The organism is Arenibacter sp. 6A1 (assembly GCF_012272855.1).
Lineage (GTDB): Bacteria > Bacteroidota > Bacteroidia > Flavobacteriales > Flavobacteriaceae > Arenibacter.
Genome location: NZ_JAAXCQ010000005.1, coordinates 230,687 through 278,989, shown reverse-complemented (window position 1 = coordinate 278,989; position 48,303 = coordinate 230,687). Strand labels below are relative to the sequence as shown.

The window sequence follows — 48,303 nt, the reverse complement described above, 5'->3', positions numbered from 1 at the left end:
CCGCCGCCTTTTTTTAAGAGTCCCTTCATGAAAATGAAGGGACTTTTTTTTTGCCCTTCCGCAAAGTAGTTCCGCAAAGTAGATCCGCAAAGTCTCCCGACTTTGAGCGCCATCAAACCTCAATGTTTCAATAGTAATAAAACCACCATACCGCCAAATCCTGCTTCTAGGACATTTCTTTTTATGTTCCTATAACATACTTTAGGCCAGTTCCCTTTTATCAAATACAGCTTCTTATGCTACTCGGTACAAGCGTGACACTCGCACTAACGGTCAATTTCTTTGTAATTCAACAAATTGTTACACTATTACATTACGCAGCAATTAAATCAACTCATTTTTAAATTCCCGAATTCCAGAATTATTTCATTTTACCTTGTTACATTAATTAATTGGTACATTTTTTACCTTGTTTACTGATAATTGGTTATTGTTAATTGTTTCCTGTGTTAGGGATCGCAGCGGCATCCCCGCAGCAGGGCAAGGGATACAGCGAAGAGCCCGCCCGACGCAGGAGGGAACACCCAAATTAGAATAGGCAACCACAACCCACAAAAAAAAGTGCTCCATAAAATCCTAGGACCTTATGGAGCACTTTTTAAATATATGTAGTTGTGACTATTCTACCTTCAACCAGGCTTTTCTAGCTTTTAATGCTTTTCTAGAGGGTTTGTTGCCCTCTTTTTCCATCAGATGGATGCTGTAGGCAGGGTTGGCTCCTAAAACAACTTTGGTGGTCTTACGGACGCCATAGCGGGTGTAGGCAACAGTAAGGGTATCACCTACTTTATACTGATCGATGAGCTCATTAAAACTTTGGCCTTGGGTCAATGGCATATTATTAATGCTGGTAATGACATCGCCGCTAGACAAGGCTGCAGCATAGGCAGGACCGCCAATACTGGGGTTGCGCTGAATGATACCGCTTCCAAATTGGTTGACGGATACACTGGCTCCAAAATAAGGCTTGTCCAAGTGCTGTTTTAATACCACGCCTACCGAGGCAAATAAGTTTTCATAATCGGGCATACCGCTTTGGTAGATATAATTATTAAAAAATTGGTCGCTAAAATCCTTCCCGGCATATTGTGTTAGGGTTTTATGCAGGTCGGTTACGGTATAGGGAATTTCATCTTTGCCATAGTTTTGCCACACCAATTTCATATAGTCGTCTAAATTTAATTTCTCCTGTCTTAGGGATAGGTCCAAGGCAAGTCCCAATACGCTTCCGTAAGAGTAGTAAGAGATAAAGGTATTTTCCCTGTTTACAGGATCTACTGAGGTTGCGGCATCTACAAAAGGAGCCTGATAGCTCATTTCAATAGGATTAAAGAACTGTCTGGCGGGAGAAGTCCATACGTAATTAAAAGTACCCGTAATACCTTCTACATATTGCGCTGGGGTAATGATACCTGCTCGGCAGAGAATAAAATTAGTGTAGTAGCTGGTAAAGCCTTCGGCAAACCACAGTTCCCCGCTCATATTGGCTCCGGCATAATCAAAGGGCTCCAAAGATTGTGGTCGTATACGCTCTACGTTCCAGCCGTGGAAAAATTCATGGGAAACGGTACCGATGTTATTTTTCATACCCCCTTCTTCCAATCCTTCGGTATCGGTAAGAATGGTAGAATTCCTATGTTCCATTCCGTCTCCGGAGGCATTTGGAATATAACATGCCAAAAAGGTATACTTGTTAAAATCGTATTGTGGCAATTCTCCGAAAACGTCTCGCTGTGCAAGGACTATCTTTTTTACTTGTTCAAAATAGGTGTCTAAGGCGGCTTCGGTGCCGTTGTGGTGAAGGACAAATTCTATGGTTTGGGTGGTACCATTGTCTTCTACTTCAAATTGGCGGATGGCATGGTTGCTAATTTCGACCGGACTATCCATAAAGTACTGAAAGTTGGGTGCGGCAAAGCTTGTTGCTGACAACTGCTGCATTTGTGTAGCCACTTTCCAGTTCAGGTCTTCTCGTACCTTAAAATCTACTTTTATATCGCGTTCTGTTAGTTCAGGGGCATACATAAAGGTGGCCGGAATATTTAAATGGGCATGGGTTTCATCGATCTGGGCATAGGTACCATCGCCGCGATTGGCAAAAAGGGTGTAGCTAATGGTTACTTCCCCGTTATGTTCCAGAATATCCCATTGGTAGGGATTGGGGCGTTGTATTTTTAAAAGCTTCCCGTTACTATCGGTAGCCTTAAAATTGTAAACGTTTTTTGCAAATTCGTGTATGGCATAGCGCCCTGGGGAAGAACGTCCCATACGTACCGACAAAGTACCGGGAGCCAAATCCGGGAAAGTAGCCTTTATTTCGGCCTCATGGTGAACCGCATTTTCAAAAGAGATGCTATATTGGTTGGTTTGTGCCTTTACATTTGCGGTAAGGACAAGGAATAAAATACTTAAAAAAATATTTTTCATAAGAGAAATACGTTGTTATAGATTTTTTTTAGCTAGACGTTATTTTTAATAACAGTGCGAGGCGAATATACTATTTAAAAAGAGGAAATGCTACATTTGTACTATGGTGGAACTTCCAAAACGGTTACAGATAAAATTATCGGAAAGGGCGACTAACAATGCGTTGCGCCAACTTCCTATCGGGAATCATTTAATAGATTTCTCGTCCAATGATTATTTAGGTTTTGCCAGGGACGAGGCCGTTTTTAAGAAGGCTTCCGAAATACTGCGAAACGAAGGTATCTGTGCCAACGGAGCCACAGGCTCTAGACTTTTAACAGGAAACTCCGAGCTCTATGGGCAGCTAGAAACCCAATTGGCCAAATTTTACGATACCGAGGCTGCTTTGGTCTTTAATTCGGGTTACGATGCCAATATCGGATTTTTTTCTTCAGTGCCCCAAAGGGGCGATGTGGTTTTGTACGATGAGTTATGCCATGCGAGTATCCGCGATGGGATAGGGATGAGCCATGCGCAACATTATAAATTTAAGCATAACGATGTTGAGGACCTGTACCGGAGTATAGAACGGGTTAAAAGCAAGAATACTGACAGCACCATATATGTTGTCACCGAATCGGTATTTTCCATGGATGGTGATGCCCCGGATTTAGAAGCTTTAGCGGTTTTATGTAAGGCTAATGGCTGTTATTTGGTGGTTGATGAAGCCCATGCCGTTGGGGTATATGGTGAAAAGGGCGAAGGATTGTTGCATCAGTTGGTGCAACAAGATAAGGTATTTGCCAGAATTATAACTTTTGGAAAGGCTATGGGCTGCCATGGCGCCGCCATCTTGGGCAGTGAGGCTTTAAAAAGTTATTTGGTGAATTTTGCCCGAAGTTTTATCTATACTACTGGTTTGCCACCACATTCCTTGGCTACTATCTTAGCAGTTCATCAATGCTTGGAGAACAACGAACAAGAGGGACAACCTTTTGCAGGGATACAAGCCCTTAAAAATAATATTCAATTTTTTAACGCTCGGCTTACTGCCTTGGGCTTGGAGCAACATTTTATACCTAGTAATTCGGCTATCCACTGCTGTTTGGTGCCCGGAAACGAGCAGGTGAAGTATTGGTCGGGTCAATTACGAGAGAAAGGCTTTGATGTGAAACCTATTATGTCTCCTACCGTACCCAAGGGGCAGGAACGATTGCGGTTTTGTATTCATAGTTATAATTCCGAAAATCAAATTAATAGCCTGTTGTTACATTTAGAGATGTTGGTTCACTTGTCTGAAAAATAGGTCAAAAGTCAAGTTTTATATGCAAATTGACATATTTATTAATATCTTAAGCTTGTAAAAGAATTTAGGCAATACATCAAATGGAATATCAATTTTTTACCCTTGCTGCCTTTGAATATTTTGCCGATGTGCAAGTAGTGAAAGGACGATTAGAATCTGAAGGAATTCCTGTTTTCCTAAGGGACGGGAACATCCTAAATTCAGATCCTATGATCAGCCATGCCATTGGTGGCGTAAAATTACAAGTGTATTCTAGCGATCGTGAGAGAGCCCAGGAAATTTATAATGAAATAAGGGCTTATGCCATGGATGATGATGGTAATTTACGAACATGCCCCAATTGCAAAGCTCAAAAAATGGAAATCTATTACCGAAGGAGCAATGTATTCTACAAACTGTTTCCCTTTTTTGAAAAGAAAAAGTACAAATGTCTTAAGTGCGAATTTATAACTAAACCCCAGTAATATGAAGCAGTTTTTTGTAACCGGAATATCGACCGATGTAGGGAAGACCCTAGTAGCAGCCATATTGACGGAAGCCTTGGAAGCAGATTATTGGAAGCCCGTACAGACTGGAGCCTTGGAGGATTCCGACAGTGCAACGATAACCCGCCTAATTTCGAACGATAAAACGGTTATACATCCCAATAGCTACTCCTTTAAAGCTCCTGTAAGTCCGCACGAGGCAGCAGCCTTGGAAGGGGGGTATATAGACCCGAATAACATACATGAGCCCGAGACCGATAACGATTTGGTGATCGAAGGTGCCGGTGGATTGTTAGTGCCATTGAACGATTGCGATACCATCTTAGACCTTATCATGCCGGCTTATAAAGTCGTCGTGGTTTGTAACCATTATTTAGGAAGTATTAATCACTCGCTATTGACCATTAATTGGTTGTTGGGTAAAGGGTATGATGTTTCCATAGTGTTTAATGGAGAACCTAATAAGGCTTCAGAAGATATTATCCTTAAAAAAACCGGAGTGTCGGTATTGGGAAGGATAAAAAGAGAGCCTATTATAAATAAGGACATTGTTAAAGCTTACGCCAAAGAATTTAGAAAGGCCTTGGTAGTGGCATAAATATCTGCCACACTTGAAAACCATCATAAACATCCACCTTTTTTTATAAAAAAAGGGTGGATGTTTTGGTATTGGCAGTTTTATCGAGGATCCCGGTATTGGGTATTTTTTAAAAACGGGCTATTTAAATTGAGGAGTGTAGGTATTGAGGGGCCACTTATTAGGATAAGGCAGCTATAGGCATCAAAAATTTTCGTTCCCTATAAAAAGTCAAAAGGGTGGTTTTGTTTTTATCATTATTCCCCATCTTTGTAGGGATATTTTAAAACTGTACACCAATTGAAAAGTCTTTCAGAAAGAGATCAGAAGCATCTTTGGCACCCCTTGACCCAACATAAGCTACATTCTAAAATGCTTGGGATTGTCAAGGCAAAGGGAGCGGTATTATTCGATGAGGCCGGAAAAGAATATATCGATGGAATTTCATCGTGGTATACCTGTATGTATGGTCATTGCAACGATTTTATCATTGAAAGGGTATATGCCCAAATGCAAAAACTAGATCAGGTGGTCTTCAGTGGTTTTACCCATGAACCGGCGGTAGCCCTTTCGGAGGCCTTGATACAAATACTACCTGGCAATCAGGAGAAACTATTTTTTTCAGACAATGGTTCCACGGCTACCGAGATCGGTATAAAAATGGCCTTACAGTACCATCATAACCGTGGAAAAAAGCGCTCTGTGTTATTGGCTTTCGAGGACGGTTTCCACGGAGATACTTTTGGGGCTATGTCGGTTTCTGGATTATCGGTCTATAATGGCCCTTTTGAAGACTATTTTATAGATGTAAAACGCATCCCGGTACCCACCAAAGAGAATATCGATAGTATAATCGATCAGTTAATTAACGACATCGATCTGGATACTATCGCCGGATTTATCTACGAACCCTTGATACAGGGGGCAGCTGCCATGAAGATGCACGATGCGGTCGGGTTGGAAAAAATATTGGCATTGGTGAAATCTAAAGGGGTATTGGCCATTGCCGATGAAGTAATGACTGGCTTTGGAAAAACCGGAAAGCATTTTGCCTCTGATTATTTAGAAGTAAAACCAGATATTATCTGTATGTCCAAGGCACTAACGGCCGGCTTGGTCCCAATGGCTATTACCAGTTGTACCCAGGAAGTATACGACGCCTTTTATAGCGACGATATTGCCAAAGGGCTTTTTCACGGGCATACCTATACGGCAAACCCATTGGCCTGTACTGCGGCTTTGGCCGGATTAGAATTGCTGGTCTCAGATGAAATTCAAGAAAATATAGCCCGCATTATGGAATGGCACCAAGACTTTGATGCCGAAATAAAAAACCATCCAAAAGTGTCGGCTACTAGGCAAACAGGTATTATTTATGCCTTGGATCTAGATGTACAAATGGAGCGATACGGTAATTTAAGGGACCGCTTGTTTCAACATTTTATGGATAGCGGGGTGTTCTTGCGCCCATTGGGGAATACCGTTTATATATCGGCACCTTATGTGACCACAAAGGCACAGATGGATAAAATTTATACGAGTATTAAAGCTGCATTAGAATTTTTGTAATATGACGAACGAACCTATTTCCATTACCGCCATTGCCTCTGTATCGGCCTTGGGACTATCGTTACAAGAGGCTTGGGATAATTACAAATTGCAGCAGCATTTTTTACAGGAAAAACAAATAGGGGATACCCTTGCTTGGGTGGCCGGTTTGCCCGAACATGCAAAAGCAGCCATTGAGAAATTGGAAGCCTCCGATTCTAAATACAGTAATCTGGACGATACCGTGTTATTTGCGCTCCTGGTTTCGCGCATGGCTATGGACCAAGCGGGCTGGACAGGGCAAGATAATTTTGGGATCAATATAGGATCGTCTCGTGGTGCCACGGCCTTGTTTGAAAAATACCACCGCGAGTTTTTAGAAGAAAACCAATCTTCTACCTATGCGTCACCAACGACTACCTTAGGGAATATCTCTTCTTGGGTGGCCCACGACCTACAAACCCAGGGTCCGGAAATTTCTCATTCCATCACCTGTTCTACTGGGCTGCATTCGGTTTTGAACGGTATTGCTTGGATTAGGGGCGGAATGGCCAATAAGTTTTTGGTAGGTGGGAGCGAGGCGCCATTGACTCCGTTTACCATTGCCCAAATGAGGGCCTTAAAGATATATTCCAAGATGGACCCCACGGAGTCCCAAGGATTTCCTTGTAGGGCCTTGGACCCGCACAAAAAACAAAATACCATGGTATTGGGCGAAGGAGCATCGGTAGCCTGTTTGGAAAAGGGAATAACGGACAATGCTTTGGCTATAATAACGGGCATTGGCTATGCCACCGAACCTTTAGAACACAATATATCGATCTCCACGGATGCCATTTGTTTTCAACGCTCCATGAAAATGGCCTTGGGAGATTTGGCTGCAGAAGAGGTAGATGTGGTGGTTATGCATGCCCCAGGTACTATTAAAGGAGATAGGGCCGAAGTGCTTGCTATCGAGAAAATATTCGGAGAACGCCTTCCGGCACTGACCACCAATAAATGGAAACTGGGACACACCTTTGGTACTTCTGGTATGCTCAGTGTAGAGTTGGCCGTATTAATGCTACAATATCAAGAATTTATAGGAGTCCCTTTTGTCTCTCATGAGACGCTACCAAAAAAGATCCGCAAAGTAATGGTGAATGCCGTAGGTTTTGGCGGTAATGCCGTGAGCATTCTTCTTAGCAGGGAATAAGGCCACAATTTCTGTCAAAGGTTAGGAGAGTGCCCAGCTTTAATTTGGGCACTCAATAAAGCATAGCTTATTTTACTTACAAAATAAGCTCGACTTTCTGTATGAAATACTGTTTTTTGTTTATCTTACCTACACCTAACCAACATACTACAGAATTATGGCACAATGGTTCGAGGCCTTTACGCTATTCGAAAAAATTTATTGGGCAATCGCCGGAATCTCATCGGTTATATTGTTCATTCTGCTTATCCTTACCTTAATTGGCGGTGAAACCGACGGTTTAGATGGCGATGTAGATGTAGAAATTGAAGCAGATACCGGAATTGAATTCCAATTTTTATCCCTAAAAAACTTAATGGGTTTTTTTACCATTTTTGGTTGGAGCGGCATTGCGTGTTTAGAAGGTGGACTCTCCATGGGGCTCACGCTGCTAATATCACTCCTCTGCGGTTTGCTGATGATGTTCGCTATGGCTTCGCTATTCTATTATTTAGGAAAATTACAAAGTAGCGGTACCTTAAAAATAAAGAATGCGCTAAACCAAACCGGGGAAGTGTATATCACCATTGGTGCCAACCGCTCACAAATAGGGAAAGTCAGTATCAAAGTACAAGGCACCCTTCGCGAAATGGAAGCCTTGACCGATGAAGAAAAGGATCTGGTCATGGGCAATGTGATACGGGTAAAGGACATTACCGATAACGGACTACTAATTGTTGAATTACTAAATAAATAACCCTATGCTTTTATTTCCCTTGCAGTTGGGCGGTTCTGCCGCTTTACTAGGTATTGGCCTTGCCATTCTATTCTTTTTTATTATTGTAATTTCCTTTATCAGGCGCTATAAACGATGTCCTTCGGACCGCATTTTGGTGGTCTACGGAAAGGTGGGTACCGGCAATTCTGCTCGCTGTATTCATGGAGGGGCTGCTTTTATCTGGCCGGTTATTCAGGACTACGAGTTTTTAGATCTTACCCCCATTTCCATAGAGGTAAATTTGGTCAATGCTTTGAGCAAGCAAAATATTAGGGTAAATGTGCCTTCTAGATTTACCATTGGGATATCTACCGAGCCGGGGATTATGCAGAATGCCGCCGAGCGTCTTTTAGGACAGGGCATGCAACAGGTTCAAGATTTGGCCAAGGAAATTATTTTCGGTCAATTGCGTTTGGTAGTGGCATCTATGGATATAGAGGAGATAAACTCGGATCGGGACAAGTTTCTGACCAATATTTCCAAGAGTGTAGAGTCGGAACTGAAGAAGGTAGGTCTAAAACTTATCAACGTTAATATTACCGATATCGTAGATGAGTCGGGTTATATAGAGGCCTTGGGGAAAGAAGCGGCGGCCCATGCCATTAATGCTGCCCGTAAATCGGTAGCCGAAAAGAACCGAGACGGATCTATTGGGGAGGCCAATGCGTTACAGGATGAACGTACGCAAGTAGCGGCGGCCAATGCCCAGGCCGTAGAGGGCGAGAATACGGCAAAAATTGCAGTCGCTAATTCCGATTCTTTACGCCGCCAAAGGGAAGCAGAGGCCGAGCGAACGGCGATTGCGGCCGAAAAGGTGCAGACCGCCAAGGCCTTGGAAGAATCCTATGCCGCAGAGAAAGATGCCGAATTGGCCAGGGCCGATAGGGAGCGCAGTTCACAGATGGCCGATATTATAGTACCGGCAGAAATAGACAAGAAAAAAGTAGAAATCGATGCCGAAGCCGAGGCAGAAAGAATCCGTAGACGTGCCAAAGGAGAGGCCGATGCTATCCTTTTTAAGGCACAAGCAGAAGCCCAAGGATTGTTTGAGGTATTGACAAAACAAGCCCAAGGGTTGGACGAGATTGTAAAGGCCGCAGGCAATAACCCCAAGGACGCCGTACTATTACTGATCGCCGATAAATTGCCGGAACTGGTGAAAACCCAGGCCGAAGCTATTAAAAATATTAAGATAGATAAGGTTACGGTGTGGGATTCTGGCGCCAATGGTGCCGATGGCAAGAATTCTACCGCCAATTTTATATCGGGCATGTACAAATCGGTGCCGCCATTGCAGGAAATGTTCAATATGGCGGGCATGCAATTGCCAGAGTACCTTAAGGGCAAGGGCATTGACGAAGCGGCAGATTCACAAACTCCAACAACGACCGATATCAAGGAATAGTAGTATAGCCCTGTAGGGATTGATAATTTTTTAGAAGATAGGTTTTGGGCGTTTCCCTAACGGGCCGCGCCCTTGGCTATATCCCTTGCGCTGCTGCGGGGATGCCGCCTCGGTCCCTAACGCAGCATTCCATTAACAATTTTCAATTAGCATTAATCAATTTGGGAAATGAAATGAGCATGACCGAAAACTGGCCGCAAGGACGAATGACGATATGCGAATTACATATGATCGCTAAAAAACAATAGCTATGTACATATGAAAATGAAGCAATTGGGGAAGAAGCCAAATAGGCTGGTACTGGTCTAAATTTTCTGTTATTCCCGATTGTTCATGGGAAAGTAGGCCCTAGAATATCGAAATAGAATATCGATTTTTATTATATCTGCAGATTATAGGTTATTTTTGACCCTTAAAACCAAGACGGCTTAGGGATTGCAGCGGCATCCTTTTCTTTTTTTTCTTTGGTGCCTAGTACTGAAATTGGAGAGAAAAAGAAAAGATATAGCGCAAAGCCCGACCGCGTTTTTTATTAATTGGATTGGGAAAAACAGGCCTTTTTAGGATTGTTTTTCTGCTATAAATAAGGATTAAAAAACGAGGGAAGCCCCAAGAACTAACTATTTATGAGCAAAGTAAGACATAACTGGACGAAACAGGAAATCTTAGATATTTATAATAAACCGTTTATGGAGCTGCTGTACGAGGCGGCGACCGTGCACAGGGAAAATCACGACCCCAATACAGTACAGGTATCTACTTTATTATCCATAAAAACGGGCGGTTGTCCGGAAGATTGTGGCTATTGTCCGCAAGCGGCACGGTACCATACCGATGTGGAAGGCAATGATCTAATGTCTGTTTCGCAGGTGAAAGCACAGGCTTTACGAGCAAAATCTACTGGTAGCTCTAGAGTATGTATGGGGGCAGCATGGAGAAACGTTAAGGACGGTCCTGAGTTTGAAGAGGTGTTGGAAATGGTACGTACCATTAACAAACTAGACATGGAAGTGTGCTGTACCTTGGGGATGTTGACCGAAAACCAGGCCCACCGTTTGGCCGAAGCTGGTTTATATGCCTATAACCACAACCTGGATACTTCCGAGGACTACTATAAGGATGTAATATCTACCCGTGCTTTTAAAGACCGTTTAGATACCATTGACAACGTTCGTAAGAGTAATGTGACCGTTTGTAGCGGTGGTATTATTGGAATGGGCGAGGCTTTGGAAGACCGTGCGGGAATGTTGGTAGCCTTGTCTACTTTAGATCCTCAGCCAGAATCTGTGCCTATTAACGCTTTGGTAGCGGTAGAAGGAACGCCAATGGCCGATTTGCCTCCGATCTCTATTTGGGATATGGTACGAATGGTCGCTACGACCCGTATTATTATGCCAGAGACCCAGGTGCGTTTATCTGCCGGACGTACGCAAATGAGCAGGGAAGGACAGGCAATGTGTTTCTTTGCAGGTGCCAACTCTATCTTTGCCGGTGATAAATTGCTGACCACTCCAAATCCGGATGTCAACGAGGATATGGAGATGTTTAAATTATTAGGATTAAATCCGCAAAAACCGTTTACCAAGGTATCGCAACCTAAAACGGTAGAAGCTGCGGATTCTGAATATGCTCCTATGGGCGAAAAACCAAAATGGACCCGACCAGGGCATACCATAGACCGTAACGAGGCTGCCAAACAAAAGGCTAAATCAGCGGAATAATATAAGGGCCTGTAAGGAAGTTTAAAAATTTCCCTACAGGCTTTACTTTTCTATAGCGTTAAAGCTGCTTTTAACTTTTGGTTTTTTTACTTTAGGGAAAAATTAACCACATTACTTTGAATTTAGAGGATATTCCAAGAGTAGCAACCATTACTAAGGACGATTTTCTCAATAACTATTTTAAGCCGCAGAAACCTGTGGTCATTGAAAAGTGTATTGAGGATTGGCCTGCTTATTCCAAATGGAACTTTGAGTATATTCGTCAGATAGCCGGTGATAAAATGGTGCCGCTGTATGACGATAGGCCTGTACATCATAAAGACGGGTTTAATGAGCCCCATGCTCGGATGAAAATGTCCGATTACTTGGATCTGTTACAGCGCGAACCTACAAAATACCGTATTTTTCTTTGGAACATTCTGAAAGAGGTGCCAGAGCTCCAGCAAGATTACCGCTACCCAGATTTTGGGTTGCGGCTTATGAAAACCTTGCCCATGCTGTTTTTTGGGGGTGCCAATTCGCATACCTTTATGCATTACGATATTGATTTGGCCAATATTTTTCATTTTCATTTTGAAGGAAAAAAGGAGGTAATACTGTTTTCACAATCCGAAAATAAGTACCTGTATAAGGTTCCCCATTCTTTAATAACCCACGAAAGCATTGATTTCTCAAATCCCGATTACGAGCAATGGCCGGCCTTACAAAAGGCCTCTGGCTATAAAACGCAATTGTCGCATGGAGAGCTGCTGTACATGCCAGAAGGGTATTGGCATTATATGAAATATATAACCCCTGGTTTTTCTATGAGTTTACGGGCCATTGCGCGAAACCCTGAAAATTTAGGTCAGGCATTTTACAATGTGCTTGTAATGCGGTATTACGACAATATGATGCGAAAATTTAAAGGACAGCAGTGGATAGATTGGAAAAACGAACAGGCCATAGAAAGAACGAATAAGCAGGTATCCGAATTGTAATTTGTAGCATTATAGATACATTTGTCAATTCAAATACCAGCTAATTCGCTAGGAGGTTTAGTACTAAAAGGATTATTAATAAAAAAACGACAACAAATGAAAAAACGATTATTATTTGCAGTATTACTTTTAAGTGTAGGGTTTGTTAGTGCACAGGCATACGAGGGAAAGGGAGATAGCAAGTTTCAGATAGGAGCGAACTTTCAGACCAACGGAACCGGGATAGTGACTACCTACGATTTTGGAATGGGCCAAAATTTTTCTATGGGTCTACAGGGGTCTTATATCTTGGGAGTCGAAAAAGCTATTGGTGCCGATTTTGGGGACCGTATGGATCTGAAGGCACGTTTTAATGCCAATTTAGGAAGTGTTATGAATTTAGGGGAAATGGTAGACGTGTATCCAGGATTGGACCTAGGGCTGAGGAATTTCGGAGGCCATGTAGGTATGCGTTACTTTTTTAGCGATGGCTTTGGGATTTATAGTGAATTAGGCTTTCCCTTGGCAAAATATAAAACGGAAAACTTAACGCCAGCCGAGGAGCTTAACAACCAAGTAGTATTTAGTATCGGAGCTTCTTTTAATCTAGATTAAGGAGGTATAATAAGGTAGGTAGTCCTGGGTTACAGCCTAGACTGGCCTAGGATAAAAAAGCATTGTTTAAAACTCCCTATATTATCGGTTCATGGGTTTTAGGCAATGCTTTTTTTATAGGTGATTTTGTGGTGTATCGGGGTGGTGACACTGGGTGCTTATAGATGACTTTTGCAAGCATAGCGCGTTACTAGGAGTAGCAATATTTTGGTAGGACAGACTTTATATAATGTCTTTATAAGGTGCTATTTTATTTATTCGGGACTAATTCAAATATCTTTTCATAGACCAAACTGCTTTCCCAGCCACGATACAGTAGGTAATCGGCCAGTTTTTTTCGGCATTTTTGTATGTCCTTTTCCCTTATTTCGGCCAATCGTTTTTTCGCAAGAGTATCTAAGGTAGTATAATAGGCTTCGGGCGTTATTTCTTCTAAGGCAACTTTGATATTAAATTTAGAGATGTCACGTTGTTTGAGCTCGTTGACAATTCTGTTCTTGCCCCATTTCTTAATATTGAATTTCCCCCTGGCAAAACTCCGCGCAAAACGTTCTTCGTTGAGGTAGTTTTCTTGGATTAAAAATGCTAGAATATGGTCTATGGCCTCTGGGATCATTCCCATTTGCTGTAGTTTTTGTTGTACCTCCTTATGACAACGGTCCTGATAGGCACAGTAGCTTTCGAGTTTTTTAGTGGCTTCGCTTAGGGTATATGTTTTTTTAGGTGCTATCATGTAATAGGGTTGGCCTTTGGGCAAAATTATCATTTTCGTTTTCAATACCGAATTCTTTTGCCTTAAACCTATGCCTTGGATAGCGGTTTTGTCTTTAAAAATAATAGGACGAGGGCTTGTCTCGCTTTATTTTATGAATAAGGAGCTATAGGGCCAATAGGAATGCTAAATAGTGGTTTTAAGGCTTATATTTTAGTTTGGGAACTTTTCATTTTATAATATTCGTTATATTCACGCTTGCAAATAATTAAAATAATGGTTTATATAATGAAAAGGACTTCTAAATTATTTTTAGCCGGATTAGGATTGGTTTTGGCTTCATTTTCCACGTCCGCGTACGGACAGGAAACAAAGCAGTTGGAAGGAAGATGGAATATGGTTATTTCCCAAGACGGAAAAGAGCTTCCTTCGTGGTTAGAAGTGCGGCATTCTGGATCGCACACCCTGGTTGGACGTTTTGTATATGCGATGGGTAGTGCCAGGCCTATTTCGGAAATAAAACTAGAGGGCGACAAGTTTAGTTTTTCCATTCCTCCACAATGGGAAGAGGGAAATTCCGATATGGTGTTTGAAGGTACTATGGATGGCGAGGCACTTAAAGGAACTATGTTGTACACAGATGGTAATACCTATGACTGGGTAGCCAACCGTGCGCCAAAACTGAAGTATACAGAAAAAATTGTTTGGGACAAACCTATAAAATTACTGAACGGGAAAGACCTAAGCGGATGGAAAGCCATGGGAGAAAACCAATGGGTGGTAGAAAATGGGATCTTAAAAAGTCCACAATCGGGTGCTAATTTGGTCTCGGAGGAGAAGTTCACCGATTTTAAATTACATGTAGAATTCCGTTACCCAGAAGGTAGTAACAGTGGTATTTACCTTCGTGGCCGATATGAGGTACAGATTATAGATAGTAAGGGATCTGAGCCTTCGGATATCCTTTTTGGAGGGGTTTATGGTTTTTTAGAGCCTAATGAAATGGCTGCTAAAAGTGCAGGAGAATGGCAGACCTATGATATTACCCTGATAGGAAGAAGAGTGACAATAGTGGCCAACGGAAAAACTATTATCAATGACCAAGTGATCCCTGGGATTACGGGTGGCGCTTTAGATAACAACGAGGCCGAAGCTGGTCCGTTTTTAATTCAAGGAGACCACGGTCCGGTTGAGTTTAGAAATATAGTGGTTACACCAATTAAGAAAAGCAGCACGAAGCTAAGTAAAAAGTAGGTTTCTTAAAGCTTGTAAAAAAAATGGATCTAGCGCTTTGGTGCTAGATCCATTTTTTATTGCCATTAAAAAAGACTGCCCTTTCGAACAGTCTTCTGCTAACAAAATAACCAAATATAATAAGTAGGTATATTATAAATTTAGGATTCAATCCAGTTGCCTTTGGCATCGGCATACAATTCTAATTCACTGCCGTTTTCCAAGCTTACTTCTAATTTGTACCCATCGGCATCATCTAGGTAAGCTTTTTCTATAATGGCTCCTGGATAATCTTTTTCCAAGGCCTTGATAATTGTTTTGGGTACCGATTCTATTTTTATTTCAGTATAGTCCATTCCGAATATTACTTCCATAATTCCGTCGTGAAAAATTGGAGGGGCAGCAGTTACATTGTGTAAACTTCCTATGGCCATTGCTGTTGCGAATACTAAACTTTTCATATGTATATTTTTTTGAGGGTGCTTATATTATTTCTTTCTATTAAAGGAATAACTGTGCCAATTATGAAAAGAGTAGTGGTATTGCTGTAAAGCCCATTGTATAAGGTGTTTACAGGGATTGGCTTGTTTTTACCTACTGTGTTAAAGTGTATACCAAAACAAAAAAGTGTGTAATAATTACACACTTTTTTGTTTACCAATATGTATCGTCTGGAGCTATTGCACCTGATGGGCTGGTTTTAATAAGTCGTTGACCGTTTTAACAGGGTTGAAGGTAATTAGGGGTACTTCTACAAAGATAGTATTCCAAAAGGCCATGGCGCCATTCCATAAACCGGGTAATTCCATGGCTTGCAATTCTTTGCCTTCTTGGGTTTTTTGGGTGATGAATCCTTGTTTACTATCCACAAAATCGAGTAAGTTATATTTTTCGCCTTTGTAATTTCGCACGCCACAAACAAGATCTACTGGATTAAAATGGGTAGCATTTTTCATGATATCCAATTGTTGCGGGTTGTTAGCATCTACTTGCGCCGATTCTATAATCTGAAGGGATATTTGGTTTTCTTGGTCCTTTACCCAAAAAGGTCCTCCTCCCGGTTCTCCTTCGTTTTTAACCATGCCGCATACACGAATAGGTTTGTTAATTTTTTCCTTTAAAAGTTGGGTTTGTGCTGAAAGGTCCAACTCTTTGTAATTCTCGGGAAAACGTACGTTTAGCTCTTTTTCTAGGAACGATTTTATTTTAGACAGGGTGTCTTCGGTAAGTTGGCCCTTGTCCAAAGTTTCGGCATATTTAAAGGCTTTGGATTGTAGTTCCATGAGGAAACCTGCCAATATTTTTTTAGATTTCTCAACTTCTTTCAAAAATCTTGGAACGACTACATTATCGATATTTTTGATAAAAATGATATCGGCATCCTGGTCGTTTAAATTTTCGATGAGCGCGCCGTGACCTGCTGGTCTAAATAAAAGAGAGCCATCCGGATTGCGGAAAGGGCTGTTATCCATATTTACGGCGATGGTATCCGTAGACGGTTTTTGAAACGAATAGGATACGGAAAAGGTGGTGCCAGTATTGGCAGACACCCTGTCTCCTGCCGTCTTAAACTCTTCTTTGAACATTTCGGCATGCTGTTCGGAAATAGTGAAATGTAGCTTGGCCGTGTTGTTTACATTGGCATAGGCGTCCGCCTCTTTTAGGTGTTCTTCAAAAGGCGTTTCGGTATGGTTGTCATACTTGTGAAAGGGCAATAGGCCTTTTGGGTAAAAACCAAAATTTAATCCCTCGGACAGTAGCATTTCTTTTACAAAAAGATGTTTTTCCTCATCTGGCGTCGCTGCTTTTCCTTTTATGCGATCTTGGATGAGGGTATAGAAGCCAAAATTCTCGTAGCCCTCGAAAAAGCGCTTGGCATCTTTATCGTTTGTTCTTTCCAAATAGGCATCAAAGGTTTCGTTTTTAGGATCGTAAGCATCCAAAAAGTTAAACATAGCCTTAAACATTCGCGAAGCAGCACCGGAGGCCGGTACAAATTTTAATAGGGATAAATTACCTATGGCCAGTTCAAATTGGTGCAGGTAATTTTCTTCTTCGGACGGTGAAAATTTAGAAATACCATTTCCTACTACGGCCGCTTTTTCTAGTTTAACAAAAGGAATACCTTCTTTAAAAGTAGCAATCTGGTCCAAGACCTTGCTCTCTGAGATACCTTTATTTTTTAATTGTAACTGATCGTCTTTAGAAAATTTCATTCTGCTCAATAGTTGGTTAATATGTGACACAGCCTTTGCCAGTCGGGTTTTTTTATCTCCTGACAATATAATAAAATTCCTACTATATTTTTCTAATGTTTCCTTGAAAAGTAAAAACATTTGCGCTCTATCATTGGGTTTGTCTCTTAAATCGTCTTTTTCCCAAGGAATATCTATATCTGTTAAGAAATATATATCGTACGTATTTTCTAGGGCGTGCTTTTCCAGCACCGGATCGCAATATCCTAAGTAGTAGGCTTCGGAATATACTTTGGTTTCCAAGAGGTCTGTATCGCAGATGAGTACCTCGGAAGCTTTTTTTGCCAAGGAGTTTTCTAGCCTTATTTGCCCTTCGGCAATGGGCAGTAAATCCTTAGGCTCACAGGTCTTGCGTTCATCGTTCCATTTGTTTTGTAAATACTCGCGCGCATATTCCGGGACCCAAACGGAATTATAGTGTTTTGCCAGTTGTCTGGATAAGGTTGTTTTTCCAGTAGATTCGGGTCCGAATAAAACTACTTTAATGAGGTCTGTTGGGTCTTGTTGATATCTTTTTTCCATGCATAATAACCTTGAACGGCCAATACTGTAAATATAAGGTATTGCAAGGAAAGTATCCCAAGTCCACGATAGGCGTACAGGGGTATCGTAATAATATCGGCAATAATCCAGAGGGTCCAATTTTCCAATTTCTTTTTGGCCATATACCACATGGCCGTAAAGAACAAGCCGGAAGTGAAAATATCGATATAGTTGACCGTCTCTATTTCCTGCTCAAAGCCTATATATACGGCATACGTGATTACAACAGTGAGCAAAAAAAGTACTATCCCTATTGATTTTTCTTTGTTAGTGGTTCTCGTTATGGAGAGGACAGCCTTGTCGCCTTTTTTTCTGCTCCAATTATACCAGCCGTAAATACTCATTAAAGAATAGTAGAAATTCAGGGTCATATCGCCGTAATAGCCGGCTTTATAGAGAAGGTATACGGATATTGCGGTAGCCACTAAACCTGTAGGGAATACTAGAATATTTTTTTTCTTGGCGTAGATAACACTGGCAATCCCAAAAAAGAAGACGAAGGATTCTAGGAAGATGTCATAAAGGGGAGTGGTGCTATAGGGGCCTAAAAAAAAGTCTATAATGGATTCCATAAACACTTCTATAAGATTTTGCGATCTTCAGCCATAAGTGGTCGGGTCAGTTTCGAAGGCTGAGGTTGAGTTTTCTGTGTTGCTGGACCCGTCCGAATTATATTATGCGCGACATCATTTGAAGGCTGCTGGATTATAAAGTAGGCTATCTTAAGGGCTATCGGTGTAAAGCAAGATACCTCTATATTGCTTACAAAGCCTGTAAAGGAGAAGGGGAGTGCCTTCCGAAATAATTTAAATCTTAATGGCGTACACACAGGTAAAGCCTTCAAATTCCAAGAATTTTATAGTGTATTCACTCGATTTTCCCTTGTAAAGGATGTTTCCTTTTGTTTCTGAGTCATCTGACAGGGAGAAATCTGTTATATCGATATGGTGTAAAAAACTAAGCCCGTGTTGAGAGTAAATTTTATAGAGCGATTCCTTGGCTCCCCAAACAATGGTGAGTTTCCTAATCAGGGCATCGTAATTTGCCACGGTTTTATATTCCTCTAAGGGAGTGTATTTACTAGCGATGCGAAGAATTTTTTCGCGTTGCATTTCTATATCTACCCCTACTTCTACATTGTCCGAAACAATGATGCCTGTAAATTCGTGCGAATGGGTAATAGAGATATACTTGCCGTTGGTAAGGTGTGGTTTCCCTGCTTCGTCATAATAGAGGTCATGGTCTACCAGTCCGACGGTGGCAAATAAATGCCGGATGCTTAAATACCCTTTTCGGTGAATTTCGGACTTCATGGACTTTAAGCGGTTCACGGAGTTTTCGGTCAAGGCAATGCCTTCCCGAAGTTGGTCTTCGGTTTCTTCAACTTTCCAAATCAGGATCTTAACATGAGATCCTTCTGTTATTGTTTTGTAAAGAGGCATTACTTTATTTAAGTTATTACTACCTTTGCAATTGCAAAAAAAGCAGTAATAGGTTTCTTAACGAAATTAAAAATAAAAAGGATATGAAATAAGAGAAAGATCAAATTTCTTTACATAGAAATTAGGATTACCTCTTTTTTGTTTCCGATAACATCAATAAAAACAAGCAGATGAGTACAAAAACTATTCCTTATGTACCCTACAAAGTAAAGGACATTACACTTGCCGATTGGGGAAGAAAAGAGATTGATTTGGCAGAGGCGGAAATGCCTGGTCTAATGTCATTACGAGAAGAATACAAAGATGAACAGCCGTTAAAAGGGGCTCGTATTGCAGGTTGTTTGCATATGACCATCCAAACAGCGGTTCTTATAGAAACTTTAGTAGCCTTGGGTGCCGAGGTAACTTGGAGTTCTTGTAATATATTTTCTACCCAAGACCAAGCGGCAGCCGCTATTGCTGCTGCGGGTATTCCTGTATATGCCTGGAAGGGGATGAGTGAAGAGGAATTTGATTGGGCTATTGAGCAAACCCTTTATTTTGGGGAAGACCGTAAGCCGTTGAACATGATCTTAGATGACGGTGGAGATCTTACCAATATGGTTCTTGATAAATACCCTGCTTTGGCAGAAGGTATTAAAGGGCTTTCTGAAGAAACCACCACTGGTGTTCACAGGTTGTACGAAAGAGTAAAAAAAGGTACTTTGCCAATGCCGGCGATCAATGTAAACGATTCTGTTACCAAATCTAAATTCGACAACAAATACGGATGTAGAGAAAGTGCTGTAGATGCTATTCGTAGAGCTACCGATACTATGCTTGCAGGAAAACGTGTGGTTGTTGCCGGGTACGGGGACGTAGGTAAAGGAACAGCAGCTTCTTTTAAAGGTGCCGGTTCTATTGTTACCGTTACTGAAATAGATCCTATTTGTGCGTTGCAAGCGGCAATGGACGGATTTGAGGTAAAGAAAATGGAGACCGTTGTTGGTAATGCCGATATCGTGATTACTACTACCGGAAATAAAGATATTATTCAGTCGCAGCACTTTAAGGCGATGAAGGATAAGGTCATCGTTTGTAACATTGGTCATTTTGACAATGAAATAGACATGGGATGGTTGAACAAAAATTACGGCTATACCAAGGATGAAATTAAGCCTCAGGTTGATAAATACACTATCGACGGAAAAGATGTGATTGTTTTGGCCGAAGGTAGATTGGTGAACCTAGGATGTGCTACCGGTCATCCAAGTTTTGTAATGAGTAACTCTTTTACCAACCAAACATTGGCTCAGATTGAGTTGTGGAACTACAGCGATAAATATAAGAATGATGTATATATGCTTCCTAAGCATTTAGATGAGAAGGTAGCACAATTGCACCTTGCTCGTTTAGGAGTAGAATTGGAAACCTTACGTCCGGAACAAGCCGAGTATATCGGAGTTACGGTAGAAGGGCCATTTAAGCCAGACTACTATAGATACTAAATATAGCGCTTAGGCGTCTTAGCAGAAAATCCCTTATGTTGATTCATAGGGGATTTTCTTATTTTTAAAGGATCGCAAAAGAAGCGATGGGCAGGCCGTCACAAGGGAAGGAGCCCCGTATTACCACTAAATAAAACCTAAGAATTTTAATGAATATAATTTTAACCGGAGCTACAGGTACTTTAGGGTCTAGAGTACTGTTTTCCCTTTTGGAAATGAAGTTTGAGCGTATTGAAAAAATATACTTGCCTGTTCGGAACAAGAAACGATTAACGCCACAAGAAAGAATATCCAATATGTTCCGCAGTGAGTATGCGCCGGAATTTATTAAAAATAATATGGAGGCCGTACTTCGCAAGATATCGGTTATCGATGCGGATCGACTTTTGGAACCCGAGACATTTTTAGAGGGCGTACGGATTGATTATTTTGTGCATTCTGCCGGTTATGTAAATCTTTCTACCCATATCGCTGCCAAGGAAGAGATATTTAGGGAAAACCTAGAATTCACCAAAAGCATTTTTAAGGCCTATGTAGGCCATATTGCTAAGTTTGTATATATAAGCACCGCATTCGCTATCGGTGATGCTGGGGGGCTTTTAGGGAATAACTACGGCCTAAACGACGGTCTTAGGTATCGCAATTATTATGAGGCCTCCAAACATGCTAGCGAAAGGTTTTTGTTGGAAGAAGGGAAAAAATGCCAGATTCCGATTCAGATTTTGCGACCAAGTGTATTGGGAGGGAATATTAGCGAAGCGCCCAATTATTTTATTTCAAAATATATGGTCTTCTATCTGTTTGCCAAGTTTTTCCACGATAGGGATCAAAAAGAAGCTATACGGATCAGTGCCGGTATCGGTAGCGGATTAAATATTATCCCGACAGACTATGCCGCCAAGGTAATCGTAAAAGTATTGGATCGCGATATTGAGGAATTAAACATTGTTCATTCCCAGGACACCAATCTTATAAGGGGGATGTCTAAAATATTTGATGTAGTAGGATTTACGAATTTTAGTTTTACCCAAGAGTCCATAGAGGCATTAGGTGGCTTTAAATCGGCTCTAGAAAAGTTTTATTACGAGACCATAGGGGTGCATTTGCATCCTTACCTTACTTCTAGGCCCAATGAATGGGATACGGAACTGCTAGAGAGTATTTTGCCTATTCCTGATTATAATATAGAAGACTACTTGTCCAAAACCGTAAGCTTTGCAAAAAGCAATAGCTTTAGGAGTCAAAACTGGTAATGAGAATGGTACGGGGGCAATAGGATGTTTACAGTTATTCTATTGCCCGGTCATACCATTTTTATTAATACCCTAAAGCCTGCATTCCGGCAGCTGTATAGCAGTCCGAATGTTCTTTTAATAGGGCGAGTCCTTCTTCCTTGCTTTGCATTGGGTTTATTTTAATTGATTCCCCATCTGGGGTATACACAAAATAAAAGCCTTCTTTAAAGGACGAAAGTTTAATTATTTCCCCATTGGGTTTTATGGCGTTCCAAGACTTTTCGTGTGGTCTGTAGAGAAGATCTACTTTTTGGCCTTTTTTAGGACCGTCTAGCACGTTTATTTCCAATCTGTTTTTGGTAGCCACCATTTTAATGGTGTTGCCGTCCTGTTCTACGACCTGCTCTTCCGATTCCCCGTCTTCCATGGCGATAGGGTTAGACCCTGACCAGAATTCGATGACGTTAAAGATCACTGCATCCCCAACAAAGAAAAGACCGTACACCGGAACAATGTTCAGTCCCCAGAAAATTAAGTTGTTTACAAACTTACTTTCGGAAACGTTCTGGTTCCATTCCTTTAGATTGTTAAAAGCCCCAAAAGATCCCAGGCAACTGGAAAATAGTAGGGATATACACAAAAAGCTACAAATGAATAATTTTTTCATGATACAATGGGTTTAATGGTTCTTTCTAAAATTACAAAATTTAGGGCTAGGATGCATTCCATAAGATGGTATAAATGAAGCCAATGGTCTTGTTTATGCTGATTAAAAGGGCGCAGGGGTTATTTTTGGGCATAAAAAAACCCTTTCTGAAAACAGAAAGGGTTTTTTATATTTTAAAGAATGTGCTTATTAAGCTTCAAATGGCTCAATGGAAACATAAGATTTTCCTCCAGCTTTCTTTTGGAACTTCACAAGACCATCAACTTTAGCGTGTAAAGTGTGATCTTTTCCAGCGTAAACATTTTCACCTGGATTGTGTTTTGTACCACGTTGTCTTACGATGATATTTCCAGCAATAGCAGCTTGACCACCAAAAATCTTAACGCCTAATCGTTTCGATTCTGATTCTCTACCGTTCTTGGAACTACCAACACCTTTTTTGTGTGCCATGATATATTATTTTAGTTCTAGTTATTTACTTAAAGCGGCAATTAATTCAGCTTTCTTCATTGAAGAGTACCCTTCAAGACCTTGAGCTTTTGCCATCTCTCTTAGTTCAGCAACCGTATTATCGCTTAAATCGTTAGAAGCTTTAGCTTCTTCTTTTTTAGCGGCAGGTTTGGCCTCTTTTTTAGCTCCTGAAGCACTGATGCTTTCAATAACTAATTCAGTCAAATACTGACGGTGACCGTTTTTCTTTTTGTAACCTTTACGTCTTTTCTTTTTAAAGACAATTACTTTTTCACCTTTAAGGTGTTTAATGACTTTGGCCTCAACAGTGGCTCCGTCTATAGCGGGGGCGCCTACAGTAATGTTACTACCATCTTCCAACAAAAGAACGTTATCAAAAGTAACATTGCTACCTTCTTCGTTTTGTAAACGGTGAACATACACTTTTTGGTCTTTCGCAACTTTAAATTGCTGCCCTGCTATCTCTACAATTGCGTACATAGCTTGTGTGTTTATTATATGTTAAATGAACAAGCCTAATTTTACATAGGCGGCTGCAAATATACTTCTAAATCCTTAAACCACAAGCGATTTTTAAGAATTTTAAGCCGATTTTTGGTTTAGGTTCTTGGAAGTCTTAAATAACTGCATAAAAGCTAGGGTCAAAACCAAGGTGGTTGCAAAGCCCATGGTGGCCACGGTGAAAAATATACTGCCTTCTAAAGTGTCGTAATCCGAAAACCAGACTTTTGATAATTCCTTTAAAAATTGGGTGTTTATTTCGGTGGCATACAAGGCGAAGAAAAACGTAAAAATTATCGTAGCGATGGCCCCAGTGACAATGCCAGCAGTAAACCCTATACCGTAATTAAAAGCTACTCCTTTTTTTATCCTGAAATATTTAATGGATTCGTAAATGCCAAAACCAGTGATAACGCCATTGAAAAGACTATATAATACGTTGGTGTGTAGTCCAAAAAGCGATAAAATTAAGAAATAAGCAATTAGAGAGCCGCTAGTAGCAACGCCAAACCTAATTGGTAGTGCAAATTCTTTCATATCTTTAAAGTTTTAGGTTATGGATGCATTTAAATTACATTTTTTTTATGATTTATTTGTATAAATTAACAAGAAATAGAAATTGTCAGGCAATTTTTATTAATATGACTGCTTTTAAGCGATTTCTGTTCCGGTGGTCGATGAAATTAGACTATTAAAAGTAAGGGAGAATACCCTCTGTTTGTACTTCCATAAAGGAGCTTCTTTTAAAAGATGGTTTTGCTTTTTTAAAAAATTCCGACCCTTTCTGAATGTTCTGTGTATTACTTGTTTAAATGAGAATGTGTACGCCTAATAGGGCCTTTGTAAAGACGGTATGGTAATTCTTTATCTTATCCGCTAATGTTTAAGAACGCCATAAATTTAACATAGAATGTATGATGTTTTTAAGCTTATAAGTATCTTTATCCCTTGTATTAAGAGTACTTATTAATTGTAAGTATTCGTTTCGCACGGATTTTTAATATTACACTAACCTTATATATAATGATTAAAAAATCTTTTCTGTTGTTCGCAATGCTTTTAATAGCCATTTCATTCTCGTGTAAGGAGGAGGAATCTAAAACTCAAATGCAAAATGTAATTGCGGTACATGACGAAGTAATGCCAAAGATGGGTACTATTAGTCAACTGATATCCCAATTAGAGGAACGTAGCATGGAGGACCATACGTATATGCTGGCAAAAAAAGACTTGGAATTGGCTCATAAAGCCATGATGGATTGGATGAAAGGTTTTAGCGAACGCTTTAGTCCCAACGAGATAATGAAGGGGCAAGAACTTAGCGAAGAAAAGCAACAGTGGTTAGATGAAGAGGAGGTTAAAGTAAATGCTCTTAAGGAACAAATGAATTCTAGTATAGAAAAAGCACAGCAATTACTCCAAAAGGAATAATCTTTTTGATGTTTGATAAAGTTGCTTTCTTTGTCCAAACGGCTTCTTAAATACCTCTTTCATATTAGAAAGGGGTATTTTTTTGCGTTAGGGATAGCGGCGGCATCCCCGCAGCGGAGCGAGGGATATAGCCAATAGCCCGACCGACGAAGGAGGGAACGCCCCAATTAGAATGTTACACGTTATAAGGTTTAGGAGGTGTTTGGCGTAATCAATGGACTCCTATATTTTTGGTACCCAGTATTATGCCTTCGTGGGCTCGCCAAAGCCCGTGGGGGATTTAAAGGGTGCTTAAAAACGGAAGCTGAATAAAAAGGAAGCGGTTTTTAGGGTTGCTCTTTCCATTGTAGGCTTTCCATAATTTTTCTAATATCCTTTTGCAAGTACGCGGCGGCCGGGAGGATGGAATCGTAATTGGGCTTGGCATTAAAATATAAGGATCCGGTCAAAAAATGCTGTAGGCTATCGGTTGCGTAAAACTGCGATTGGGAAGCGGCATTGCCTTTAACCTCATAGTACATGCCATACACCTTATCGGTATCATTGACAAAAAGTTTTTCTAGGATGCCATCGGCCTTCATCACATGTTCGTAACTTAATTTTTGGGCATCGGTCAGTAATTTTTCCAAATTCCCGTCAACTTTTTTATAGGTGATAAAAATAGCACCATTTAACCTGGGGTAATTGATGGTGATGGAATTTAGGTCGTTAGATTTTACCTTTTCTACACCGGTATGCCTAAATTCGAAATGTGGGGTTGCCAACTGTTTTTCTCCTGTCTCCGGATATTCTAAGCGCAACATGGCCTTAGGTTTGGGCAATGTGTCTTCTTGGCACGAGAGGGCCGTGAAACTTATAAGAACCGAAAGGAACAGGGCGTTAAATTTCATTGGGAAGGGTTATTTTTATTAGTTTTAAGCGTTTTTTGTCCAAGCTTTCCACGGTAAACAAATAATTGTTAAAAGCAACTTGCTCCCCCATTTTAGGGAACCCGCCGGCTATTTCCAGGACAAAACCTGCAATAGTTTCCGATTCGCCCTTTTTATCCTCAAATTCGTTCTCGTCTTCAATATTGGCTACCTTATAGAAGTCCCTTAAGGCAGTTTTACCATCAAAAACAAAGTTAAACTCGTCTAATTTAGAAAAGTTAAGGTCTTCATCATCAAATTCGTCACTAATATCCCCGACAATCTCCTCTATAATATCTTCTAAGGTAACAATGCCCGAGGTGCCCCCGTATTCATCGACTACAATGGCCAAATGGTTCTTTTTTGTCTGAAACTCTAACAGTAGATCATCGAGTTTTTTATTTTCTGGCACAAAATAGGGTTCCCTGATCAGGGACATCCAATTAAACGTCTTTCGGTCTATATAAGGAAGAAGATCTTTCACGTAGAGCACCCCTAGAACATTGTCCATATTTTCGGAATAGACCGGAATTCTAGAGTAGCCGTGTTTTTTAATCTCATGTAATACATCGGTAAACTTTAAGTCAGAACTAAGGGCAAAAATATCTAATCGAGGGCGCATTACCTGTTTGGTATCCGTATTTCCAAAGTTAACGATGCCTTCCAAGATCTTTTGCTCTTCCTTAGTAGTGTCGCCTTCAGAGGTGAGTTCCAGGGCCTGTGACAAATGGTCTACGCTGATGTTCGATTTTTGCTTTCCGAGCTTATTGTACAGGTAAATAGTAGCCGATCGCATAGGAAGACTCAAAGGTGAAAAGATAAAATCTAATACCTTAAGCGGAAAGGCCATGAAAAAGGAAAAAGTATGCCTGTTTCTATTGGCGTATACCTTGGGTAAAATTTCGCCGAACATGAGGATCAGGAAGGTCACCACGACAACTTCCAATAAAAAGCGAACAGAAACAATACCTAAAATGGTATACGATAAGCCTTGGAACAGGGTGTCTCCGATAGCGTTGAACAAGAGTACAATCCCTATGTTAATAGAGTTGTTGGCAATTAAAATGGTTGCCAGCAATTTTTTTGGTCTGTCCAAAAGTTGAACAATAATGTTTCCTTTAGCAGATTTTTTCTCTTCTATTTCGTTTACCTCGGTCTGAGAAAGGCCAAAGAAGGCTACTTCGGCTCCCGATATTAATGCAGAGCATACTAGAAGAATAAAAAGGATTACAATTTTTAACGTTAATGCGCCGTCAATTGCAATGAAATTTAACGGTAAACTGAGGGGGTCTGGGTCCAATAGTTAGAATTTAATATTTATTTTATTTAAAAAGGCAAATCGTCTTCCTCTAAAGAAGATGGTCTTTTGGCCGCATCAGAGGCGCCTTGGTCTTGTCGTTGGTTCGGGTTGGCTTGGTTGGCATTAGAGCTGCCATCATTTTTGGTGGAAAGGAAGGTAAAATCCTGAACATGTACTTCGGTAGCATAACGGGTAGTACCGTCTTCCCCTTGCCACTGGCGGTTCTTTAAGCGACCTTCTACATATACCTTATCGCCTTTGCTCAGATATTTTTCACATATTTCGGCGGCCTTGTTGCGTACCACAATATTGTGCCAGTCCGTATTGGTGACTCTTTCTCCGGTTTGTTTATTGGTATAGGTTTCGTTGGTGGCCAAAGGAAATCTGCCGATGCAATTCCCACCCTCAAAATAATGGACCTTTACTTCGTCTCCTAAATGACCAATTAGCATTACTTTATTTAATGTTCCGCTCATAGTGTATATATTATTTCAAAAATACTAAATTTTAAACGTATTTATAAAATCTGCAATTAAAACTGGAACTGGATATTCCGGAAGTGTGGACAAAGGTACTCCGTTTTCTAGAATAGTCGTGGTGCTCACAATCCAAAACTTGGTATGTAAATGCTGGTGCGACAGTTTATGGACGATATTTTTATCATTATATAGGTATACTTCTGCGTCCTCTTGTACGCCTAAAAGCTCGGGTGCGCTCTTAGAAACCTCAGGAAGGGCCACCTCCTGGTCGGACTCCAATAAAGGAAACTCGTATAATTGTCTCCATATGCCATTTCCGGTGCGTTGCTGTACCAGGGTTTGGTTGTTGGCATCGACCACTACCAGATAATTAAAGTAGCGATGCTTGACTTTCGTTTTTTTCAATTTTACGGGCAGCGAACTAATGCTATCATTATTATAGGCGATACAGCTAATATTTAAGGGACAAGTTTGGCAGTCGGGTTTTTGGGGCGTGCATTGCAAGGCGCCAAATTCCATGATACCTTGATTATAATCGCGGATATTCTTTGGGGCCATGACCTTTATGGCCAATTTTTTAAACTCCTTGATCCCTTCTGGCGAATTTATAGGTAAATCCATTCCGTAATAGCGGGAAAGGACCCTATATACGTTTCCGTCTACAACCGGTACTGCTTCGTTAAAACAGATAGAAGCAATGGCACTGGCCGTATAATCGCCCACACCTTTAAGTGTTAAAAGTTCTTTATATGTATTAGGAAAATTACCGCCATATTTTTCTACAACTATCTTTGCGGTAGCATGTAAATTACGTGCCCGGGAATAATATCCTAAGCCTTGCCATAATTTTAACACCACTTCTTCATCGGCATTTGCTAAATCTTCGACTTTTGGAAAGGCAGAAATAAACTTGTGATAATAAGGGGTTCCTTGTGCTACCCGAGTCTGTTGAAGCATTATTTCTGACAGCCAAATGCGGTAAGGGTCAAGGGTGTTACGCCATGGCAACGCCCTTTTATTTGTGCCGTACCAGGCAAGAATTATATTTGAAAAAACCATCTACTTTTCTATAAAATGCAAAAGTAATGGTTTACCTAGTTAAAATTAAGTTCTTTAGAAGGGAAAGATAGAATTTAATTCATATATTTGCGTCCCGAAAAAAACACTTTGAAATCTATTTAGTTAAAATGACGAAAGCGGAAATTGTAACGAGAATCTCAGAAAAACTGGGAATTGAAAAAGGAGATGTACAAGCAACTGTGGAATCTTTCATGGATGAGGTAAAAACGTCCTTAGAGAATGGCGATAACGTATACCTAAGAGGATTTGGCAGTTTTATCATTAAGACACGCGCTGAAAAAACTGGTAGAAATATATCCAAAAACACTACCATAAAAATACCTGCCCATAACATTCCCGCTTTTAAACCTGCGAAGGTTTTTGTAGAAGGTGTTAAGAGCAACGTTCAAGTTAAATAAAACTAGTATTAACCCTTAAAATATAACTTTATGCCAAGCGGTAAGAAAAGAAAAAGACATAAGGTAGCTACCCACAAGCGCAAGAAGCGTAGGAGAGCTAACCGACACAAGAAAAAGTAGTTTTTAAAACTACTTTTTCTTTTTATACGTTCCTTGACATAGAAATTCGTAGCCGAATTTCCACGGGTTTAAAACAACCTGTACAACTTATTGTTTAATCATTTGTCCCTTCTCGATAGCTATCGAGAACCAAGGGGTGAATATAAATTAATTCAGGTGAATAGAGAATTAATCGTAAGATCTAGTTCTGAAGCCGTTGATTTTGCCCTGCTAAAGGATGGAAAACTCACTGAATTATACAAAGAAGAAGATAGTAACGACTTTGCCGTCGGCGATATTTTAATTGCCAAGGTAAGAAAGCCGGTCACTGGACTCAATGCCGCGTTCGTAAATGTAGGGTATGAAAAAGATGCTTTTCTACATTACCACGATTTAGGACCGCAGCTAGCTTCAATGTTGAAATTCATAAAAAAAGTTAGTACTGGAAAATTAAAAGATTATTCTTTAAAAGATTTTCAGTTTGAAGAAGATATTGACAAAAACGGTAGCATCGGCGATGCTATTAAAGTCAACCAGTCACTATTGGTTCAAATAGTTAAAGAACCCATTTCTACGAAAGGACCGCGAATTAGCTCCGAGCTTTCCATAGCCGGCCGCTACTTGGTAATGGTCCCTTTTTCTGACCGTGTTTCGGTGTCTCAAAAAATTGAGAGTAAAGAAGAAAAAGACAGGTTAAAAAGACTGGTAAGAAGTATTAAGCCTAAAGGGTTTGGCGTAATTATCCGAACCGTAGCAGAGGGAAAAAAAGTAGCTGAATTAGACAAAGATTTACAGAATTTACTGAACAAATGGACAGTAATGTGTAAAAAGCTCCAAAAAGCACCGCATCCATCCAAAGTATTGGTAGAACTCAATAGAGCTTCATCGATCCTTAGAGATGTATTTAATGATTCCTATACAGGGATTCATGTAGATGACGAAACGCTTTATGAGCAAATTAAAGATTACGTGCATGAAATTGCACCGGAAAAAGAATCTATTGTAAAGTTGTATAATTCTTCCGTTCCCATTTTTGAAAAATTTGGGATAGAACGACAGATTAAAACTTCTTTTGGGCGTACTGCTTCCATGAGTAAAGGAGCCTATTTAATTATTGAACATACCGAAGCCTTACACGTAATAGACGTCAACAGCGGGAATCGTTCCAATAAGGCCAAAAATCAGGAAGACACAGCCCTTGAAGTAAATTTATTGGCCGCCACAGAAATTGCCAGGCAATTACGCTTACGCGATATGGGAGGAATTATCGTAGTCGATTTTATCGATATGGGCAAAGGCGAGCATAGAAAAAAGCTTTTTGATCATCTTAGGGATGAAATGAAAGACGATAGAGCCAAACATAAAATACTGCCTCCGAGTAAGTTTGGGCTTATACAAATTACAAGACAACGGGTAAGGCCCGAAATGAACATTAAAACAAGTGAGGAAAATCCTAACGGCACTAGCCAAGAGGTAGAAGCCCCAATTGTTCTTATAGACAAGATAATTGCCGATCTTGAAAAACTTTTAAAAGGTCCGGCTAAGGATAATGGAATTACTTTAAACATTCATCCTTTTATTGCAGCCTATTTAACCTCAGGCTTCCCTTCCATTAGATTTAAATGGTTTATGGAACATAAGAAATGGGTTAAAATACAACCGAGAGATGCTTATACATATCTCGAATACCGTTTTAAAGACAATGACGGTAAAACAATATATTAAAAAATTTTAAAAAGCGATTTCCTAAAAGGGGATCGCTTTTTTTTTGCGCCATACAGAACTGACAATGAGGTGTTTTATTTCCGCGGATTTCCGTCTTCCTACCTATGGGGCTATAAAAAAAGGACGCTATGTATTGCGTGCTCCATAAACATTAAAAATATCCATAACACCTGTAATATTATTTTGGGCGTTCCCTCCTACGTCGGGCGGGGCCTTCGCTATATCCCTTGCTCCGCTGCGGGGATGCCGCTGCGGTCCCTAACGCAAATATCAGCATTCCCAACACCTTGTCCTTTTTTCTTCTAGGGCAATGTATGCCTAAAAAGTGTGTAGATTTTACACAGTTTTACGGCCGTATACCCACTTTTTTACAATTCGTTTATTCTTTATAAAATCATTATATCCCTTATAAATAAGGGGTTAGGCGGTTCTTTTAAACCAGCCCCAATCTTGGTATTGTTTTTTCAATAGGTATTACAGGTTTAACTATTAAATATACGAATCATGAAAAAATTATTTATTGTAGCAGTAGTATCATTGGGATCATTGACCGCATTTGCTCAGGAAGTAGAAACAGAAACCGTTGTGGCCACTGAGGTAGTTTCACAGGACGAATTCTCTCAAATAGAAATCAGTGACCTGCCAGAAGCAGTAACCAAGGCAGTAGCAACAAATTTCCCATCAGCGAGCATTTCAAAAGCATACGTAAACAAAAAAGAACAATATAAAGTAGATCTAGCACTAGAAGATGGTACTTCTGCTAGTTTTATTGCCGATAAAAATGGTAATTGGATAGAAGAATAATAACAAATTGGGCATTTATATGCCTCCGATTAGTTGAAAAATCCCGTAAACGAGCACTCGTTTACGGGATTTTTTTTTATTATGATATTTTTTAAATCCCGCTAGCTTTCTGGTAGGTCTCTAAAATTTGGAACGCTACAATAGTATTATGCTACTTGGAACTTTATAGCTAATGAGTACAAATGTATTTAAACGCCTTAAAAGACCTTTTTCTATGCTCACAGGATACTTCTCTTGTGGCTGTTTTAGGAATCCAAAGGTGAGTTTATAACAGCCTCCATTCTTTTTCTTAGGGAGTGTTGCAGGAAAAAAGTGTGTAATGATTACACACTATTGGAGTCCACTACTCAGAAATACACAGTACTTTTATTTTAGTGAAAATTGCTAAGTCTCCTATATACAGGGGGTTGAATGGTTTTTTTAAGCAATGATCAATCTTGGTATTATATTTTCAATAGGTATAACAAGTTTAATCATTAAAATAAAAGAATCATGAAAAAATTATTTGTTATAGCAGTAGTATCATTGGGAACATTAACCGGATTTGCTCAGGAAGTAGAGACAGCAGAAGCTGTAGTGGCGACTGAGATGGTAGCACAGGACGAATACTCCGAAATAGAAATAAGTGCCTTGCCAGAAGCAGTAACCAAAGCCTTTGCAACAGCGCATCCAACAGCTACAATTTCAAAAGCATTTGTAAATAAAGAAGAGCAGTTTAAATTAGAGGTAGCTCTTGAGGATGGTACCTCAGCAACCTTATTTGCCGATAAACAAGGTAATTGGATTGAAGAATAATAACATGGGAGGCATTTAAGTCTCTAATATGTTGAAAAAGCAGGTAACCGATTCATCGGTTACCTGCTTTTTTTTATAGTAATTTTTAAATACCGATAGCTTTCATGTAAGATTCTAAAATTTAGACTTCTACAATAATACTATCCTTTTTTGCTACTTTATAACTAAAGAGAACGTATTCTTTTTATCGCCATAAAAGGCCTTTGAATATACGGATAGCTTACTGATCCTTGTGGGTGTTTTAGGAATCAGATGGAAGTTTAGAATATCCATTATCCCTTTTTTTAGTAAAGTGCTATAAGTACATAGTGTATAACGATTATACACTACGGGGGGCAACTACTCAAAAATACACAATGATCTTATTTGATTAAAAACAGCTAAGGCGGCTGTATAAGGGGGATGAGCAGATATTTGAAGCAATGATCAATCTTGGTATTATATTTTCAATAGCTATAACAAGTGTAATCATTAAATAAAAGAATCATGAAAAAATTATTTGTTGTAGCAGTAGTATCATTGGGAACATTAACCGGATTTGCTCAGGAAGCAACGGCAGAACAAGGAGCAGAAGTTGTAGTTGCTACCGAAGTAGTAGCACAGGACGAATACTCCGAAATAGAAATAAGTGCCTTGCCAGAAGCAGTGACCAATGCACTAGCTAAAGATCACCCGGCAGCGACCATTTCAAAAGCATATGTAAATGAAGAAGAGCAATTCAAATTAGAAGTAGCTCAGGAAGATGGTACCTCAGCAACCTTATTTGCCGATAAAGAAGGTAATTGGATTGAAGAATAATAACATGGGAGGCATTAAAGTCTCTAATATGTTGAAAAAGCAGGTAACCGATTCATCGTTTACCTGCTTTTTTTATGATAATTTTTAAATACAAATAGCTTTCATGTGGTATTTTTACTAATAATATCAATGCCTAAGAAAGATTGTATGCCTAAGATCCTTATTATCGAAGATGACGCCGCTTTTTGTCAAATGCTCCAAAAGTTTTTGACCAAAAATGGCTTTGATGTAGATACTAGTTTTACTGCTGAGGATGCTAAAATTAAATTTAAGGCCACAGCTTATAATTTAGTATTGACAGATTTACGTCTTCCCAATTACGACGGCTTAGAATTATTGTCCGAAATACTTGCTATTAACCCCAAAACCCAGGTCATCGTGATGACCGGCTATGCCGCCGTAGGCACCGCGGTAAATGCCATGAAAAAAGGGGCCTATGATTATATCTCAAAACCCTTTACTCCGGACGAGATTTTAATGCAAATAAATAGTGCCTTATCTGAAAAGAAGCAAGTACATGCTGTGCCTGAGGCTCCAAAACCAACTGCCAAGAACAATACTGCTTCACAGGGTCTAAGTAGTGGCGTAGTGACTGGGAGTAGTGAAGCTTCCAAAAAGCTGCAGGAGTATATTAAATTGGTAGCCCCTACAGATATGTCGGTTTTAATAACCGGAGAAAGCGGAACCGGAAAAGAGGTGACAGCCAAGGCCATTCATGATAACAGTCAACGTAAAGGCTATAGTTTTGTAGCGGTAGACTGTGGCGCCATACCCAAAGAAATAGCAACCAGTGAGTTTTTTGGGCATATTAAGGGCAGTTTTACCGGCGCCGTGGAAGACAAAATAGGACATTTTGAAGCGGCCAACCGCGGAACACTCTTTTTAGATGAAATAGGAAACCTCTCCTATGAAAATCAAATTCAATTGTTAAGGGCGCTGCAGGAACGAAAAATTAAAAGGGTAGGGAGTACCAAAGAAATCCCCGTCGATGTTCGCATTATTACGGCCACCAATGAAGACCTGACCGCAGCGGTAGAAAAAGGTACTTTTAGAGAAGATCTTTACCATAGGATCAACGAATTTTCAGTAGAAATACCCTCTCTAGAAGACCGTTTTGAAGACCTATTGCTCTTTGCCGATTATTTTTTGGCGAAGGCAAATAAAGCCCTGAACAAAAATATTAAAGGGTTTTCCGAAGAGGTCTTGGATATTTTTAAACAATATCATTGGCCAGGAAACCTTAGAGAACTTCAGAATGTCATAAAAAGGGCAGTATTGCTGAGTACTGGCGATTATGTAGCAAAAGAGGCCTTGCCAAAAGAAGTGTTCAAAGTCAAGGAAATTATTGCCGATATCGAAGATTTTTCCAAAGCCGATTATGAAAAGGAGCAAATTGTAAAGGCACTTAAAAAATCTAATTTTAATAAATCCAAGGCAGCAAAATTACTGCAGATTACCAGGAAGACCCTCTACAATAAGATTAATCTCTATAATTTGGATCTTTAGCCAGATAAGATTTTATCGCTAATAAGAGGACCGTAACCTTATTTTTTAAATCGGCAAAAGAAAGCTTTATGGCTTTTTCGGTCATATCGTTTTCTGCTAACAGTTCCAATTCTTCCAGAATGGGTACAATATCCGCGGATTTTAATTGGCGGAACATGGGGAGCATTCTATGGGAAATAGCATTTATTTCCTGAGTATTCATTTGTGCTACAGCCATGCTTAGTCCCTCCATATTGGTAAGGGTATCGGCCTTAAATGTTTGTAGTACCTCTGCTACGGCAAGCTTATTGTTCCCTAAAAAGGAATTGATAATCTCTAAGCTAAACAAATGGGAGCCCGATACCGGGATCGTTTCTGTTTTCGGTACTTCCTTGTCATGGATGGCCTCTGGAAATTGACCTTGCAACACCTTTAAAAGGCTGGTCTTCGTAAATGGTTTTTGAAGAATATCGGCGAATCCGGCTTCCGAATACACCTTTTTTTCTAAATCCTTTCTCCCTGTCATCGCAACAATAGGTTGTTGCTTGTAATGCATATACCCGCTATTTTGTAACCGTTCCAATACTTGAAAACCACTTAAATCGGGCATTTGTATATCGGTCAAAACCATATGGTAACCTAGAGGACTTTCCTTTTTTATAGCGTTAAAAGTATTGTAAGTATGTGCGGTTATTCCAAGGGAATGGCATACCTCTTTTAGTAGTTTTAGCATGGCAATATCATCGTCGATAATAAGAAGCGATAAAGCTTTTTTGGGGGTCAAGGCTATCTCGTCCCTAGGCGGGATCGGTATATTCGATATTTCAAATGGTATGTTTATGGTAAAAGTACTGCCTTTGTCTTCTTCGCTGCTCACAGAAATTTTCCCATTTAATAGGGCTGTAAGTTTTTTAGAGATGGTAAGGCCTAGGCCATACCCTCCATATTTTTTGTCGGTATGGTCATCGGCTTGGGTAAACTCTTTAAAAATCTGTTCTTGCCTTTCCTTTTTTATACCGATGCCAGAGTCGCTTATCGCAATAACAGTATGGTAATGGGTCGGTGTTTCCTCGGCAACCTCGGCCTGTATTCCGATGCTGCCAATGTGTGTAAATTTATAGGCGTTACTGATAAGGTTGCTCAATACCTGGCGTACACGGAAGGCGTCGCCCATAACGGCACGGTCCAAGCGTTCATCGATTTCAAAAATTAAGGGGATGTTTTTTTCGCTATAGATCTCCGCTATATTTTCTCCGGTATTCCTAATAAGTTCCGAGAGCACAAAGGGACGGTTTTCAACCTTTATTTTTCCGGCCTCTAATTTGGAGAAATCCAATAGGTCGTTTACCAAGCTATCGACATAATGAGAGGCCGATTTAATCTGGTGTACATAAGAAAACTGCTTTTCAGTGATAGGAGTGCCTTCTAAAAGCTCGGAATAGCCGGTAATAGTGTTCAAGGGAGTCCTCAGGTCGTGGCTGACCATAGAGATTAATTGCTCCCTGCTTTTTAAAAGTGATTCCGAGAATTTCTTTTCCTTTTCTAACTGTTGCCTATAGCGTTGTACCTTCCAATAATCTTTGGTAATCAAAAATGTAAAAAGAGCCACCACTATAAAGCCTAGGATGGCGGCAATGCCGGCCAAGCGGATACTTCTGGTCAGGGCCGTTTGTTTGTTGATATTGTCGGTATAGGTTTTTAGGATTATTTCCTGTTCAAAAGCGGCAATAATATTTCGCAATTGTTGGGAGAGTTCCAAATCGGTCCTATTGAGGGCCCATTCTTTTTCGGCCAAAGACCGCAGCGTTTTCATGCTGCTTTTTTTTGCTTCCGTCAATAAGGTTTTAGAGGCCGTCAATACCGAATCTACGCCTATGGGAGTGGTGGAGTCTTTGGGGACATTTTCACTGAGGTAATCGGCCCATTTTTTAAGAGTGGTTTGCGCCTCCACAGGAAGGTCGTAATAGTCGGGGGCAAGGCTCTCCGGACTTATTTTTCCCAAGGATTCCTCCATCATATTAAACCCCTTAAGGGCATCGTCTATAGAACTATTGGCGTCGATTTTTGCCTTTAAGAGACGAAGCTCATTGCTGTTGATGACCTTTTTTTGCAATAACAGTTGTACGCTGTCGAGCATGCTTTTTTGGTCATCGTTGCTAGTAAACTTTTTAAGGCTGTCCAAGGCCACAAAAATGGAATCTATTTTTTGGGTGTAGTTAGAAAAATCTTTGGAGCTTTTATTCTGTAAGGCTATTTTGGAAAGGCTTTCGGCTTCATGTAATTGCGTGAGTATTGTACCGGTTTTTAGTAGTTTGGTGTCGTTTTTATAAGAAATATCGGTAGAAACATATACTCGGATCTCGGAAATTATAAAATACCCTACCACCAAAGCCAATGCTGCTAATATGAGATAGCTCAGCATTATTTTAAGTGTGAATCTGCTTTTTTTCATGGTTTGCTCAAAAGATAGTCGAACGCCAAACTAAAGTACGTATTTGCTTATTTTATGGCCTATAATTAAACGTTAATTATTTGTCTGGTTTTACTATGAAATGTAAAAGTCTGGGCGTAAATTTGCGCCGTCTCAAAGGGGTGCTTACGTAGGTAGGCTGAGATTACACCCAAGGAACCTGGGCAGGTAATGCTGCCAAGGGATGCGTACAACGCGTATTGGAATTCTAACACTATATTTTCGATAGGACGAGCCTATCGGGAATGACAAACTCAACATTAAAACAGGAATAATAGCCCCTTTTATTCGTAAAATTTTTGCGAATGAAAACTATATTCACTTCAATGGCCATTTTTGGCTCACTATTGTCGGCCTTAGGGCAGGAAAAACCTAAAGATTCTTTGGAAGGAGAAAAAATCAGCCTAGACGAGGTGTTGGTTTCTGCCGTAAGGGTCACCAAACAAACACCGGTTACTTTTTCCAATTTAAGCAAAGAACAGATCAAACCTAGAAACTTGGGACAGGACATCCCCGTATTAATGAGCTTTTTGCCATCGGTGGTAACTACCACAGATGCAGGAGCAGGAGTGGGGTATACCGGAATTAGGGTTCGAGGGAGCGATGCAACAAGGGTAAACGTAACTATCAACGGTATTCCATATAACGATTCCGAATCTCACGGTAGCTTCTGGGTTAATATGCCCGATTTTGCCTCCTCTACAGAAAGCTTGCAATTGCAAAGAGGGGTAGGGACCTCTACCAATGGTTCTGGCGCTTTTGGAGCCAGTTTAAATATATTGACCGATGCGGTTGCTGAAGAAGGTTATGGCCAGATATCATCTTCGGTGGGGAGTTTTAATACCCTGAAAAATAATTTGAAATTTAGTACCGGACTCTTGAACGATCAGGTAGAAATCTCCGGGCGTCTGTCAAGAATTACATCCGATGGCTATGTAGACAGGGCTTCATCGGCCTTAAATTCTTATTTCCTTCAAGGTTCCTTTCAAGATAACAATACCCTTATAAAGGCCCTATTGTTCGGTGGGCACGAAATTACGTATCAGTCCTGGAACGGTATAGATGCAGCCACCTTGGAGAACGATCGTACGTACAACTCTGCCGGAGAATATACCGATGAGAATGGAAATACACAGTACTATGAAAATGAAGTGGATAATTACAAGCAAAATCATTTTCAATTACACTGGAACGAGAAAATTGGCAGCGCATGGAATACTAATTTGGCCGTACATTATACCCGAGGAAGAGGGTATTTTGAACAATTTAAGGAAGATGATGACTTTGCTACTTATGGGCTAACACCTATAACCGTCGATGGGGAAGAAGTAGATGAAACCGACCTTATTAGAAGACGTTGGTTGAGCAATCGCTTTTATGGAACCACTTTTTCGGCCAACTATATGGCAGAAAACCTTAATCTGATCCTTGGTGGTGGGTATAACAAATACGAAGGGGACCATTTTGGAGAAATTATTTGGGCACAGTATGCCTCAAATAGTAATTATGGAGACAGGTATTATGATAATTCCTCTATAAAAACCGACTTTAATTTCTTTACAAAGGCCAACTATAAGTTAGATGATCAGTGGAGCCTTTTTGGAGATCTTCAATATAGAACCGTCGGATATACGGCCAGTAGTGAAGAAATTGGCAGCGTAGACGATACCTTTAATTTCTTTAACCCTAAGGCGGGAGTTACTTTTGATCTGAATCTAGCCAATAACCTGTATTTTTCTTACGCTAGGGCCAATAGGGAGCCAAACAGAAATGATTATAAAAATGGGAGTCCAAAACCTGAAAAACTGAACGATTTTGAATTAGGTTGGCGCCATACTTCACCAGGAGTTCGATTGAATACTAATGTGTACTTTATGAAGTACAAGGATCAATTGGTGTTAACTGGCGAGCTGAACGATGTAGGAGGTCCTTTGCGAGCCAATGTTGGTGATAGCTATAGATTGGGGTTAGAAGTGGACGCTATACTTACCTTGGGAGATAAATTTATCCTTCGCCCTAATGTAGCCCTGAGTGATAATAGAAACAAAAATTTTGTTTTTCAACGCGATGGAAACCTAGAAAGCCTAGGGGATACTCATATTTCATTTTCACCAAGTGTTATAGCCGGTAATATCTTGACCTATATGCCAACCAGCCAGTTGCAGCTTAGCCTACTTTCTAAATATGTAGGGAAGCAATATATGGGGAATATAGATGCTAAGAGCTCAATGTTGGATGCCTATTCCCAAACAGATTTTAATGTGCAGTATGTTATTGAGACCAATAGCTTTATCAAGAATATTGTGCTTTCCGGTCTGGTCAACAATATTTTTGATAGCCTGTACGAGTCTAATGGTTATTTCTATACCTATGATGATGATTTCTCCGTTCCAGGAACCATTACTACCGTGGAAGGAGCTGGCTATTACCCACAAGCAGGGATTAATTTCTTATTGGGAGCAAGCATAAACTTCTAAGGGACTTCGGGGTTTTAGCCCCTGAACAGCTCTTAATAGTTTCAAGAGCGCTACATATAAAACTAGGGACGGCACCATATTTTTGGTGCCGTCCCTTTTTTGGTCCTAGGAATCTGTTATTTTTGTTGGTAAACCCATAGAATCGACCAATATGGAAAAGCTTAAAAACCAAAAGACCATCCGCTGGGGAATCATTGGCTGTGGTGCGGTTACCGAAATAAAAAGCGGACCTGCCTATCAGCAAACCGATAATTTTGAGCTCGTTGCCGTCATGCGTCGCGATGCCGAAAAGGCAAAAGATTATGCCCACAGGCACGGTGTTCCTAAATACTATACCAAGGCCGAGGATTTAATAGATGATCCGGAGGTAGATGCGGTGTACATCGCTACGCCCCCAGACACCCATAAATATTATGCCTTAAAGGTTGCCCAAGCCGGTAAGCCTTGTTGTGTAGAAAAACCCATGGCACCATCCTATGCCGATAGCCTAGCCATATACAATGCCTTTGAAGAAAAGTCATTGCCCCTGTTTGTAGCTTATTACAGAAGGTCCCTGCCTCGTTTTGTAAAAATAAAGGAATGGATAAGCCAGGGGGGAATCGGCGAACCTAGACATGTCCGGTGGCATTTAAGCAAGCCGGCAAACCAGCTCGACCTAAGTAAAAAATATAATTGGCGTACCGATAGTAAAATAGCTCCCGGCGGCTATTTCGACGATTTGGCCAGTCATGGGCTAGACCTGTTTACGTGGTTGTTGGGCGATATAGAAAAGGCCTCTGGGATAAGTGTCAATCAACAAGGGCTATATTCGGCAAAAGACGCCGTTTCGGCTTGTTGGCTGCATAAAAATGGAGTTACGGGCGAAGGTAGCTGGAATTTCGGAGCAGCAGAACGCCAAGATAAAGTAGAGATTATTGGGAGCAAGGGAAAAATATTGTTCTCGGTGTTTCAGGAAGACGCCCAAGAGATGCAAAACGCCCAAGGCACTACCAGGGTGTTTGTCGAAAATCCGAAGCACATTCAAAAATATCACGCCAAAAATATTAGAGACCATTTAGTGGAAGGGAAGGCGCACCCCTCCCATGGAAGCTCTGCACTACACAGCAGTTGGGTAATGGATCAAATTCTAGGGCTTTAGCCTAATTAGAAATGATAACCGTATTGCCACTGTATTGGGTCCTGTATTCCAATAAATCGTAATAGCGGTTGCCGTCCTGTGGCCTATTGGTCATCTGGCCCGTAAACAAACTGTAGGCATACGCCTCACAAGGGCAATTGGCATTGGTGGCATAGGTGCTTTTTTGGGCTAAGGTACTGCATTGGTTAGGGGCGTGGTTTGGACAGCTGGCTTCAAAGGCCCTAAAAGTGTTGAACCCGACATTGGTGACAAAAACACCACGGGTACCTACCGCCGAATTGCTGATAAAAACCGAATTGCCGGTCGTGGTCAAGGGGTTGTATTGGGGCAGATTCAAATTTAGGTCGAACCGAAAAGAAACTTCTTGGAGATACGGATTTCTGTTGGTAGTGTTATTGGAGCAGGCCAATATCAATATAAAAAGAATAAGGCTGAAAATACGTTTCATAAGGCATAGTCGTTTTGAGGAAACTTAGGCAAAGTTGAACAAAATTTGTGTATATTTGTTTTAAATCCTCTTTAAAAAAAAGAGGATTTTCCTATTTATTAAATATAGAACTTATGAGCAAGGTATCTTATTATACGCCAGAAGGGCTAAAAAAATTAAGGGAGGAACTAAACTACCTTAAAGATGTGGAGAGGCCAAAAGCTTCTCAGGCGATAGCTGAAGCAAGAGACAAAGGAGATTTGTCAGAGAACGCGGAATACGATGCTGCCAAAGAGGCCCAAGGGCTATTGGAGATGAAAATTTCAAAAATGGAGGAAACCTTGTCCAATGCCAGATTGATCGATGAGTCGCAATTGGATACCTCTAAAGTATTGGTGCTATCGACCGTAAAGTTGAAAAACTTGAATAACGGTATGGAGATGAAGTACACCTTGGTGGCAGAAAGTGAGGCAGATTTGAAAAATGCAAAAATTTCTGTAAGTTCCCCTATCGGCAAAGGCCTATTAGGGAAAAAGGTAGGTGAAACAGCCGAAATCACCGTGCCTAACGGCGCCCTAAAATTTGAAGTTTTGGAGATTTCCAGATAAATTATATTCTTAGAAGTGTTTTAAAAAGCCTTAATTGTTTCAACAATTAAGGCTTTTGTCTTTGTATTCTTTTTGTAGGGATAAATTGTTGCCCTACATTTAGGGTAACTATCGATTGCTTTTATATTTGTAGTACCTTATTCAATGAATTTAAATAAAAAAACATGGCCAGTATATTCACAAAAATTATCAAGGGCGAAATCCCTTCCTATAAAATAGCTGAAGACGATAATTTCTATGCCTTTCTCGATATCAATCCCAATTCTGCCGGACATACCTTATGTATTCCCAAAATAGAGGTCGATAAAATTCTAGATCTCGATGAGGAAACCTATATGGGGCTTATGGCTTTTTCCCGAAAAATAGGAATGGCTATAGAAGCGGCAATACCGTGCAATAGGGTAGGGATTACCGTAATAGGTTTGGAAGTCCCACACGTTCATGTACATCTAATTCCATTACACAGCATGAAAGACGCCACTTTTCAGCACAAAACTTCCCTTTCTAAAGACGACTTTTTGGCAATAGCAGAAAAAATAAAGGCAAAACTGTAGCCTTTTATCTGATATAAAAATAGACCCCAATAGACATACTAACTATTAAGAAAAGGACTAGGGAATAAAAAAGTTTGGTGAATTTAATGGTGGCTTTTTTCGGAGTCACCATTTTTCTATAGTAATCATATACCCTTTCTATGTCCTGGGTCCAAGCAATAGGGTAAATGTCGGAACTACAAGTGTTGCATTTTATCTCATGCGTAATCTCTTTGGTGCTTTTGTCGTAAAAGCTTCCATAAGTATGTTTTTGAAAAAAAGTAAGTTTTAATTCTTGATTAAAACATTCTGGGCAATTATTAGTTAAATTGGCCTCTTTAACAACCACTAATTTCTCCTTTACCATTTTCTTACCTGTTAATTTTCAATGCTATCTGCATTATGGTTCCTTCTTTGGAGGACGAAAGTACTTTAATTTTTCCTTTATGATATTCTTCGACGATTCTTTTTGCCAAAGAAAGCCCTAAACCCCATCCTCTTTTCTTGGAAGTTACTCCGGGGGTAAAAATAGTGGAAAAATTTTTCTTGGGAATACCGCTTCCGGTATCACTAATTAAAATCCGGACCATTTGCCCGTGGGGAATAATTTCGATGGCAATACTACCCTTCCCTTTCATCGCATCTATGCCGTTTTTTACCAAATTTTCGATGGTCCAGTTGTATAAGGCACTATTTAACAATACCGGCATATGCTCTACTTGAGAGTGAAAGGAAAACTGTATGAATTTAGAACTTCGTAGCCTTAGGTATTCAAAGGCGTTTTTGGTTTCCTCTACGATATCGCATTCCTTTAAAATAGGTAGGGATCCTATTTTCGAAAAACGCTCTGTGATGGTTTCCAACCTATAAATATCTTTTTCTATTTCTTTGGCGATTTCCGGATTTATGTTTTCCGTTTTTAACAGTTCGTTCCATCCTAAAAGAGAAGAAAGGGGGGTCCCAATTTGATGGGCGGTCTCCTTGGCCATTCCGGCCCATAATTTGTTTTGCTCAGATGTTTTATTGGTCTTAAAAAGAAAATAGATAACCGTGCCGAACAAGCAAATGATAAGCAATAGGGCAATGGGATAGTATTTTAACTTATTGAGCACTTCCGAGTTGCCGTAATAGAGGGTAGCTAGGGTTTCTCCCTTGTAATCTATAGATATGGGGCGGTTCTCATTGCTAAAGGTGGCTATCTTTTTGCGAATAAGGCTAGTGTCCTTTAAAAAGGCCAACGGCATATTGTTTACTTTTATAGAGTTGTCCTTGTTTACCAATATCATGGGGGTAGAGGTGTTGTTCTGGAATATTTTTATATGTAGGTTCCCAGGATCAGCATCCACGGCCAAGGACAAAAATTCCGATTGGGCCATGGCCCATATTTCCATTTTATTGCGCTCTTCTTCCTTGAACTTCTTAAAAAAGCTATTCGTATTCCATAAAATCAAACTAACTATGGCAAAGGATGCGATTAGTAATAATAGGTTCGTGGCTTTATGTTTAGGATTAAAATTCATCCATTGTCTAATTTAATTTTAAAGATAACGCAATTAGTAGAAACTTATTCTATTTTCATCTTCATGCTTTTATTTCATTTCGCTAACAATTTATGTACCTTTGTAGCCATGAAGAAAATGGTTTCCATGCTAGTTTCAGAGCTGTCAACAGCCAAGCTTCATAGTTGTCTTTTAGGAGCTATTGGGCCTAGGCCAATTGCTTTTGCCAGTACCATGGATGCCAAAGGGAGACCAAATTTGTCGCCTTTTAGCTTCTTTAACGTGTTTAGTGCCAATCCCCCGGTATTAATATTTTCTCCTGCTCGTAGGGTGCGCGACAATACTACCAAGCATACCTTGGAAAATGTGTTGGCGACAAAGGAGGTAGTGATCAATGTGGTGAACTATAAAATGGTTCAGCAAATGTCATTGAGCAGTACAGAGTATGAGCAAGGGGAAAACGAATTTGTAAAAGCCGGACTGACGATGCTAAAGTCAGATATCGTAAAGCCTTTTAGGGTGGCAGAAGCCCCGGTGCAGTTTGAGTGTAAGGTTACTAAGGTAGAGGCCTTGGGGAAAGATGGCGGCGCAGGGAATCTTATCTTTTCAGAAGTCGTTAAAATACATGTCGATCAGGAGGTGTTGGATGATAATGGAGGGATAGACCAATATAAGATAGACCAAGTAGCCCGTATGGGAGGGAATTGGTATACGAGGGCCAATACAGGGATGTTCGAAGTGCCAAAACCAATCAGTAGTTTGGGGATAGGCGTAGATCAGATACCCGAAAAAATACGCCTGAGCAGTATTCTGACAGGAAACGATTTAGGAATGTTGGGGAATATAGAAAAATTACCTACCCCAGAGGAGATACATGCGTTCGTAAACCAAGATTTGGAAGTAAAAACCATACTGAGTTCAGGAAATCAGGAAAAAATAGAGCAAAAAGCACAGGCCTTGTTAAAAAAGAAAGAAGTTTTTTCGGCATGGAAAGTGTTGTTGGCGAACACACTAAAATAGGGATGCACTAAGGATTCTTCTTGCCCAAAGAGAGAAGGTAAAGAAGTTTTTAAAGGGCGTTTCAAAGTAGATGTTAAGAAGTAGAGGAATTTTATTTTGGAGATTCCAATACAAATTGCTTAATATTGACAAAAGGATATATTATAAAATCATACAGATAAATAGCGAAATGGAATTACAGGGAAAAATTAAGATGATTGATGAAACTAAGACTTTTGGCAACAATGGTTTTAGAAAGAGAGAATTGGTAGTTACTACCGATGAGCAATATCCACAACACATTATGGTGGAATTTGTACAGGATAAATGTGACCTTTTAAACAATTTCGGTATCGGACAAGAAGTAAAGGTTAGTATTAATCTACGTGGAAGAGAATGGGTGAACCCACAGGGAGAAACAAAATATTTCAACTCTATTCAAGGATGGAGAATTGAGGCGGTTCAGGCAAGTGCCGATGCTGGAAATATTCCTCCAATGGATACTTTTGAGCCAGCGAACAACTTAAGAGAGGAAGATCACGACGACTTGCCTTTCTAAATAAAACCTTGTTTAGATACCTTAAAAAAAAGGAAATAGGAATTCGCTTTGTGCAACTTCTATGATCAAACAAAGATTAAAAAGACCTATTCAGTGGCTAACTGGATAGGTCTTTTTGCTTAAATTTACCTTTTTTCCCTTCTTGATATTAGCGTAGGGCTAATTGATTTGATAGTATTCCATCAAAACTTAAAAAATACCTGAACAAATGTACTTGCTTACAGACCGTCTACAGTTTCCGCCTGTTGAAAATGCCGATGAAGATGGCTTATTGGCAGTAGGAGGCGATTTGTCGCCAGAGCGGTTATTACTGGCCTATCAAAATGGAATTTTCCCGTGGTTTAATGAAGATGAGGTGATATTGTGGTGGAGTCCCGACCCCAGAATGGTCTTGTTTCCTCACGAGATTAAGATCTCTAAAAGTATGAAACAAGTTATTAATTCCGGAAAATTTAAAATTACTTGTAATACCCGTTTTATGGAAGTGGTGGAGCAGTGCGCTTCCATTCCTAGAGCAGGGCAGGGAGGGACTTGGATTACCGAGAACATGAAAGCCGCTTACTGCCAATTGCATCAGAAAGGAATTGCAAAATCTATAGAAGTCTGGGAAAATAATAAGCTGGTAGGCGGACTTTATGGAATAGATTTGGGAGAGGTCTTTTGCGGGGAAAGTATGTTTAGTAAAAGTAGTAATGCCTCTAAAATTGCGCTTATCCACCTAGCTCAGGAACTACAGCAGAAAAATTATAAATTGATAGATTGTCAGGTGTATACCGATCATCTCGCAAGTCTGGGTGCCAAAGAAATTTCAAGGGAAGAATTTATAGCAACTTTAAAGGGGTAGTCTACAGTGTTTTTGAAAGGATTGTTCAAAAAGAAGGCTAATGATCAATTAAAAAAGTGGAAGGATACAGATGGGATAATTGGTATTCCTAGTTCTTTAAGGATGTATAATTTGGGCGTTCCCTCCTTCGTCGGGCGGGCCCTTGTCTATATCCCTTGCTCCGCTGCGGGGATGCCGCCGCGGTCCCTAACGCATTTAAAATGAAACAGGCAGGCTTTCCGTGTCGGTGCGTTAAGCCCAAGGCTGCGTATCGCTGTACAGGGGCGCTTATACCTACGGGGCCTCATAAAAACAACGGTTTGACGAAGCCCTATCTTCTTTTGAAGAACCTTATCGTTTCAGGACCTTTAGGTGCCTGGTGTAGCAATCAATTACAACAATTATTCCCTGTCCAAAGAGACCTCCTTGTACCTAAAACAATCAATTTCATGATCGTTTACCATGCCAGTAGCCTGCATATGAGCGTAGATGACCGTACTCCCTACAAACTTAAAACCACGTTTTTTAAGATCTTTACTGATGGTGTCGGACAAAGGAGTGGTGGCTGGAGCTTCCTTATGGTCTCTCAGGTGGTTTTGAATGGGTTTACCATCTACAAAGGCCCAAATGTAGTTGCTGAAACTCCCGAACTCCTGCTGTATTTGTATAAAGGCTTGGGCGTTGGTGACCGTAGCCCTTATTTTTAATTTGTTTCTGACAATGCCGGCATCTTGTAATAAATCGGATATTTTATCTTCTTGGTACAAGGCTATTTTTTGGTAATCAAAATTGTCCAGGGCCTTTCTAAAGTTTTCACGCTTCCTTAAAATGGTGATCCAACTTAGTCCCGCCTGAAAAGTTTCTAAAATTAAAAATTCAAATAAAGAAGCGTCATCCTTTAAAGGAACTCCCCATTCCGTATCGTGGTATTCCTCGTAAAGGGTATCGCCTTTACACCAACCACACCTTTGTTTTTCCATGGTGAACTAGATTTATAACTAAAGATATTGTATTTAATTTAGTTAGTGTGTAATTCGAAAATGATCATTTCAGGATCCTAGAGAATTAATTTTTTCAAAAAAAGACATTTTCCCCACTTTATTAAAGGCCGAAGTCAAGTATCTTTGGAGAACGAACCATTGCCAATATAAATATATGCCAGAAAGGAAAAAGAAAAGACACGACTTTAGAACCAACTTGGCACCCTATTGGAAAAAATCGCGTCGGTTCAGGGTCAGTATATTTGCCGTTATCCACGATGTGCTGTTTATTATATTTGGAATCTTTGCGGCGGCCTTCGGATTAAAAAGCTTTCTTCTTCCCAATAGTTTTATCGATGGGGGAGCTACAGGGATATCCATGCTATTGAGCGAAGTTTTAGACCTTCCCCTTTCCGTACTCATTGTTTTGGTGAATATTCCCTTCATATTTTTAGGTCTAAAAGTGGTGGGAAAACCATTTGCCATCAAGGCTTCCTTGGCTATTTTAGGACTTGCCTTGGTTTTGGTAACCGTTACTTTTCCCGAGGTTACCGATGATAAGCTTTTGGTAGCGGTGTTCGGAGGATTCTTTCTTGGCGCGGGAATAGGACTTTCTATCCGAGGAGGTGGCGTATTAGACGGTACAGAAGTATTGGCAATTTACCTCAGTAGGAAACTAAGAACCAAAATCGGAGACAATATCATTGTCATCAATATTATAATTTTCCTTGCCGCGGCCTATTTTCTCTCCTTCGAATCTGCCTTGTATTCTATGCTTACCTATTTGTCCGCTTCAAAAACCCTAGATTTTGTCGTAGATGGTATTGAAGAGTATACCGGGGTGACCATTATTTCTAGCCGTAGTGAGGATATACGGTATATGATAACCGAAAAATTAGGAAGGGGACTTACTATCTACAAAGGAAAAGGAGGCTATAGCCAAGATGGGGTACACAATGAATACGATA

The 48,303-nt window shown here is 40.2% G+C and carries 47 protein-coding genes (1 of these 47 running past the window's edge); 28 read left to right on the top strand and 19 right to left on the bottom strand.

Annotated elements, in window-relative coordinates; genetic code table 11:
- Positions 1 to 618 precede the first annotated feature (618 nt).
- Complete coding sequence (locus HCG49_RS06525) at positions 619 to 2,427, bottom strand: M61 family metallopeptidase (protein WP_168468731.1); 1,809 nt, start codon at positions 2,425 to 2,427, stop codon at positions 619 to 621.
- 103 nt (positions 2,428 to 2,530) lie between these two features.
- On the opposite strand from HCG49_RS06525, the gene HCG49_RS06520 reads away from it, so the two are divergent.
- From HCG49_RS06520 to HCG49_RS06475, 10 genes are all read left to right on the top strand, one after another.
- Positions 2,531 to 3,712: an aminotransferase class I/II-fold pyridoxal phosphate-dependent enzyme gene (locus HCG49_RS06520; protein WP_168468730.1), complete on the top strand. Its 1,182-nt coding sequence runs from the start codon at positions 2,531 to 2,533 to the stop codon at positions 3,710 to 3,712.
- 80 nt (positions 3,713 to 3,792) lie between these two features.
- A complete protein-coding gene (locus HCG49_RS06515; protein ID WP_168468729.1) occupies positions 3,793 to 4,176 on the top strand; it encodes a putative signal transducing protein in 384 nt (127 codons plus the stop codon).
- 1 nt (position 4,177) lies between these two features.
- Positions 4,178 to 4,795 (top strand): dethiobiotin synthase, encoded by a 618-nt coding sequence (gene bioD, locus HCG49_RS06510; protein WP_168468728.1) that lies wholly within the window; start codon positions 4,178 to 4,180, stop codon positions 4,793 to 4,795.
- A 279-nt stretch (positions 4,796 to 5,074) separates the two neighbouring features.
- Positions 5,075 to 6,343: an adenosylmethionine--8-amino-7-oxononanoate transaminase gene (gene bioA / locus HCG49_RS06505; RefSeq protein ID WP_168468727.1), complete on the top strand. Its 1,269-nt coding sequence runs from the start codon at positions 5,075 to 5,077 to the stop codon at positions 6,341 to 6,343.
- 1 nt (position 6,344) lies between these two features.
- Entirely contained in the window at positions 6,345 to 7,517 is a 1,173-nt protein-coding gene (locus HCG49_RS06500) for a beta-ketoacyl synthase N-terminal-like domain-containing protein (protein ID WP_168468726.1), read from the top strand.
- A 157-nt stretch (positions 7,518 to 7,674) separates the two neighbouring features.
- Positions 7,675 to 8,253: a hypothetical protein gene (locus HCG49_RS06495; RefSeq protein WP_168468725.1), complete on the top strand. Its 579-nt coding sequence runs from the start codon at positions 7,675 to 7,677 to the stop codon at positions 8,251 to 8,253.
- 4 nt (positions 8,254 to 8,257) lie between these two features.
- Complete coding sequence (locus HCG49_RS06490; protein WP_168468724.1) at positions 8,258 to 9,679, top strand: flotillin family protein; 1,422 nt, start codon at positions 8,258 to 8,260, stop codon at positions 9,677 to 9,679.
- Between the two features lie 626 nt (positions 9,680 to 10,305).
- Positions 10,306 to 11,400 carry a biotin synthase BioB gene (gene bioB / locus HCG49_RS06485; protein WP_168468723.1) on the top strand — a complete coding sequence of 365 codons (1,095 nt, stop codon included), beginning with the start codon at positions 10,306 to 10,308 and terminating at the stop codon, positions 11,398 to 11,400.
- Between the two features lie 110 nt (positions 11,401 to 11,510).
- Positions 11,511 to 12,380, top strand: a complete 870-nt coding sequence (locus HCG49_RS06480) for a cupin-like domain-containing protein (RefSeq protein ID WP_168468737.1) — start codon at positions 11,511 to 11,513, stop codon at positions 12,378 to 12,380.
- A 96-nt stretch (positions 12,381 to 12,476) separates the two neighbouring features.
- The gene (locus tag HCG49_RS06475) at positions 12,477 to 12,974 is read left to right on the top strand and encodes a DUF6646 family protein (RefSeq protein WP_168468722.1); all 498 of its coding nucleotides are present in this window, start codon (positions 12,477 to 12,479) and stop codon (positions 12,972 to 12,974) included.
- Positions 12,975 to 13,224: 250 nt separating this feature from the next.
- Here HCG49_RS06475 and HCG49_RS06470 read toward each other — a convergent pair whose 3' ends face one another.
- A complete protein-coding gene (locus HCG49_RS06470) occupies positions 13,225 to 13,707 on the bottom strand; it encodes a regulatory protein RecX (RefSeq protein WP_168468721.1) in 483 nt (160 codons plus the stop codon).
- Between the two features lie 267 nt (positions 13,708 to 13,974).
- Between HCG49_RS06470 and HCG49_RS06465 the strand changes: the two genes are divergently transcribed.
- The gene (locus HCG49_RS06465) at positions 13,975 to 14,940 is read left to right on the top strand and encodes a DUF1080 domain-containing protein (RefSeq protein WP_168468720.1); all 966 of its coding nucleotides are present in this window, start codon (positions 13,975 to 13,977) and stop codon (positions 14,938 to 14,940) included.
- Between the two features lie 140 nt (positions 14,941 to 15,080).
- On the opposite strand, the gene HCG49_RS06460 is transcribed toward HCG49_RS06465, so the two are convergent.
- From HCG49_RS06460 to HCG49_RS06445, 4 genes are all read right to left on the bottom strand, one after another.
- Positions 15,081 to 15,380 (bottom strand): hypothetical protein, encoded by a 300-nt coding sequence (locus HCG49_RS06460; RefSeq protein WP_168468719.1) that lies wholly within the window; start codon positions 15,378 to 15,380, stop codon positions 15,081 to 15,083.
- Between the two features lie 216 nt (positions 15,381 to 15,596).
- On the bottom strand, positions 15,597 to 17,696 hold the full coding sequence (locus tag HCG49_RS06455; RefSeq protein WP_168468718.1) for a DUF4301 family protein: 2,100 nt from the start codon (positions 17,694 to 17,696) through the stop codon (positions 15,597 to 15,599).
- Positions 17,651 to 18,289 carry a nicotinamide riboside transporter PnuC gene (gene pnuC, locus HCG49_RS06450; RefSeq protein WP_168468717.1) on the bottom strand — a complete coding sequence of 213 codons (639 nt, stop codon included), beginning with the start codon at positions 18,287 to 18,289 and terminating at the stop codon, positions 17,651 to 17,653. The genes HCG49_RS06455 and pnuC overlap by 46 nt, the downstream gene beginning before the upstream one ends.
- Before the next feature lie 234 nt (positions 18,290 to 18,523).
- A complete protein-coding gene (locus HCG49_RS06445; RefSeq protein ID WP_168468716.1) occupies positions 18,524 to 19,159 on the bottom strand; it encodes a 4'-phosphopantetheinyl transferase family protein in 636 nt (211 codons plus the stop codon).
- A 170-nt stretch (positions 19,160 to 19,329) separates the two neighbouring features.
- On the opposite strand from HCG49_RS06445, the gene ahcY reads away from it, so the two are divergent.
- Together ahcY and HCG49_RS06435 are read left to right on the top strand one after the other, a co-directional pair.
- Positions 19,330 to 20,646: an adenosylhomocysteinase gene (ahcY, locus tag HCG49_RS06440; protein ID WP_072765148.1), complete on the top strand. Its 1,317-nt coding sequence runs from the start codon at positions 19,330 to 19,332 to the stop codon at positions 20,644 to 20,646.
- A 149-nt stretch (positions 20,647 to 20,795) separates the two neighbouring features.
- Positions 20,796 to 21,899 carry an SDR family oxidoreductase gene (locus HCG49_RS06435; protein WP_168468715.1) on the top strand — a complete coding sequence of 368 codons (1,104 nt, stop codon included), beginning with the start codon at positions 20,796 to 20,798 and terminating at the stop codon, positions 21,897 to 21,899.
- A gap of 64 nt (positions 21,900 to 21,963) precedes the next feature.
- On the opposite strand, the gene HCG49_RS06430 is transcribed toward HCG49_RS06435, so the two are convergent.
- The 4 genes from HCG49_RS06430 to HCG49_RS06415 all read right to left on the bottom strand — a co-directional run bounded on the left by HCG49_RS06430 (position 21,964) and on the right by HCG49_RS06415 (position 24,057).
- On the bottom strand, positions 21,964 to 22,548 hold the full coding sequence (locus tag HCG49_RS06430) for a DUF3332 domain-containing protein (protein WP_168468714.1): 585 nt from the start codon (positions 22,546 to 22,548) through the stop codon (positions 21,964 to 21,966).
- A gap of 189 nt (positions 22,549 to 22,737) precedes the next feature.
- Positions 22,738 to 22,998: a 50S ribosomal protein L27 gene (gene rpmA / locus HCG49_RS06425; RefSeq protein WP_072765151.1), complete on the bottom strand. Its 261-nt coding sequence runs from the start codon at positions 22,996 to 22,998 to the stop codon at positions 22,738 to 22,740.
- Between the two features lie 21 nt (positions 22,999 to 23,019).
- Positions 23,020 to 23,499 (bottom strand): 50S ribosomal protein L21, encoded by a 480-nt coding sequence (rplU, locus tag HCG49_RS06420; RefSeq protein ID WP_168468713.1) that lies wholly within the window; start codon positions 23,497 to 23,499, stop codon positions 23,020 to 23,022.
- 102 nt (positions 23,500 to 23,601) lie between these two features.
- Positions 23,602 to 24,057: a DUF4199 domain-containing protein gene (locus HCG49_RS06415; RefSeq protein ID WP_168468712.1), complete on the bottom strand. Its 456-nt coding sequence runs from the start codon at positions 24,055 to 24,057 to the stop codon at positions 23,602 to 23,604.
- 486 nt (positions 24,058 to 24,543) lie between these two features.
- Between HCG49_RS06415 and HCG49_RS06410 the strand changes: the two genes are divergently transcribed.
- The gene (locus HCG49_RS06410) at positions 24,544 to 24,951 is read left to right on the top strand and encodes a hypothetical protein (protein ID WP_168468711.1); all 408 of its coding nucleotides are present in this window, start codon (positions 24,544 to 24,546) and stop codon (positions 24,949 to 24,951) included.
- 326 nt (positions 24,952 to 25,277) lie between these two features.
- Here HCG49_RS06410 and gldD read toward each other — a convergent pair whose 3' ends face one another.
- The 4 genes from gldD to mutY are packed head-to-tail and all read right to left on the bottom strand — an operon-like array spanning position 25,278 to position 28,697.
- Positions 25,278 to 25,841: a gliding motility lipoprotein GldD gene (gldD, locus tag HCG49_RS06405; RefSeq protein WP_168468710.1), complete on the bottom strand. Its 564-nt coding sequence runs from the start codon at positions 25,839 to 25,841 to the stop codon at positions 25,278 to 25,280.
- Complete coding sequence (locus HCG49_RS06400; RefSeq protein WP_168468709.1) at positions 25,831 to 27,159, bottom strand: gliding motility-associated protein GldE; 1,329 nt, start codon at positions 27,157 to 27,159, stop codon at positions 25,831 to 25,833. The genes gldD and HCG49_RS06400 overlap by 11 nt, the downstream gene beginning before the upstream one ends.
- 26 nt (positions 27,160 to 27,185) lie before the next feature.
- On the bottom strand, positions 27,186 to 27,635 hold the full coding sequence (locus tag HCG49_RS06395) for a single-stranded DNA-binding protein (protein WP_168468708.1): 450 nt from the start codon (positions 27,633 to 27,635) through the stop codon (positions 27,186 to 27,188).
- A 24-nt stretch (positions 27,636 to 27,659) separates the two neighbouring features.
- The gene (mutY, locus tag HCG49_RS06390) at positions 27,660 to 28,697 is read right to left on the bottom strand and encodes an A/G-specific adenine glycosylase (protein ID WP_168468707.1); all 1,038 of its coding nucleotides are present in this window, start codon (positions 28,695 to 28,697) and stop codon (positions 27,660 to 27,662) included.
- 128 nt (positions 28,698 to 28,825) lie between these two features.
- Here mutY and HCG49_RS06385 point away from each other — a divergent pair, with 128 nt between their 5' ends.
- The 6 genes from HCG49_RS06385 (at position 28,826) to HCG49_RS06360 (ending at position 34,843) form a co-directional block, all read left to right on the top strand.
- Entirely contained in the window at positions 28,826 to 29,116 is a 291-nt protein-coding gene (locus HCG49_RS06385; RefSeq protein ID WP_072765164.1) for an HU family DNA-binding protein, read from the top strand.
- Between the two features lie 276 nt (positions 29,117 to 29,392).
- Positions 29,393 to 30,940 carry an Rne/Rng family ribonuclease gene (locus HCG49_RS06380; protein WP_168468706.1) on the top strand — a complete coding sequence of 516 codons (1,548 nt, stop codon included), beginning with the start codon at positions 29,393 to 29,395 and terminating at the stop codon, positions 30,938 to 30,940.
- 504 nt (positions 30,941 to 31,444) lie between these two features.
- A complete protein-coding gene (locus HCG49_RS06375; RefSeq protein ID WP_168468705.1) occupies positions 31,445 to 31,744 on the top strand; it encodes a hypothetical protein in 300 nt (99 codons plus the stop codon).
- Between the two features lie 492 nt (positions 31,745 to 32,236).
- On the top strand, positions 32,237 to 32,539 hold the full coding sequence (locus HCG49_RS06370; protein ID WP_168468704.1) for a hypothetical protein: 303 nt from the start codon (positions 32,237 to 32,239) through the stop codon (positions 32,537 to 32,539).
- Between the two features lie 486 nt (positions 32,540 to 33,025).
- Entirely contained in the window at positions 33,026 to 33,337 is a 312-nt protein-coding gene (locus tag HCG49_RS06365; RefSeq protein WP_168468703.1) for a hypothetical protein, read from the top strand.
- Between the two features lie 147 nt (positions 33,338 to 33,484).
- The gene (locus tag HCG49_RS06360) at positions 33,485 to 34,843 is read left to right on the top strand and encodes a sigma-54-dependent transcriptional regulator (RefSeq protein WP_168468702.1); all 1,359 of its coding nucleotides are present in this window, start codon (positions 33,485 to 33,487) and stop codon (positions 34,841 to 34,843) included.
- On the opposite strand, the gene HCG49_RS06355 is transcribed toward HCG49_RS06360, so the two are convergent.
- A complete protein-coding gene (locus tag HCG49_RS06355) occupies positions 34,818 to 37,274 on the bottom strand; it encodes a hybrid sensor histidine kinase/response regulator (protein ID WP_168468701.1) in 2,457 nt (818 codons plus the stop codon). The two genes, HCG49_RS06360 and HCG49_RS06355, sit on opposite strands and share 26 nt — an antisense overlap.
- A 323-nt stretch (positions 37,275 to 37,597) precedes the next feature.
- Between HCG49_RS06355 and HCG49_RS06350 the strand changes: the two genes are divergently transcribed.
- On the top strand, positions 37,598 to 39,769 hold the full coding sequence (locus HCG49_RS06350; protein ID WP_168468700.1) for a TonB-dependent receptor: 2,172 nt from the start codon (positions 37,598 to 37,600) through the stop codon (positions 39,767 to 39,769).
- 151 nt (positions 39,770 to 39,920) lie between these two features.
- Positions 39,921 to 40,907 carry a Gfo/Idh/MocA family protein gene (locus HCG49_RS06345; RefSeq protein ID WP_168468699.1) on the top strand — a complete coding sequence of 329 codons (987 nt, stop codon included), beginning with the start codon at positions 39,921 to 39,923 and terminating at the stop codon, positions 40,905 to 40,907.
- 1 nt (position 40,908) lies between these two features.
- Here HCG49_RS06345 and HCG49_RS06340 read toward each other — a convergent pair whose 3' ends face one another.
- The gene (locus HCG49_RS06340; RefSeq protein ID WP_168468698.1) at positions 40,909 to 41,355 is read right to left on the bottom strand and encodes a hypothetical protein; all 447 of its coding nucleotides are present in this window, start codon (positions 41,353 to 41,355) and stop codon (positions 40,909 to 40,911) included.
- 113 nt (positions 41,356 to 41,468) lie between these two features.
- On the opposite strand from HCG49_RS06340, the gene greA reads away from it, so the two are divergent.
- Positions 41,469 to 41,942 carry a transcription elongation factor GreA gene (gene greA / locus HCG49_RS06335; protein WP_072765202.1) on the top strand — a complete coding sequence of 158 codons (474 nt, stop codon included), beginning with the start codon at positions 41,469 to 41,471 and terminating at the stop codon, positions 41,940 to 41,942.
- Positions 41,943 to 42,106: 164 nt separating this feature from the next.
- Positions 42,107 to 42,496: an HIT family protein gene (locus HCG49_RS06330; RefSeq protein WP_168468697.1), complete on the top strand. Its 390-nt coding sequence runs from the start codon at positions 42,107 to 42,109 to the stop codon at positions 42,494 to 42,496.
- A 4-nt stretch (positions 42,497 to 42,500) separates the two neighbouring features.
- On the opposite strand, the gene HCG49_RS06325 is transcribed toward HCG49_RS06330, so the two are convergent.
- On the bottom strand, positions 42,501 to 42,842 hold the full coding sequence (locus tag HCG49_RS06325) for a hypothetical protein (protein ID WP_168468696.1): 342 nt from the start codon (positions 42,840 to 42,842) through the stop codon (positions 42,501 to 42,503).
- Positions 42,843 to 42,846: 4 nt separating this feature from the next.
- The gene (locus HCG49_RS06320; protein WP_168468695.1) at positions 42,847 to 43,995 is read right to left on the bottom strand and encodes a sensor histidine kinase; all 1,149 of its coding nucleotides are present in this window, start codon (positions 43,993 to 43,995) and stop codon (positions 42,847 to 42,849) included.
- Between the two features lie 108 nt (positions 43,996 to 44,103).
- On the opposite strand from HCG49_RS06320, the gene HCG49_RS06315 reads away from it, so the two are divergent.
- From HCG49_RS06315 to aat, 3 genes are all read left to right on the top strand, one after another.
- The gene (locus HCG49_RS06315; protein ID WP_410488984.1) at positions 44,104 to 44,994 is read left to right on the top strand and encodes a flavin reductase family protein; all 891 of its coding nucleotides are present in this window, start codon (positions 44,104 to 44,106) and stop codon (positions 44,992 to 44,994) included.
- 169 nt (positions 44,995 to 45,163) lie between these two features.
- A complete protein-coding gene (locus tag HCG49_RS06310) occupies positions 45,164 to 45,532 on the top strand; it encodes a DUF3127 domain-containing protein (RefSeq protein ID WP_168468694.1) in 369 nt (122 codons plus the stop codon).
- Between the two features lie 208 nt (positions 45,533 to 45,740).
- Entirely contained in the window at positions 45,741 to 46,376 is a 636-nt protein-coding gene (gene aat / locus HCG49_RS06305; RefSeq protein WP_168468693.1) for a leucyl/phenylalanyl-tRNA--protein transferase, read from the top strand.
- Positions 46,377 to 46,756: 380 nt separating this feature from the next.
- Here the strand turns inward: aat and HCG49_RS06300 are convergent, their stop codons facing one another.
- Positions 46,757 to 47,335, bottom strand: a complete 579-nt coding sequence (locus tag HCG49_RS06300; RefSeq protein WP_168468692.1) for a DNA-3-methyladenine glycosylase I — start codon at positions 47,333 to 47,335, stop codon at positions 46,757 to 46,759.
- 175 nt (positions 47,336 to 47,510) lie between these two features.
- Here HCG49_RS06300 and HCG49_RS06295 point away from each other — a divergent pair, with 175 nt between their 5' ends.
- Positions 47,511 to 48,303, top strand: the 5' portion of a protein-coding gene (locus HCG49_RS06295; RefSeq protein WP_168468691.1) for a YitT family protein. Its footprint extends 143 nt past the window's final position; the window shows 793 of its 936 coding nt (coding positions 1-793); it begins with the start codon at positions 47,511 to 47,513; its stop codon lies off the right edge, out of view.

What these genes read in the sequence shown, in the direction of transcription:
- HCG49_RS06465 (WP_168468720.1), top strand. Translation starts at nt 13,975, where the DNA reads ATGAAAAGGACTTCTAAATTATTTTTAGCCGGATTAGGATTGGTTTTG.
- HCG49_RS06360 (WP_168468702.1), top strand. Translation starts at nt 33,485, where the DNA reads ATGCCTAAGATCCTTATTATCGAAGATGACGCCGCTTTTTGTCAAATG.
- bioD (WP_168468728.1), top strand. Translation starts at nt 4,178, where the DNA reads ATGAAGCAGTTTTTTGTAACCGGAATATCGACCGATGTAGGGAAGACC.
- HCG49_RS06430 (WP_168468714.1), bottom strand. Translation starts at nt 22,548, where the DNA reads ATGAAAAAATTATTCATTTGTAGCTTTTTGTGTATATCCCTACTATTT.
- HCG49_RS06410 (WP_168468711.1), top strand. Translation starts at nt 24,544, where the DNA reads ATGATTAAAAAATCTTTTCTGTTGTTCGCAATGCTTTTAATAGCCATT.
- HCG49_RS06315 (WP_410488984.1), top strand. Translation starts at nt 44,104, where the DNA reads ATGAAGAAAATGGTTTCCATGCTAGTTTCAGAGCTGTCAACAGCCAAG.
- HCG49_RS06470 (WP_168468721.1), bottom strand. Translation starts at nt 13,707, where the DNA reads ATGATAGCACCTAAAAAAACATATACCCTAAGCGAAGCCACTAAAAAA.
- mutY (WP_168468707.1), bottom strand. Translation starts at nt 28,697, where the DNA reads ATGGTTTTTTCAAATATAATTCTTGCCTGGTACGGCACAAATAAAAGG.
- ahcY (WP_072765148.1), top strand. Translation starts at nt 19,330, where the DNA reads ATGAGTACAAAAACTATTCCTTATGTACCCTACAAAGTAAAGGACATT.
- bioB (WP_168468723.1), top strand. Translation starts at nt 10,306, where the DNA reads ATGAGCAAAGTAAGACATAACTGGACGAAACAGGAAATCTTAGATATT.
- HCG49_RS06490 (WP_168468724.1), top strand. Translation starts at nt 8,258, where the DNA reads ATGCTTTTATTTCCCTTGCAGTTGGGCGGTTCTGCCGCTTTACTAGGT.
- HCG49_RS06345 (WP_168468699.1), top strand. Translation starts at nt 39,921, where the DNA reads ATGGAAAAGCTTAAAAACCAAAAGACCATCCGCTGGGGAATCATTGGC.
- HCG49_RS06520 (WP_168468730.1), top strand. Translation starts at nt 2,531, where the DNA reads ATGGTGGAACTTCCAAAACGGTTACAGATAAAATTATCGGAAAGGGCG.
- HCG49_RS06375 (WP_168468705.1), top strand. Translation starts at nt 31,445, where the DNA reads ATGAAAAAATTATTTATTGTAGCAGTAGTATCATTGGGATCATTGACC.
- HCG49_RS06330 (WP_168468697.1), top strand. Translation starts at nt 42,107, where the DNA reads ATGGCCAGTATATTCACAAAAATTATCAAGGGCGAAATCCCTTCCTAT.
- HCG49_RS06310 (WP_168468694.1), top strand. Translation starts at nt 45,164, where the DNA reads ATGGAATTACAGGGAAAAATTAAGATGATTGATGAAACTAAGACTTTT.
- HCG49_RS06370 (WP_168468704.1), top strand. Translation starts at nt 32,237, where the DNA reads ATGAAAAAATTATTTGTTATAGCAGTAGTATCATTGGGAACATTAACC.
- HCG49_RS06320 (WP_168468695.1), bottom strand. Translation starts at nt 43,995, where the DNA reads ATGAATTTTAATCCTAAACATAAAGCCACGAACCTATTATTACTAATC.
- pnuC (WP_168468717.1), bottom strand. Translation starts at nt 18,289, where the DNA reads ATGGAATCCATTATAGACTTTTTTTTAGGCCCCTATAGCACCACTCCC.
- HCG49_RS06340 (WP_168468698.1), bottom strand. Translation starts at nt 41,355, where the DNA reads ATGAAACGTATTTTCAGCCTTATTCTTTTTATATTGATATTGGCCTGC.
- HCG49_RS06350 (WP_168468700.1), top strand. Translation starts at nt 37,598, where the DNA reads ATGAAAACTATATTCACTTCAATGGCCATTTTTGGCTCACTATTGTCG.
- HCG49_RS06325 (WP_168468696.1), bottom strand. Translation starts at nt 42,842, where the DNA reads ATGGTAAAGGAGAAATTAGTGGTTGTTAAAGAGGCCAATTTAACTAAT.
- HCG49_RS06385 (WP_072765164.1), top strand. Translation starts at nt 28,826, where the DNA reads ATGACGAAAGCGGAAATTGTAACGAGAATCTCAGAAAAACTGGGAATT.
- HCG49_RS06415 (WP_168468712.1), bottom strand. Translation starts at nt 24,057, where the DNA reads ATGAAAGAATTTGCACTACCAATTAGGTTTGGCGTTGCTACTAGCGGC.
- aat (WP_168468693.1), top strand. Translation starts at nt 45,741, where the DNA reads ATGTACTTGCTTACAGACCGTCTACAGTTTCCGCCTGTTGAAAATGCC.
- greA (WP_072765202.1), top strand. Translation starts at nt 41,469, where the DNA reads ATGAGCAAGGTATCTTATTATACGCCAGAAGGGCTAAAAAAATTAAGG.
- HCG49_RS06525 (WP_168468731.1), bottom strand. Translation starts at nt 2,427, where the DNA reads ATGAAAAATATTTTTTTAAGTATTTTATTCCTTGTCCTTACCGCAAAT.
- HCG49_RS06500 (WP_168468726.1), top strand. Translation starts at nt 6,345, where the DNA reads ATGACGAACGAACCTATTTCCATTACCGCCATTGCCTCTGTATCGGCC.
- HCG49_RS06355 (WP_168468701.1), bottom strand. Translation starts at nt 37,274, where the DNA reads ATGAAAAAAAGCAGATTCACACTTAAAATAATGCTGAGCTATCTCATA.
- HCG49_RS06445 (WP_168468716.1), bottom strand. Translation starts at nt 19,159, where the DNA reads ATGCCTCTTTACAAAACAATAACAGAAGGATCTCATGTTAAGATCCTG.
- HCG49_RS06495 (WP_168468725.1), top strand. Translation starts at nt 7,675, where the DNA reads ATGGCACAATGGTTCGAGGCCTTTACGCTATTCGAAAAAATTTATTGG.
- HCG49_RS06515 (WP_168468729.1), top strand. Translation starts at nt 3,793, where the DNA reads ATGGAATATCAATTTTTTACCCTTGCTGCCTTTGAATATTTTGCCGAT.
- HCG49_RS06365 (WP_168468703.1), top strand. Translation starts at nt 33,026, where the DNA reads ATGAAAAAATTATTTGTTGTAGCAGTAGTATCATTGGGAACATTAACC.
- HCG49_RS06300 (WP_168468692.1), bottom strand. Translation starts at nt 47,335, where the DNA reads ATGGAAAAACAAAGGTGTGGTTGGTGTAAAGGCGATACCCTTTACGAG.
- HCG49_RS06435 (WP_168468715.1), top strand. Translation starts at nt 20,796, where the DNA reads ATGAATATAATTTTAACCGGAGCTACAGGTACTTTAGGGTCTAGAGTA.
- HCG49_RS06460 (WP_168468719.1), bottom strand. Translation starts at nt 15,380, where the DNA reads ATGAAAAGTTTAGTATTCGCAACAGCAATGGCCATAGGAAGTTTACAC.
- HCG49_RS06455 (WP_168468718.1), bottom strand. Translation starts at nt 17,696, where the DNA reads ATGGAAAAAAGATATCAACAAGACCCAACAGACCTCATTAAAGTAGTT.
- HCG49_RS06475 (WP_168468722.1), top strand. Translation starts at nt 12,477, where the DNA reads ATGAAAAAACGATTATTATTTGCAGTATTACTTTTAAGTGTAGGGTTT.
- rplU (WP_168468713.1), bottom strand. Translation starts at nt 23,499, where the DNA reads ATGTACGCAATTGTAGAGATAGCAGGGCAGCAATTTAAAGTTGCGAAA.
- rpmA (WP_072765151.1), bottom strand. Translation starts at nt 22,998, where the DNA reads ATGGCACACAAAAAAGGTGTTGGTAGTTCCAAGAACGGTAGAGAATCA.
- HCG49_RS06395 (WP_168468708.1), bottom strand. Translation starts at nt 27,635, where the DNA reads ATGAGCGGAACATTAAATAAAGTAATGCTAATTGGTCATTTAGGAGAC.
- gldD (WP_168468710.1), bottom strand. Translation starts at nt 25,841, where the DNA reads ATGAAATTTAACGCCCTGTTCCTTTCGGTTCTTATAAGTTTCACGGCC.